Below are 57,671 nucleotides of genomic sequence, written 5' to 3'. Positions count from 1 at the left end.
GCTGCAGAACAAGATCCGCGCCATGCAGGTGCTGGCTGCCCGGTTGCAGGCACTCGCCGAGGAGCAGGCATCGGCCGACGCGTCGGCGGACCGGGCCAGCCAGATCCGCACCGTCGACCGCAGCGAGCGAATCCGCACCTACAACTTCCCGGAGAACCGGATCGCCGACCATCGAATCAACTTCAAGGCACACAATCTCGACCAGGTTCTCGACGGTGACCTGGATGCGTTGTTCGACGCATTGAGCGCCGCCGACAAACAGGCCCGGTTGCAACAGGCATGACCGTCCTGCGGCGCGCAATCGACTCTGCTGCGGCGGTGCTCGCCGAGGCCGGAATCGATTCTGCGCGTTGGGATGCCGAGGAATTGGCCGCTCATGTGGCAGGTGCCGAGCGTGGTCGGCTGACCTTGGTTGAGTCGATCGACGACGAGTTTTTGGTGCGATACCACGACATCGTCGCCGCCCGCTCGCGGCGAGTGCCGTTGCAACACCTGACCGGGACCGCGGCGTTCGGGCCGGTCCTGCTGCACGTCGGCCCCGGAGTCTTCATCCCGCGCCCGGAGACCGAGGCCATCTTGGAGTGGGCCGTCGCGCGGCGGCTCGACGCAGCGCCGGTGATCGTCGACTTGTGCACGGGATCCGGCGCGTTGGCGGTGGCACTGGCCCGGCATCGGCCGACGGCGCGGGTGATCGCCATCGACGATTCCGATGCGGCCCTGGACTATGCCCGGCGAAACGTGGAGGGCACCGCGGTCGAGCTGGTCCGCGCCGACGTCACCGAGCAAGGTCTGCTGCCCGAGCTGGACGGACGAGTCGACCTGGTCGTGGCCAACCCGCCTTACGTGCCGGATGACGTTGCGTTGGACCCCGAAGTCGCTCAGTACGATCCGGCGCACGCGGTGTTCGGCGGCCCGGACGGCATGACCGTGATCAGCGCGGTGGTGGACCTCGCTGGACGCTGGCTGCGTCCCGGCGGCGTATTCGCCGTCGAGCACGACGACACCACCTCGTCGCGGACTGTCGAATTAATCGAATGCACAGGTTTTTTCGAAGACGTCCGGGCACGGCAAGATCTCACCGGCCGGCCAAGATTCGTGACCGCGTGTAGGAGCGCCCGTGACTGAGGTGTTCAATTGTGCTGAGCCCGAACAGCGTTCGGCTGGAATTAGCTCGGCTGTCGGAGCGCTCAAGGGTGGACGACTAGTCGTGATGCCGACCGACACCGTGTACGGCATCGGCGCCGACGCGTTCGACAACACCGCGGTGGCCGCGCTGCTGGCGGCAAAGGGCCGCGGGCGCGACATGCCGGTCGGCGTGCTGGTGGGTTCGTGGCACACCATTGAGGGCCTGGTCTACACGATGCCGGACGGGGCCCGCGAACTGATCCGCGCGTTCTGGCCAGGTGCGCTGAGTCTGGTTGTGGCGCAAGCGCCATCGCTGCAGTGGGATCTCGGGGATGCCCGTGGCACGGTGATGCTGCGGATGCCGTTGCACCCGGTGGCGATCGAGCTGTTGCGCGAGGTCGGGCCGATGGCGGTGTCCAGCGCCAATGTCTCCGGTCGCCCGCCGGCGGTGAACGCCGTCGAGGCGCGTGACCAACTCGGCGATCTCGTCGATGTCTATCTCGACGCGGGACCCTCACAGCAGCAGGCGGCCTCGACGATCGTTGACCTCACCGGCGAGACGCCGCACCTGCTGCGCGCCGGACCGGTAAGCGTCGAGCGCATCGCGGACGTGCTTGGAATGGACCCGGGACGGTTGATCGCCTAGCGGCGCAGCGGTGATGAAGCGAGACCTCAGGTCTCAGGAAGGTGGCGTACGGTCTCGTGGTGTCCAGCGACCCAGCCAGCAATCTCGTCAGCCTTGCCGCTGGTCTGCACACCCTGTCCGACCGTGGCGCCGGGGTCCCGCTGCGCGAGCTGGCGTTGGTCGGACTGACCGCCGCGATCATCACCTACTTCGCGACCGGACCGGTGCGGGTGCTGGCCACTCGTTTAGGCGCGGTCGCCTACCCACGCGAACGCGATGTGCACGTCACGCCCACCCCACGCATGGGCGGGTTGGCGATGTTCGTCGGTGTTCTCTCCGCGGTGTTCCTGGCATCCGAGCTCCCGGCGCTCACCCGGGGTTTCGTCTATTCCACCGGCATGCCGGCGGTGCTGGTGGCGGGCGCGGTGATCATGGGCATCGGACTCATCGACGACCGCTGGGGCCTGGACGCCCTGACGAAATTTGCCGGCCAGATCACCGCGGCCAGCGTGCTGGTCACGATGGGTGTCGCATGGAGCGTGCTGTACATCCCGTTCGGTGGTGTCGGCACCATCGTGCTGGACCAGGCGTCGTCGATCCTGCTGACGCTGGCGCTGACGGTGTCGATTGTCAACGCGATGAACTTCGTCGACGGGCTCGACGGGCTGGCGGCCGGGCTGGGACTGATCACCGCGCTGGCGATCTGCGTGTTCTCGGTCGGTCTGCTGCGTGACCATGGCGGCGACGTGCTGTTCTATCCGCCGGCCGTCATCTCGGTCGTGCTGGCGGGGGCCTGCCTGGGCTTTCTGCCGCACAACTTCCATAAAGCCAAAATTTTCATGGGCGACTCCGGCTCGATGCTGATCGGCTTGATGCTTGCTGCCGCGTCCACCACCGCGGCCGGACCGATCTCGCAAAATGCCTACGGCGCCCGTGACGTCTTTGCTCTGCTGTCACCGTTCCTGCTGGTGGTCGCGGTGATGTTCGTGCCGATGCTCGACCTGCTGCTGGCCATCGTGCGGCGAACCCGTGCGGGCCGCAGCGCGTTCAGCCCCGACAAGATGCATCTACACCATCGGTTGCTGCAGATCGGCCATTCGCATCGCCGGGTGGTACTGCTCATCTATTTGTGGGTCGGGATCGTCGCGTTCGGCGCCGCCAGCACGATCTTCTTCAACCCGCGCGATACCGGCGCGGTGATGCTGGGCGCGATCGTGGTTGCCGGCGTCGCGACGGTGATTCCGCTCCTGCGCCGCCGCGACGATTACCCCGACGAGGACTACGACGGGCAGTAGTAGTGCCGCTGACCTTGTGGTACGGTGCTGGTAGAACCCCAAAAAGAATCTTGAGGGTTGCCGGCCAGTCGGCCCGCCGGATCGTTTTCCGACCGTGCCGATCGACGACCGACGCAGGGAGATACCCCTTGAGTGAATCCCCTGTGACGTGCGATACGCTCGGCGGGCTACCGATCAGTCGGTCGGAAGTTTTCCGCTCCGCCAATCCGGATTGAGGTGCTGCAGTGACGACACCAGCGCAGGACGCGCCGTTGGTGTTTCCGTCCGTTGCATTCAACCCGTCTCGGCTCCTGGTGGTTTGCGCTGCGATCACCGCGGTGGCGGTAGCTGGCGCCGCTTTCTCGGGTCATCTGATGGTCGGAGTGTTCTTCGGCGTCGGGCTGCTGCTGGGTTTGCTCAACGCGCTGCTGGTGCGTCGCTCCGTTGCGTCGATAACGGCGAAAGAACATCCGATGAAAAGCTCGATGGCGCTGAATTCGGCGACTCGGCTGGCGATCATCACCGTCATCGGCCTGATCATTGCTTACATTTTCCGGCCCGCCGGCTTAGGCGTGGTGTTCGGCTTGGCCCTGTTCCAGGTGGTGTTGGTGCTCTCGACCGCCCTGCCGGTCTGGAAGAAGCTGCGCGCCGGCGACTGGGCGGAGCCCGCATCCGAAGGTACCGAAAGAGGGAACACCAGCGATGAGTGAGACGAGGTTCCTGGCCGAGGGCGCGATCGAGGTCGGCGAGCACACCCACGCCACCTGGCTCGGGCTGACCGTCAACACCGACACGATCCTGTCGACCGGGATCGCCGCTCTGATCGTCCTGGCGCTCGCCTTCTACTTGCGCGCGAAGATCACCTCGACCGGGGTGCCCAGCGGAGTCCAATTGTTCTGGGAGGCCATCACGGTCCAGATGCGTGACCAGATCGAGGCGGCCGTCGGGATGCGGATCGCGCCCTTCGTCCTGCCGCTGGCGGTCACCATCTTCGTGTTCATTCTGATCTCCAACTGGCTCTCGGTGCTGCCGCTGCAGTACACCGACAAATCCGGGCGCACCACCGAGTTACTCAGCTCGGCGGCCGCGGACATCAATTACGTACTCGCACTGGCTCTTTTCGTGTTCGTCTGCTACCACGTGGCCGGTATCTGGCGCCGCGGCATCGTCGGGCACCCGCTCGCGGTGCTCAAGGGTCACGTGGCGTTCCTGGCCCCGATCAACCTCGTCGAGGAACTCGCCAAGCCGATCTCGTTGTCGCTGCGACTTTTCGGCAACATCTTCGCCGGCGGCATCTTGGTCGCGCTAATCGCGCTCTTCCCGCCCTACATCATGTGGGCGCCCAACGCGATCTGGAAAGCGTTCGACCTCTTCGTCGGCGCGATCCAGGCCTTCATCTTCTCGATCCTGACCATCCTGTACTTCAGCCAAGCCATGGAGATCGAGGATCACCATGACTGAGACCATCTTTGAATCGGCCTGAGCCACACACGATTACAGAAGCCTGGTAGACAACTACCAGTTATAAGGAGGATAAGAATGGCCCTGGACCCCCAAGTCGCTGCCGCTGCACTCATCGGCGGTGGAATCATCATGGGCGGCGGCGCAATCGGTGCCGGTATCGGTGACGGTATTGCCGGTAACGCACTGGTTGCGGGTATTGCCCGTCAGCCGGAAGCGCAAGGCCGGTTGTTCACGCCGTTCTTCATCACCGTCGGTCTGGTTGAGGCGGCGTACTTCATCAACCTGGCCTTCATGGCGCTGTTCGTCTTCGCCACCCCCGTCGGCTAGTTCGCAGTGATGGGTGACGCGAGCCGCAGCGTTCTGGCGTCCAGCCAGTTAGTAGCCGAGGGAGGCAACAACTTCCTCGTCCCCAACGGCACTTTCTTTTTCGTGCTGGCGATCTTCTTGATCGTGCTGGCCGTCATCGGCACGTTCGTCGTGCCGCCGGTCATGAAGGTGTTGCGCGAACGCGACGCGATGGTCGCCAAGACCGCCACCGACAACAAGAAGGCGAACGAGCAATTCGAGGCCGCCCAGGCGGATTACGAGAACGCCATGAGGGAAGCCCGGGTCGAGGCGTCGTCGTTGCGCGACAACGCCCGGGCGGAAGGTCGTAAGGTCGTCGAGGACGCGCGGGCCAAAGCCGAGCAACAGGTCGCTTCGACGGTGCAGACGGCAGCCGAGCAACTGAAGCGCGAAAGGGACGCTGTGGAATTGGATCTGCGTGCCAACGTGGCAACCATGTCGGCAACGTTGGCCAGTCGCATCCTCGGCGTCGACGTCACAACCACTGCCGCGACAAGGTAACTATCAATGTCGACGTTTATCGGGCAGCTGATCGGATTCGCCGCCATCGTTTTCCTGGTGGTGCGTTATGTCGTGCCGCCAGTCCGCAATTTGATGGCCGCTCGTCAGAACACGGTGCGCCAGCAATTGGAAGACGCGGCCAAGGCTGCCGACCGGCTGACGGAATCCACTACCGCCCATAGCAAGGCAGTGGAGTCCGCGAAGTCTGAAGCTGAGCACGTCGTCGAAGAAGCCAAGACCGACGCCCAGCGCATCACCGAGCAGTTGCGCGCCCAGGCTGAAGTCGAGGCCGAACGCATCACGGGACAGGGCGCTCGCCAGGTAGAGCTGCTGCGGGCCCAGCTGACCCGTCAGCTTCGCCTGGAGCTTGGACACGAATCCGTGCGCCAGGCAAAGGAATTGGTACAGACCTACGTCGCCGATGCGACGCAGCAGTCGGGCACCGTCGATCGGTTTTTGGACGAACTCGAGGCGATGGCGCCGGCGTCGGCGGAGGTCTCCTACCCGCTGATGACCAAGATGCGTTCGTCGAGTCGCGAAGCGCTGCGCAACCTGTCGGACCGGTTCACCACCATCGCCAAAGATCTTGACAAACCCGGACTTTCGAAGCTGTCCAGCGAACTGGTGTCGGTGGGCCAGCTGCTCGACGAGGAGATCGTGGTCACCCGGTACCTGACCGTGCCGGCCGAGGACGCGGCACCGCGGATCCGGCTGCTCGAACGGCTGGTGTCCGGCAAGGTCGGCGACGCCACGCTCGAGGTACTGCGGGCGGCCGTCTCGGAACGTTGGTCGGCCAACGCCGACCTGGTCGACGCGATCGAACACATGTCGCGCCAAGCGCTGCTGGAGGTTGCCGAACGCGACGGAAAGGTCGACGAGGTCGAAGACCAGTTGTTCCGGTTCTCCCGGATTCTGGACGCGCAGCCGCGGCTCTCGATTTTGTTGGGCGACTACGCCACTCCGGCCGAGAAGCGGGTGGAGTTGCTGCACAAGGTACTCGACTCCAGTGGCAGTGCGGTCAATCCGCTCGTCGTCGCGTTGCTGTCGCAGACGGTCGAGCTGCTCCGGGGTGAGCAGGCGGAAGAGGCCGTGCAGTTCCTGGCGGAAGTTGCGGTGGCTCGCCGCGGCGAGGTCGTCGCCGCGGTCCGCGCAGCCGCCGAGCTCAGCGACGCCCAGCGCACCCGTCTCACCGAAGTTCTCAGTCGTATTTACGGGCATCCGGTGACGGTTCAGCTCGAGATCGATGCCGACCTGTTGGGCGGGTTACTCATCGCTGTCGCCGACGAGGTGATCGACGGGTCGCTCTCGTCGCGTCTGGCCGCAGCCGAGGCGCAGCTACCCGACTAACCCGAATCAGCCACCACCACCCCGCGAACGCCGGAAATCAAGTAGGAAGACGAAAAGCCATGGCCGAGTTGACAATCTCCGCTGATGACATTCAGAGCGCGATCGAAGAGTACGTAGGCTCCTTCACCTCCGACAGCTCCCGCGAGGAGGTCGGCAGCGTCGTCGACGCCGGTGACGGCATCGCGCACGTCGACGGCTTGCCCTCGGTCATGACGCAGGAGCTGCTGGAGTTCTCCGGCGGTGTCCTCGGCGTCGCGCTGAACCTCGACGAGCACAGCGTCGGCGCGGTGATCCTCGGTGACTTCGAGAAGATCGAGGAAGGCCAGCAGGTCAAGCGCACCGGCGAGGTCCTCTCGGTGCCCGTCGGTGACGCGTTCCTGGGCCGGGTGGTCAACCCGCTGGGCGAGCCGATCGACGGCCAGGGCGACATCGAGACCGACACTCGTCGCGCGCTGGAAATCCAGGCGCCCTCAGTGGTTCAGCGGCAAAGCGTCAGCGAGCCGCTGCAGACCGGAATCAAGGCCATCGACGCGATGACCCCGATCGGGCGCGGCCAGCGTCAGCTGATCATCGGCGACCGCAAGACGGGCAAGACGGCGGTCTGCGTCGACACCATCCTCAACCAGCGGCAGAACTGGGAAACCGGCGACGAGAAGAAGCAGGTGCGCTGCGTCTACGTCGCTATCGGGCAGAAGGGCACCACGATCGCCTCGGTGCGTCGCGCTCTGGACGAAGGTGGCGCGATGGACTACACCACCATCGTCGCGGCGCCGGCATCCGACTCCGCCGGGTTCAAATGGCTTGCGCCGTACACCGGTTCGGCGATCGCGCAGCACTGGATGTACGACGGCAAGCACGTGCTGATCGTCTTCGACGACCTGAGCAAGCAGGCCGAGGCGTACCGCGCGATCTCGCTGCTGCTGCGCCGCCCGCCGGGCCGCGAGGCTTACCCCGGCGACGTGTTCTACCTGCACTCGCGGCTGCTCGAGCGCTGCGCCAAGCTGTCCGACGAGCTCGGTGGTGGTTCGATGACCGGCCTGCCGATCATCGAGACCAAGGCCAACGACATCTCGGCTTACATTCCCACCAACGTCATTTCGATCACCGACGGCCAGTGCTTCCTGGAATCCGACCTGTTCAACCAGGGTGTGCGCCCGGCCATCAACGTCGGTGTCTCGGTGTCCCGCGTCGGTGGCGCGGCGCAGATCAAGGCCATGAAGGAAGTGGCCGGGTCGCTGCGTCTGGACCTGTCGCAGTACCGCGAGCTGGAAGCGTTCGCCGCGTTCGCCTCCGACCTGGACGCCACCTCCAAGGCGCAGCTGGACCGCGGCGCCCGGCTGGTGGAATTGCTCAAGCAGCCGCAGTACCAGCCGTTGCCCGTTGAGGAGCAAGTGGTTTCGATTTTCCTGGGCACCGGCGGCCACCTGGACTCGGTGCCCGTCGAGGATGTCGGCCGCTTCGAAACCGAGCTGCTGGATCACATGCGGGCCTCCGAGGAGAAGTTTCTGACCGGAATCCGGGATAGCGGAAAGCTTTCCGAAGAGGCCGAGAGCCAGCTCGAGGAGATCATCAAGAAGTTCAAGAAGGGCTTCGCCGCTACGGGTGGCGGGTCGGTGGTGCCGGACGAGCACGTCGAGGCTCTCGACGAAGAGGACTTGGCCAAGGAGTCGGTCAAGGTCAACAAGCCGGCGCCGGAAGACAAGAAGAAGCAAGAGAAGAAGAAGTAGTACTCGATGGCTGCCACACTTCGCGAGTTGCGCGGACGGATCCGTTCCGCCGGTGCGATCAAGAAGATCACCAAAGCCCAGGAGCTGATCGCGACATCGCGTATCGGCAAGGCCCAGGCTCGGCTTCAGGCTGCTCGCCCCTACACCGAAGAGATCACCAATATGCTGACCACGCTGTCCAGCGAGGCAGCACTCGATCATCCGCTGCTGGTCGAACGGCCTGAGCCCAAGCGGGCCGCCGTCTTGGTGGTGTCGTCGGACCGTGGTCTGTGTGGCGCCTACAACTCCGGTGTCTTCCGCCGCGCCGAGGAGCTGTTTTCGCTCCTGCGGGAGGAAGGCAAGACTCCCGTGCTGTACGTGGTCGGCCGTAAGGCGCTGGGCTACTACAGTTTCCGCAACTGGACCATCACCGAATCGTGGACCGGCTTCTCGGAGCAACCCACGGTGGAGAAGGCCGCCGAGGTTGCCTCGACGCTGGTGGATGCGTTCATTCCCGGCAGCGAAGGCAGCGACGAGAACTCCGACGTCGAGGGTGTCGACGAGTTGCACATCGTCTACACGGAATTCAAGTCGATGCTGTCTCAGTCCACCACCGCCCACCGGATGGCGCCGATGGTCGTCGAATACGCCGAAGAACCCGAGGCGCTGCACACGCTGTATTCGTTCGAACCCGATGCGACAACACTTTTCGATGCGCTGTTGCCGCGGTATGTGACCACCCGCGTGTACACCGCGCTCCTGGAATCCGCGGCGTCGGAGCTGGCGTCGCGCCAACGGGCAATGAAGTCGGCCACCGACAACGCCGACGACTTGATCAAGGCCCTGACGCTGATGGCGAACCGCGAGCGGCAGGCCCAGATCACCCAAGAGATCAGTGAAATCGTCGGTGGCGCAAACGCGCTCGCCGACGCCCGAGCCAAATAGCACCACGAGGAAGCGAAGAGAATATGACTGCGACTGCCGAAAAGAAGAAGTCGACCAATACCGACACCAACGGCCGCGTGGTGCGGATCACCGGTCCGGTTGTCGACGTCGAGTTCCCGCGCGGCTCCGTCCCGGAGTTGTTCAACGCGCTGCACGCCGAGATCACCTTCGAGGAGCTCAAGAAGACGCTCACCCTCGAGGTCGCACAGCACCTCGGCGACAACCTGGTCCGCACCATCTCGCTGCAGCCCACCGACGGACTGGTGCGCGGCGTCGCCGTCACCGACACCGGGGCCTCGATCTCGGTCCCGGTTGGCCAGGAAGTCAAGGGCCATGTGTTCGACGCGCTGGGCCGCTGCATGGACGAGCCGGGCTACGGAGAAGACTTCGAGCACTGGTCGATTCACCGCAAGCCGCCGCCCTTCGAAGAGCTCGAGCCGCGTACCGAGATGCTCGAGACCGGCCTCAAGGTCGTCGACCTGCTGACGCCGTACGTGCGTGGCGGCAAGATCGCGCTGTTCGGCGGCGCCGGCGTGGGCAAGACGGTGCTCATCCAGGAGATGATCAACCGTATTGCCCGCAACTTCGGTGGTACTTCGGTGTTCGCCGGCGTGGGGGAGCGCACCCGTGAGGGCAACGACCTGTGGGTCGAACTCAAGGAAGCCAACGTGCTCAAGGACACCGCGCTGGTGTTCGGTCAGATGGACGAGCCGCCCGGCACCCGTATGCGGGTGGCGCTGTCGGCGCTGACGATGGCGGAGTGGTTCCGCGACGAGGCGGGCCAGGACGTGCTGCTGTTCATCGACAACATCTTCCGGTTCACGCAGGCGGGCTCCGAGGTCTCGACGCTGCTCGGTCGTATGCCGTCCGCGGTGGGTTACCAGCCCACGCTGGCCGACGAGATGGGTGAGCTGCAGGAGCGCATCACCTCGACGCGTGGTAAGTCGATCACGTCCATGCAGGCCGTCTACGTGCCCGCCGACGACTACACCGACCCGGCGCCGGCCACCACGTTCGCCCACCTGGACGCCACCACCGAGCTGTCGCGTTCGGTGTTCTCCAAGGGCATCTTCCCGGCGGTGGACCCGCTGGCGTCGAGCTCGACCATCCTCGACCCCAGTGTCGTCGGTGACGAACACTACCGGGTGGCGCAGGAAGTCATCCGAATCCTGCAGCGCTACAAGGACCTTCAGGACATCATCGCCATCCTCGGTATCGACGAGCTGTCGGAAGAGGACAAGCAGCTGGTGCAGCGGGCGCGTCGCATCGAGCGGTTCCTGTCCCAGAACATGATGGCGGCCGAGCAGTTCACCGGTCAGCCGGGTTCGACGGTCCCGCTGAAGGAGACCATCGAGTCGTTCGACCGCCTGACCAAGGGCGAGTTCGACCACGTGCCCGAGCAGGCGTTCTTCCTGATCGGTGGTCTCGACGACTTGGCCAAGAAGGCCGAGAGCCTTGGCGCCAAGCTTTAGTCGGCGATTCCGAAAGATGGTGTGACATGGCTGAATTGAACGTTGAGATCGTCGCCGTCGACCGAAAGATCTGGTCGGGTGAGGCAACGTTCTTGTTCACCCGCACCACTGTCGGCGAGATCGGTATCCTGCCGCGACACATCCCGTTGGTGGCCCAGTTGGTCGATGACGCCATGGTGCGCGTCGAGCGCGACGGCCAGGACGATCTGCGGGTAGCGGTGGACGGTGGATTTTTGTCGGTGACCGAGGAGAGCGTCACCATTCTCGCGGAGTCCGCCGAATTCGCTTCGGAGATCGACGAGGCCGCGGCCAAGCAGGATTCCGAGTCCGACGATCCTCGTGTTGCCGCCAGGGGCCGCGCCAGATTACGCGCCGTCGGCGCAATCGACTAGCCGCACAGGACGAGGCGATGAGCGCGCCCATGATTGGCATGGTCGTGCTCGTCGTCGTGCTGGGGGCGGCCGTTCTGGCCCTGAGCTACCGGCTGTGGAAGCTGCGGCAGGGCGGGACGGCCGGGATCATGCGCGACATTCCGGCGGTGGGAGGTCATGGCTGGCGGCACGGCGTGATCCGTTACCGCGGCGGCGAAGCCGCTTTCTATCGGCTATCCAGCCTGCGCCTGTGGCCGGATCGGCGGGTGTCCCGCCGGGGCGTCGAGATCGTCGCCCGGCGCGCGCCGCGCGGCGATGAATTCGACATCATGACCGACGAGATCGTGGTGCTAGAGCTGCGCGATACCACCCAGGAGCGCAGGTCGGCCTACGAACTGGCGCTCGATCAGGGCGCGTTGACCGCGTTCTTGTCGTGGCTGGAGTCTCGTCCGTCACCGCGCGCACGCCGTCGCAGCGTCTGACGAAAAGCCCGGCAGCTCAACTTGTTCAGGCGCCACCGCCTGGCTTCCCTCCTGGTTTCCAGAGCACATCGCCATCCACGTTGGCGGCCCTGGACAGGATGAAGAGCAGATCCGACAACCGATTCAGGTATTTCGCCGGCAGCACGTTGACTTCGCCGGGTGCGGAGTCGACTGCGGCCCAGGCCGATCGCTCGGCGCGACGCACCACGGTGCGGGCGACGTGCAACAGTGCTGACAACGGCGAACCTCCGGGAAGCACAAAGGAATTCAGCGCCGGCAGCGACTCGTTGTATTTGTCACACCATCCTTCGAGCCGGTCGATGTAGGACTGGGCGACGCGCAGCGGAGGGTATTTCGGGTTTTCCACCACCGGGGTCGACAGGTCCGCACCGGCGTCGAACAAATCGTTTTGGATCTGCCGCAATACGGCGGCGACTTCGGAATCTGGCCGGCCCAGCGCGATCGCGGCGCCGATCGCGGAATTGGCCTCGTCGCAGTCGGCGTATGCGACCAGGCGGGGGTCGTTTTTCGAGACGCGGGAGAAGTCGCTCAATCCCGTGGTTCCGTCGTCGCCGGTCCGGGTATAGATGCGGGTCAGATGTACTGCCATGATCAAACCGTACTCGGCGAAGTGAGTTAGCTGACTGACAAGCCGATACCCCTTCACTAGACTGACGCGGGTGGCTGAGCGATTCGTGGTAACCGGCGGTAATCGGTTGTCAGGCGAAGTCGCAGTAGGGGGCGCCAAGAACAGCGTGCTCAAGCTGATGGCCGCGACCCTGCTGGCCGAGGGCACCAGCACGATCACCAATTGCCCCGACATTCTCGATGTCCCGCTGATGGCCGAGGTGCTGCGCGGCCTGGGCGCCACCGTCGAACTCGACGGCGACGTCGCGCGCATCACCTCACCCGACGAACCCAAGTACGACGCCGACTTCGCGGCCGTGCGACAGTTCCGCGCCTCGGTCTGCGTGCTCGGGCCACTGGTCGGCCGGTGCAAGCGCGCCAGGGTGGCGCTCCCGGGCGGCGACGCGATCGGCTCGCGTCCGCTGGACATGCATCAGGCGGGCCTGCGGCAACTGGGTGCGACGTGCAATATCGAGCATGGGTGTGTGGTCGCTCACGCAGATACGTTGCGCGGCGCGGAGATTCAACTGGAATTCCCCTCGGTGGGGGCCACCGAGAACATCTTGATGGCCGCCGTGGTCGCCGAAGGTGTCACCACGATCCACAACGCCGCGCGCGAACCCGACGTCGTCGATCTCTGCACGATGCTCAACCAGATGGGCGCACGGATCGAGGGTGCGGGTTCGCCGACGATGACAATCACCGGCGTCGACCGGCTGTATCCCACCGAGCACCGGGTGATCGGGGACCGGATCGTGGCCGCCACCTGGGGGATCGCCGCCGCGATCACCCGCGGCGACATCACGGTCAGCGGTATCGATCCGGCGCACCTTCAGGTGGTGCTGCACAAACTGCATGACGCGGGTGCCACCGTCACGCAGACAGACAACAGTTTTCGCGTGACGCAGTACGAGCGTCCGAAGGCGATGAACGTTGCGACGTTGCCGTTTCCCGGTTTCCCGACGGATCTGCAACCGATGGCGATCGCGCTGGCATCGATCGCCGATGGCACCTCGATGATCACGGAGAACGTGTTCGAGGCGCGCTTCCGATTCGTCGAAGAAATGATCCGGCTGGGCGCCGACGCGCGCACCGACGGCCACCACGCCGTGGTCCGGGGCCTGCCGCAACTTTCCAGCGCACCGGTCTGGTGTTCGGATATTCGCGCAGGTGCCGGCCTGGTATTGGCCGGCCTCGTCGCCGACGGTGACACCGAGGTCCACGACGTCTTTCACATCGATCGCGGCTACCCGTTGTTCGTCGAAAACCTGGCGATTTTGGGAGCGGAGATCGAGCGGGTACAGTAACCAAAGTCAGTGCCCCACAGGCGCGGTCACCACTCGAAGGAGACCGAGACCGGGGCTTGACTCCCTCGCCGGATTGGTACTAACCTGGCACGGCTGCCCTCGCAGCGATCACCACGATCGCAAGAAATTGGGGGTTGACGCCTCTGCCGGATCTGTATTAAGCTGGCAGGGTTGCCCCGAAGCGGGCGAGAAAAGCAAGAAAAGTGTTGTTTGAGAACTCAATAGTGTGTTTGGTGTTTTTGTTTGTTGTTGTTTTTTGACCACTCCCAAAACACTCCCCGTGTGATAGGGATGTGGTCGTTTATTTTGATGCCAGTTATATGGCGTCTTTTTGTTAGGTCAGATTTTCTCTGATTCGAAATTCACCTCGCTTGTCGAGGAGTTTTTGTTTGGAGAGTTTGATCCTGGCTCAGGACGAACGCTGGCGGCGTGCTTAACACATGCAAGTCGAACGGAAAGGCCTCTTCGGAGGTACTCGAGTGGCGAACGGGTGAGTAACACGTGGGTAATCTGCCCTGCACTTCGGGATAAGCCTGGGAAACTGGGTCTAATACCGGATAGGACCTTTTGGCGCATGCCTTTTGGTGGAAAGCTTTTGCGGTGTGGGATGGGCCCGCGGCCTATCAGCTTGTTGGTGGGGTGACGGCCTACCAAGGCGACGACGGGTAGCCGGCCTGAGAGGGTGTCCGGCCACACTGGGACTGAGATACGGCCCAGACTCCTACGGGAGGCAGCAGTGGGGAATATTGCACAATGGGCGCAAGCCTGATGCAGCGACGCCGCGTGGGGGATGACGGCCTTCGGGTTGTAAACCTCTTTCAGCAGGGACGAAGCGCAAGTGACGGTACCTGCAGAAGAAGCACCGGCCAACTACGTGCCAGCAGCCGCGGTAATACGTAGGGTGCGAGCGTTGTCCGGAATTACTGGGCGTAAAGAGCTCGTAGGTGGTTTGTCGCGTTGTTCGTGAAAACCGGGGGCTTAACCCTCGGCGTGCGGGCGATACGGGCAGACTGGAGTACTGCAGGGGAGACTGGAATTCCTGGTGTAGCGGTGGAATGCGCAGATATCAGGAGGAACACCGGTGGCGAAGGCGGGTCTCTGGGCAGTAACTGACGCTGAGGAGCGAAAGCGTGGGGAGCGAACAGGATTAGATACCCTGGTAGTCCACGCCGTAAACGGTGGGTACTAGGTGTGGGTTTCCTTCCTTGGAATCCGTGCCGTAGCTAACGCATTAAGTACCCCGCCTGGGGAGTACGGCCGCAAGGCTAAAACTCAAAGGAATTGACGGGGGCCCGCACAAGCGGCGGAGCATGTGGATTAATTCGATGCAACGCGAAGAACCTTACCTGGGTTTGACATGCACAGGACGCCGGCAGAGATGTCGGTTCCCTTGTGGCCTGTGTGCAGGTGGTGCATGGCTGTCGTCAGCTCGTGTCGTGAGATGTTGGGTTAAGTCCCGCAACGAGCGCAACCCTTGTCTCATGTTGCCAGCGCGTAATGGCGGGGACTCGTGAGAGACTGCCGGGGTCAACTCGGAGGAAGGTGGGGATGACGTCAAGTCATCATGCCCCTTATGTCCAGGGCTTCACACATGCTACAATGGCCGGTACAAAGGGCTGCGATGCCGTAAGGTTAAGCGAATCCTTTTAAAGCCGGTCTCAGTTCGGATCGGGGTCTGCAACTCGACCCCGTGAAGTCGGAGTCGCTAGTAATCGCAGATCAGCAACGCTGCGGTGAATACGTTCCCGGGCCTTGTACACACCGCCCGTCACGTCATGAAAGTCGGTAACACCCGAAGCCAGTGGCCTAACCTTTTGGAGGGAGCTGTCGAAGGTGGGATCGGCGATTGGGACGAAGTCGTAACAAGGTAGCCGTACCGGAAGGTGCGGCTGGATCACCTCCTTTCTAAGGAGCACCACGAGAAACACTCCAATTGGTGGAGTGTGAGCCGTGAGGGGTTCTCGTCTGTAGTGGACGGGAGCCGGGTGCACAACAGCAGGCAATCGCCAGACACACTATTGGGCCCTGAGACAACACTCGGCCGGCTTTGGTCGATGTGGTGTCCCTCCATCTTGGTGGTGGGGTGTGGTGTTTGAGCATTGAATAGTGGTTGCGAGCATCTAGACGGATGCGTTGCCTTAGGGCTGCGTATTCGTCAAAAATGTGTAATTTTTCTTTTGGTTTTTGTGTTCGTAAGTGTTTAAGGGCACATGGTGGATGCCTTGGCATCGAGAGCCGATGAAGGACGTGGGAGGCTGCGATATGCCTCGGGGAGCTGTCAACCGAGCGTTGATCCGAGGATTTCCGAATGGGGAAACCCAGCACGAGTTATGTCGTGTTACCCGTATCTGAATATATAGGGTGCGGGAGGTAACGCGGGGAAGTGAAACATCTCAGTACCCGTAGGAGAAGAAAACAAAAGTGATTCCGCGAGTAGTGGCGAGCGAAAGCGGAACAGGCTAAACCGCATGCATGTGTAACCGGGTAGGGGTTGTGTGTGCGGGGTTGTGGGATTGATATTTCTCAGCTCTACCTAGCTGGGGGGCAGTCAGAAAGTGTCGTGGTTAGCGGAAGTGGCCTGGGATGGTCTGCCGCAGACGGTGAGAGCCCGGTACGCGAAAACCCGGCACCTGCCTTGTATCAACTCCCGAGTAGCAGCGGGCCCGTGAAATCTGCTGTGAATCTGCCGAGACCACTCGGTAAGCCTAAATACTTCTCGATGACCGATAGCGGATTAGTACCGTGAGGGAATGGTGAAAAGTACCCCGGGAGGGGAGTGAAATAGTACCTGAAACCGTGTGCCTACAATCCGTCAGAGCTTCCTTGTGGAGTGATGGCGTGCCTTTTGAAGAATGAGCCTGCGAGTCAGGGACATGTCGCAAGGTTAACCCGTGTGGGGTAGCCGCAGCGAAAGCGAGTCTGAATAGGGCGCTTGAGTGGCATGTTCTGGACCCGAAGCGGAGTGATCTACCCATGGCCAGGGTGAAGCGCGGGTAAGACCGCGTGGAGGCCCGAACCCACTTAGGTTGAAGACTGAGGGGATGAGCTGTGGGTAGGGGTGAAAGGCCAATCAAACTCCGTGATAGCTGGTTCTCCCCGAAATGCATTTAGGTGCAGCGTTACGTGTTTCACCACGGAGGTAGAGCTACTGGATGGCCGATGGGCCCTACTAGGTTACTGACGTCAGCCAAACTCCGAATGCCGTGGTGTATAGCGTGGCAGTGAGACGGCGGGGGATAAGCTCCGTACGTCGAGAGGGAAACAGCCCAGATCGCCGGCTAAGGCCCCTAAGCGTGTGCTAAGTGGAAAAGGATGTGCAGTCGCAGAGACAACCAGGAGGTTGGCTTAGAAGCAGCCACCCTTGAAAGAGTGCGTAATAGCTCACTGGTCAAGTGATTGTGCGCCGATAATGTAGCGGGGCTCAAGCACACCGCCGAAGCCGCGGCAACCGCAAGGTTGGGTAGGGGAGCGTCCCCCATGCAGAGAAGCTGTCGGGTAACCGATGGTGGAGTTTGGGGGAGTGAGAATGCAGGCATGAGTAGCGATTAGGCAAGTGAGAACCTTGCCCGCCGAAAGACCAAGGGTTCCTGGGCCAGGCCAGTCCGCCCAGGGTGAGTCGGGACCTAAGGCGAGGCCGACAGGCGTAGTCGATGGACAACGGGTTGATATTCCCGTACCCGTGTATGAGCGTCCCTGACGAATCCATTCTGCTAACCACCCAAATGGTGGTCTATCAATCCCTTCGGGGTGCGAAGACCGCCGGCTGCGTGGGACCCGGGTGGGTAGTAGTCAAGCGATGGGGTGACGCAGGAAGGTAGCCGTACCAGTCAGTGGTAATACTGGGGCAAGCCTGTAGGGAGAACGATAGGCAAATCCGTCGTTCATATTCCTGAGAGGTGATGCATAGCCGATTGAGGCGAATTCGGTCATCCTCAGCTGCCAAGAAAAGCCTCTAGCGAGCGCATACATGGCCCGTACCCCAAACCAACACAGGTGGTCAGGTAGAGAATACCAAGGCGTACGAGATAACTATGGTTAAGGAACTCGGCAAAATGCCCCCGTAACTTCGGGAGAAGGGGGGCCGGCTTACCGTGAACGGCCTTGCGCTGGGAGCGGGAACCGGCCGCAGAAACCAGTGGGAAGCGACTGTTTACTAAAAACACAGGTCCGTGCGAAGTCGCAAGACGATGTATACGGACTGACGCCTGCCCGGTGCTGGAAGGTTAAGAGGACCCGTTAATCGTAAGGTGAAGCGGAGAATTTAAGCCCCAGTAAACGGCGGTGGTAACTATAACCATCCTAAGGTAGCGAAATTCCTTGTCGGGTAAGTTCCGACCTGCACGAATGGCGTAACGACTTCCCAACTGTCTCAACCATAGACTCGGCGAAATTGCACTACGAGTAAAGATGCTCGTTACGCGCGGCAGGACGAAAAGACCCCGGGACCTTCACTACAACTTGGTATTGGTGTTCGGTACTGTTTGTGTAGGATAGGTGGGAGACTGTGAAACTCTAACGCCAGTTAGAGCGGAGTCGTTGTTGAAATACCACTCTGACCGTATTGGACACCTAACTTCGAACCCTAATCGGGTTCAGGGACAGTGCCTGGCGGGTAGTTTAACTGGGGCGGTTGCCTCCTAAAATGTAACGGAGGCGCCCAAAGGTTCCCTCAACCTGGACGGCAATCAGGTGTTGAGTGTAAGTGCACAAGGGAGCTTGACTGCGAGACCTACACGTCAAGCAGGGACGAAAGTCGGGACTAGTGATCCGGCACCCCCGAGTGGAAGGGGTGTCGCTCAACGGATAAAAGGTACCCCGGGGATAACAGGCTGATCTTCCCCAAGAGTCCATATCGACGGGATGGTTTGGCACCTCGATGTCGGCTCGTCGCATCCTGGGGCTGGAGCAGGTCCCAAGGGTTGGGCTGTTCGCCCATTAAAGCGGCACGCGAGCTGGGTTTAGAACGTCGTGAGACAGTTCGGTCTCTATCCGCCGCGCGCGTCAGAAACTTGAGGAAACCTGTCCCTAGTACGAGAGGACCGGGACGGACGAACCTCTAGTGCACCAGTTGTCTCACCAGAGGCACTGCTGGATAGCTACGTTCGGACAGGATAACCGCTGAAAGCATCTAAGCGGGAAACCTTCTCCAAGATCAGGTTTCTCACCCTTTTAGAGGGATAAGGCCCCCCGCAGACCACGGGATTGATAGGCCAGACCTAGAAGCTCAGCAATGAGTGCAGGGAACTGGCACTAACCGGCCGAAAACTTACCAACACAATCGCAACCACTATTTTTTCTGCGGCATTTGCCGCGAAAACCTCGATACCACACCCCCCACCAGAACACTTGAATGAAAAATAAATAGAGTTACGGCGGCCACAGCGACAGGGAAACGCCCGGTCCCATTCCGAACCCGGAAGCTAAGCCTGTCAGCGCCAATGATACTGCCCTATCGGGTGGAAAAGTCGGACACCGCCGAACACACACAAAAATGCCCCCTGCAAAGGGGGCATTTTTGCGTTCTCTTTCAATCGAATAACGTTAAATTGCATCGCAGATTTTCCAATTCGAGCAATGCGCGTTTGCGGCCGAGTCCGCCGCCGAAACCGGTCAGGCTGCCATTGGCGCCGATGACGCGATGGCATGGCACGACAATCGCGACCGGATTGTGGCCATTGGCCAGTCCGACCGCACGCGCGGCACCGGGGGCGCCGATCCGTTCGGCGATTTCTCCATATGAACGAGTCTGTCCATATGGAATCGTCATCAGCGCCTTCCAGACCCGTCGCTGAAATTCGGTGCCCCGCAGGTCGAGTTCAATGTCAAAAGTCGTGAGCTCGCCGGTGAAGTACGCCACTAATTGTTCGACGGCCGCGCCGAACGCTCCCGGATTGGGCGACCAGTCGGCGCGACTCGGTTCGTAGGTCTGGTCGACCATCCGCAGATTGGTCAGCACCGTGCCGTGGCCGGCCAGGGTCAGCAGCCCGATCGGGCTGTCGATGGTGCGGTACTGGATCATGCGACCTCCTGTGGCGGCCATCGGTTCACCGGGTGCTCGAGCGTGGTCCACAAATGCTGGGTGGCGTACGAGCGCCACGGGCGCCAATGTGCGCTGTGCTCAATGAGTTTGCGTTGATTCGTCGGCAAGCCCAGCTGTTTGGCGGCGAGTTGAAGCCCAAGGTCGCTGGCGGGAAACGCGTCCGGGTCGCCGAGACCGCGCATCGCTATCACTTCGGCGGTCCATGGGCCCACCCCCGGCAGTGCCAGCAGCTGAGTGCGCGCGCTGTCCCAATCGCTGCCGGCGTCCAGGACCACGCTGCCATCGAGGAGACCGGCGACCAACCCGGTCATCGTCCGTTGCCGCGACTTGGGCACCGCCAGATGGACGGGATCGATCTCGGCGAGCTGCTCGATCGACGGGAAGGCATGCGTGAGTGTGCCTTCGGGGTCGTGGACGTGCGGCCCGTACGCCCTGACCAATCGGCCGACGTGGGTGCGTGCGGCCTTGGTGGAGACCTGCTGACCGAGCACCGCACGCACCGCGAGTTCCGCCTCGTCGACCGCGCGCGGAATGCGTTGTCCCGGCGCCTTGGCCACGACTGGGGCCAGCAGCGGGTCGCGACTCAACGTGTCCACGATCGCTTCCGGATCCGCGTCGAGGTCGAGCAGGCGCCGACAGCGGGCGATCGCGGTCGTGAGATCGCGAAAGTCATCGAGGGCGAGCAGGCAGCGGACGTGATCGACGGCCGGCGTCAGCGCGACCACGGCGTTGCCGGCCGGCAGCCGAAGGCTGCGCCGGTAGGCGCCGTCGCGCACTTCCTCGCAACCGGGTACGGCGCCCGCGGCCAGATGTCCGAAGACGCCCGCGTAGGCGAAGGGAGTGCGCACCGGCAGCCGAAGGCACACTGTCCCAGGCGAAGTCACTCCGGCTTTCGAAGCCCCCGACCGGGACGCCGCGCGCGTGCGCAGGCCGGTCGGTGTGCTCTCGAACACCAGGCGCACGGTGTCGTTGAACTGGCGGATGCTGGAAAAGCCGGCGGCGAACGCGACGTCGCAGAACGGCAGGTCGGTCGTCTCGATCAGTAGCCGGGCGGTCTGGCTTCGTTGCGCGCGCGCCAGCGCGAGCGGACCGGCGCCGACCTCGGCCTGCAACAGCCGCTCCAGCTGCCGGGGCGTGTACCCGAGGTGGGCGGCTAGACCGCCCACCCCGTCGCGGTCCACCGTTCCGTCGGCGATGAGCCGCATGGCCCGCGCCACGACGTCGCCGCGCACATTCCATTCGGGCGACCCCGGCGAGGCGTCGGGACGGCATCGTTTGCACGCGCGGAAACCCGCCCGCTGCGCGGCCGCCGCCGCCGGATAGAAGCGCACATTGCGGGCCAACGGCGGACGTACCGGGCAGCTGGGCCGGCAGTAGATGCGGGTGGTGAGCACCGCGGTGACGAACCAGCCGTCGAACCGGGCGTCCTTGGACTGGACCGCGCGGTAACAGCGTTCGAAATCGTCGTGCACGCCTCCACAGTTACACCAGAGGGCCGACAAGACTGGCGGAAAAGCGACATGATGGTGGGCGGACGTGCACGCTGTGAACTGCCGATGCCCCGAGGAGTCTGCCATGACCGAGCCGAGGCCCATTGCCGTTGAGAACTTCTCCCATGTCTGCATCGGCGTCTCCGACATGGACAGGTCACTGGCGTTCTACACCGCGGTGCTGGGCATCGACGTCGTCTTCGATGTCGAACTCGAGGGCGGCGGCCTCGACGCCGTGACCGGCGGCACGGCCCAGAAAGGCCGCATGGTCGGCGGACTGATCGGTGCAGCGATGGTCGAACTGCTGTTTCTCGGCGATGTACCGGCCAGCCCGGCCGGCCCGCACCGTGGCTATACCAACATCTCCTTTCGCGTCGCCGATCTCGACGCCACGTACGCGGCCGTGCGGCGCCAGCACCCCGAGGTGCGCACCGAGCCGATCGTCGACATCGGTGGGGTGCGGATGTTCTTCGTCCACGACCCCGATGACACGCCCATCGAGATTCTCGAGCTGCCCGGCGGCGCGCGCAGCACGGTCGAGCTCTGGCGACCCGGCGGCTAAGCCCTCGCGGCGGATGCGATGAAGTCCCGCGCGGCGCGCGACAACGGCCGCGACGAGTCCCAGATCATCCCGATGTCGCGGTAACCGTCCGCGTCAGCCAGGTGCAGCACGCAGACACCTGGCGCATGCTCGCTGCCGTCGATCGGTGTCAGGCTGATGCCCAGGCCCGCGGCCACCAGCCCGGCGTTGGTGGTCAGGTTCGCCGACTCCAGGACGATGCGTGGCTGGAATTGTGCTGCGGCACAAAGCTCATCGAGTAGCTGTCGCATGCCGAATCCCGGATGCATGGTGATGAAAGGCTCGTCGGCGAGATCCGTCATCGACACGGCCGTCGCGCCCGAGAGCCGATGGTCGCGGGGCACCGCGATGCCGAGGCGCTGACGCAACAGGCTGCGCCAGGCCAAGCTTGGCTTCTGTGGTCGAGGCGATACCACCGCAACGTCGATCAAGCCCTCCAACACGCGATCACTGATCGACTCGGCCGCGCCCTCCTCGAGCGTGAACGTCACACGCGGCGACACCTTGGTGAACCCGGCGATCAACCGCGGCACGACGATCGAGCCGAACGAACTCAAGAAGCCGAGCCGGATCTCACCGGCCGCGGGGTTGCTCAGGTCCTCGATTTCGCGCCGGGCCGAATCGAGCTCCAACTGCGCCCGTCGCGCGTGCTCGTAGAAGATGCGGCCGTAGGTGCTCAGCGAGAGTCGGCGGCCGTGGCGGTCGAACAGCGCCACCCCGAGCCGGCGTTCCAGGCGCGCCAGCATCCGCGTCAACGTCGGCTGCGCGATATGCAGTTGTTGGGCCGCCGCCGTGACGTGTTGCAGCTCGGCAAGTGTGAGGAACCACTCGTAGTCGCCATCGGCCATGACCGCCGCCTTTACTTATGTCGCATCTGCATCATAATGTGGGAAATAATTCATTTCCGTTGAGCCGGGTCACGGCGGACTATCAGGTCTATGCCCCAACTCACCGCGACCCCCAGTGCGCACCAAGCCGGCAGCCGCGGATACCGGCGTATCACTGCGGCGCTGGTCGGTGCCGGGCTGGCCAGTTTCGCCGCCATGTACTGCACACAGGCGCTGCTTCCCGCGTTGTCGGCGTACTACCGGATCTCCCCGGCCACGTCGGCGCTGACGGTCTCGCTCACCACCGGAATGCTGGCCGTGTCCATCGTTCCGGCCAGCGTGCTCTCGGAACGCTATGGGCGAATCACCGTGATGCTGGTCTCGGGGGTCGCCTCCAGCGTGATCGGCTTGCTGCTGCCGTTCAGCCCCACGCTCGGTGTGCTGCTGGTCGGGCGGGCGGCCCAAGGCGTCGCGCTCGCCGGGATTCCGGCGGTCGCGATGGCGTTTCTCGCCGAGGAGGTGCACGCGTCGTCGCTGGGATCGGCGATGGGGCGCTACATCGCCGGGACGACGATTGGTGGCTGCGCGGGACGGATCATCCCGGCGCTGGTGCTCGAGGTCAGCAGCTGGCGGGTCGCGCTATTGGTGTGTTCGGTGATGACGTTGGCCGCGACGATAATATTCGCCCTGCTGGTGCCGAAGTCCCAGTTCTTCGCCCCGAAGCCGGTGAGCATCCGCGCGACCACCCAGAGTCTGCTGACGCATCTGCGAAACCCGTTGTTGCTGAAGCTTTTTGTCCTGGCGTTCACGCTGATGGGCGGATTCGTCACCGTGTACAACTACCTCGGCTACCGGCTTGCCGCCGCGCCGTTCGGGTTGCAGCCGTCGGTGGTGGGCCTGCTGTTCCTGCTGTACCTGGTGGGCACCTGGACGTCGGTCGTGGCGGGACGGCTCGCCGACCGCCGGGGGCGCTTGCTCGTGCTGGGATGCGCCCTGCCAATCACCGCGGCGGGGCTGCTGATGACACTGCCGAACGCGCTGCCGGTGGTCGTCGTCGGGACCGGCGTGTTCACCGGCGGGTTCTTCGCCGCGCACGCGGTGGCCAGCGGCTGGGTGGGGTCCGTGGCACGCCGCGATCGCGCCGAGGCGTCCGCGCTGTACCTGTTCAGCTACTACCTGGGCGGGTCGGTGGCCGGGGCGGCGGGCGGGCTGGTCTACAGCGTGGGCAGCTGGCGGTCCACCGTCTGGTTTGTGGGAACGCTGCTGATCCTTGCCCTGCTACTGGTGACGTCGTTGGTCAGGGCCACGGTGCCCGTGCGGATCCGCAGTCTGTCCTAGCGGTCGAAGACATTGCCGCGCACGGTGCCCGGATCGACGAACCATTCATGGCGCAGCACCAGTCCGAACGCTTGCGGTGCGTACGCGGTGCGTGCCGTGTCGGCCTCGTAGGGCGCCGGAAGCCGAAGCAAGCGAAGCACATTGACGAGGGTGTCCACTGAACGACCCCGCTATTCGCCGCGTTCGGGCGAGGCCAGCCGGGTGGGGTGATCGTGTCCACGCAGTGTCACAGTCTCACCCAAACACCAACGGGCACCTTCGCTTTCGCTCGCACCCCGGACGGTGTCCGCGGTCGCCAACAGTCGACCCGGGTGTGACTTGGCCAGCTCGCACAGCCGGGCCGCCTCGTTGACCGGTTCGCCGATCACGGTGTATTCGAAGCGTTCCTTGGCGCCGACGTTGCCCGCGACGACCTGGCCGGCCGCGACGCCGATCCCGGCCTCGAGCTCACTCATTTCGTGCGCCAGCCGATTGCAGATCGCGCGTGCCGCGGCCAGCGCCTCGTCCTCGGGACAGTCGAGGTGATTCGGGGCGCCAAAGATGGCCAGCGATGCGTCGCCTTCGAACTTGTTGACCAATCCGTGGTGCCGGTCGACTTCCTCGACGACGATCGCGAAGAAGCGGTTGAGCACATTGACGACCTCGGTCGGGCGCTGACTGGTCACCAATTGCGTGGAGCCGACGATGTCGATGAACACGACCGCGACGTGGCGCTCTTCGCCGCCGAGTTTCGGTCTGTCGCGCTCGGCGGCCAGGGCGACTTCTCGACCGACGTGCCGGCCGAAGAGATCACGTACTCGCTCGCGCTCGCGCAGGCCGTCGACCATCGCGTTGAAACCGCGTTGCAACTCGCCGAGTTCGGTGCCGTCGAACACCACCAGGTCGCCCCGCAGATCGCCCTGCTCCACTCGCTTGAGGGCCGCGCGCACCACCCGCACCGGTGTCGCCGTCAGCCAGGACAGGATCCACATCAGGATGAAGCCGAAGATCAGCGTCGCGATCGCGACGATCAGCACCGCGACGCTGAGTTGGGTCTCGGTCAGATTGTGCAGCACCAGCGCGAAGAACGCGATCAGCGCGATGCCGAGCACCGGCACGCCGGAACTGAGCAGCCAGACCGTCAGTGTGCGGCCCATGATGCCCGGCGCCAGCCGCTGCGGTACGCGGCCGGCCTCCAGCGCTTGGGCGGCCACCGGTCGCAAGGCGAACTCGGTGAACAAATAGCACGCGGTGGCCACCAAGATGCCGCAGAAGCTCACCGAGAAGCCCACGATCGGGATGAACAGCTTATTGGCCAGCCCGTAGAGCGTGGTCAGCAACGCGGTCCCGACGCCCCACAACACCAACACCCCGATCGCCAGCCAGAACGGGGCCAGGAAGGTGTTGCGTTCGTCGTCGAGGGTGGGCGCGCGCTCCTCGATCGCCCACCGCAGGGCGGCCGTCGTCCGGTGGGTGATCCAGAAGGTGCCGAGCGCCAGCGCGACGGCGACGTATCCGGGTGCGACGGCCCAGGTGATCCACGCCGGCGCGTCCGTGAAGATGCTGGGCGACGGCAACGCGACGCCCAAAAGCAGCACAGCCACGCCGATCCCGATCAGATTCGTGATCAGGATGAAGATGGTCAGGATGAGCTGAATGCGCACCCGCCGGCGGGCCTGGCTCTCGCTCACCCGTCCGAGCAGCAACGAACCGTAGGCGGGCGTCTCCTGTAACCGGCCGCTCTGACGGGTGACCCTTTCGAGCACCCGTCCCAAGCGTTGCGCCATGCTCTTGTTCGCCGACATGGTGGCGTCAGCCTAATTCGTCAACGACGCTCTAAGGTGAGTCGGGTGCGTCTAGTGATCGCCCAGTGCACCGTCGACTACGTTGGCCGGCTCACGGCGCATCTGCCGTCGGCGCGTCGGTTGTTGCTCTTCAAGGCCGATGGGTCGGTCAGCGTGCACGCCGACGACCGCGCCTACAAGCCGCTGAATTGGATGAGTCCGCCGTGCTGGTTGACCGAAGAGGTCGTCGGCGAGACGCCGGTGTGGGTGGTGCAGAACAAGACGGGCGAACAGCTGCGCATTACCGTCGAGGAGGTCGAGCACGACTCCAGCCACGATCTGGGCGTCGACCCCGGGCTGGTCAAGGATGGTGTCGAGGCGCATCTGCAGGCGCTGCTCGCCGAACACGTCCAGCTGCTGGGTGAGGGATATACGTTGGTGCGCCGCGAATACATGACGGCGATCGGCCCCGTCGATCTGTTGTGCCGGGACGCCCACGGTGGCTCGGTGGCCGTGGAGATCAAACGGCGCGGCGAGATCGACGGCGTGGAGCAGCTCACCCGCTACCTCGAACTGCTGAATCGCGATACCGTGCTGGCTCCGGTCCAGGGCGTGTTCGCGGCGCAGCAGATTAAGCCTCAGGCCCGAACTTTAGCCACCGACCGCGGAATACGTTGTCTTACACTGGATTACGACAAGATGCGCGGAATGGACAGCGACGAGTACCGGCTGTTCTGACTTGCCCGATTAGACTGGTCGGTATGGCTCGGCGCCGCACCCCGCCCCGCCGGCAACAGCTGCCTTCGCTGTCGCCGGCGCTGCGGCGAGTGGAAATCGGGCCCGGCGGTGACGACTACGAGGTACGTCCGATTGCCGCCGCGCGTGCACTCAAGACCTACCGATGCCCCGGCTGCGATCACGAAATCCGCTCCGGCACAGCACATCTGGTGGTATGGCCGACGGACTCACCACTGGGCGGGGTGGACGAGCGTCGGCACTGGCACACGCCGTGCTGGACGAACAGAGCAAACCGCGGCCCAACCAGAAAATGGTCGTGAAACGACAGGGCGGCTAGAGAGCGGCTAGGAAGCCGGCTCGACCAACTCCATCAAGACGCCGCCGGCGTCCTTGGGGTGGATGAAGTTGATCCGCGAGTTCGCTGTGCCGCGACGTGGGGCCTCGTAGACCAGTCGGACGCCCTGGGACTGCAGGTGTTCGCAGAGCGCGTCCAAATCGCTGACTCGCACCGCCATCTGCTGGATGCCCGGGCCGCGCTTGTCCAGGAATTTGGCGATCGTCGAGGACTCGTCGATCGGGGCCATCAACTGGATCTGCGCCGTGCCGGGTTCGCCGTCCTGGACGGCGATCATGGCTTCGCGGATTCCCTGGTCCTCGTTGACTTCCTCGTGCACCAACACCATGCCGAGGGTGTCGTGGTACCAGGCGATGGCCGCATCCAGGTCGTCGACTGCGATGCCGACGTGATCGATCGCAGTCACCAATGAGGTGGCCAGGATCTGACGGGCGTCAACTTGATCGGTCGTCATCACATAACGGTAACCTGGCGGCAAAGATTGCGCTTCTCCGGGAGGCCGAATGGGCCGTCCATGCGTCGCTAGGAGGTAGTTATGACGACATCGGTGATCGTTGCTGGAGCACGGACCCCGATCGGCAAGTTGATGGGTTCGCTGAAGGATTTCTCGGCCAGCGATTTGGGTGCGATCGCGATCGCCGGTGCGCTGGAGAAGGCCAATGTGCCCGCCTCCGCGGTGCAGTACGTGATCATGGGCCAGGTGCTGACCGCAGGCGCGGGCCAGATGCCCGCCCGTCAGGCCGCGGTGGCCGCCGGCATCGGCTGGGACGTCCCGGCACTGAGCATCAACAAGATGTGCCTGTCCGGAATCGACGCCATTGCGCTGGCCGATCAGCTGATCCGGGCCGGGGAGTTCGACGTCGTGGTGGCCGGTGGCCAGGAGTCCATGACCAAGGCCCCACACCTGCTGATGGACAGCCGCGCGGGCTACAAGTACGGCGACGTGACCGTGCTCGACCACATGGCCTACGACGGCTTGCACGACGTGTTCACCGACCAGCCGATGGGCGCGCTGACCGAGCAGCGCAACGACGTCGACAAGTTCACCCGCGCCGAGCAGGACGAGTTCGCTGCGCGGTCGCATCAAAAAGCCGCCGCGGCGTGGAAGGACGGCGTCTTCACCGACGAGGTGGTGCCGGTGAACATCCCGCAGCGCAAAGGCGATCCGTTGCAGTTCGCCGAGGACGAGGGCATCCGGGCAAACACCACGGCCGAGTCGTTGGCCGGCCTGAAACCGGCCTTCCGCAGCGACGGCACCATCACCGCCGGCTCGGCGTCGCAGATCTCGGACGGGGCCGCGGCGGTCGTGGTGATGAGCAAGGACAAGGCGCAGGAGATGGGCCTGTCGTGGCTGGCGGAGATCGGCGCTCACGGAGTCGTGGCAGGGCCCGATTCGACGCTGCAGTCCCAGCCCGCCAATGCGATCAAAAAGGCACTCGGCCGCGAGGGCATCACGGTTGACCAGCTCGATGTGGTGGAGATCAACGAGGCGTTCTCGGCGGTGGCACTGGCATCAACACGCGAACTCGGGATCGACCCCGAGATCGTCAACGTCAACGGCGGTGCGATCGCGGTGGGACATCCGATCGGCATGTCAGGCGCCCGGATCACGCTGCATGTCGCCTTGGAGCTGGCGCGGCGCGGTTCGGGTTACGGCGTCGCGGCGCTGTGCGGCGCCGGGGGCCAGGGCGACGCACTGATTCTGCGGGCCGGCTAACCCCGGACTGACCAGCGGTCAGCGTTGCTGGAAGACCGGCTGCGGTGCGCGTTGTGATGTTGCTCTCATGAGACGACCAGGTGCCTTGGCGGGGCCGGTTTTCGGTCGAATCCGCCCGTGCGGGAGCCCCTGCGCAACCGGGTGGATTGATGGTCGGCGCGCATGACAGACTTGACGGCGTGACGCGTCCGAGATCATCGATCGGGCCCGCGCTTGCCGGTGCGGTCGACCTGTCCGGTCTGAAGCAACGTGCTCAGCAGACCCCGTCAGCCGCCGGTGCCGCGGGCCGGCCGACGCCTGCGGGGCCGGGGACCACCGAGGTCAACGAGGCCAATTTCGAAGCCGAGGTGCTGATCCGCTCCGACGAGGTGCCCGTGGTGGTCGCTTTGTGGTCGCCGCGCAGCGAGGCATGCGTCGAGCTGGTCGACACGCTGTCCGGTCTGGCCGCCCAGGACGGCGGCAAATGGGCGCTGGCGACGGTCAACGTCGATGTGGCGCCACGGGTGGCCCAGATCTTCGGTGTGGAAGCCGTTCCCACCGTCGTGGCCCTGGCGGCCGGCCAGCCGCTGTCCAGCTTCCAGGGTTCGCAGCCCGCCGATCAGTTGCGCCGCTGGCTGGACCAACTGCTGTCGGCGACGGCCGGAAAGCTCAAGGGCGCAACCGGTTCCGAGGACGACGCCGAGGTCGACCCGGCCCTGGCCCTGGCGCGCCAGCAGCTGGAAGCCGGTGATTTCGAGGCGGCCAAACAGTCCTACCAGGCGTTGCTGGACACCAATCCGGACAGCGTCGAGGCCAAGGGCGCGATCCGCCAGATCGACTTCCTCACGCGCGCAACCGCACAACGTCCGGATGCGGTGACCGTCGCGGACGGCGCGCCGGGCAACATCGAGGCGGCCTTCGCGGCCGCCGATGTGCAGATCCTCAACCAGGACGTGACAGCGGCATTCGAGCGATTGACGGCGTTGGTGCGCAGCACTTCTGGCGATGAGCGCACTCGGGTCCGAACCCGGCTGATCGAGTTGTTCGAACTCTTCGATCCCGCCGACCCTGAGGTCATCGCCGGCCGTCGAAACCTCGCCAACGCGCTGTACTAGAGCAAACCTCAGTTGCGGTAGGGGGCCGGGGCCGCAGGCACGGGGATCGGGTTGGCGAGCACCCAAGAGACCGCCAGCTCGGCGACTCGGTATAACTCGGCCCTTCCGCCCCCGCCGCTTCGTACGGTGTCTCTCAATGTGTTCAGTTCGCTCTGATCGGCCACCGGGCGCCCACCGGTCAGCAACTGCGCCAGGTGGTCGGCCATAGCGCAGAAATCTGCGTCCCAATTGATAGCGCCGTTATCCAGGATCTCGCGTGAAAGCTTGCCCGCCAGGCGAATCGCCTCGCCCTGTTGGCTCGCGGCGGCACCGCCCTGCGGCACCAGCAGGCGCCACAGCTCGTCGAACTGTTCTTGCCAAGCCGTGCTTGTCACCGCAATCGGCGCCGCGGTGGCGTACTTGTTCTTCCGTCTCCACACCGCGCGGGGGATTACTCCGGTGCCAGCCACAGCGCCGACGTGGGCGGCAACACCAGCTGCGCCGAGGCGGGACGGCCATGCCACGGGTCCTCGGTGGCGTCGACTCCGCCGAGATTGCCGATGCCGGAACCGTTGTAGTCCGTCGCGTCGGTGTTGAGCACCTCGCGCCAGCGACCGGCGCTGGGCAGACCGAGTCGATAGCCGCTGTGCTCGGCGCCCGCGAAATTGAACACGCACGCCATGACCGAGCCGTCGTTGCCGTAGCGCAGGAAGCTCAAAACGTTGTTGCCGGAATCGTTGGCGTCGATCCAGGAGTAACCCTCGGGTGTGGTGTCGCGGCTCCACAGCGCCGAGTGGTCACGGTAGATGGCGTTGATGTCGCGCACGAAACGCAGTATGCCGTTGGAGAAGCCCTGCTCGTCGAGCTGCCACCAGTCCAAGCCGTTTTGTTCGGACCACTCGGCGCGCTGGCCGAATTCCTGTCCCATGAACAACAACTGCTTACCGGGATGAGCCCACTGGTAGGCGAGCAGGCTACGCAGCCCGGCGGCCTTGACGTGGTTGTTGCCGGGCATGCGGCCCCACAGCGTGCCCTTCCCGTGCACCACCTCGTCGTGGCTGAGCGGCAGCACGTAGTTCTCGCTGAACGCATACAGCATCGAGAAGGTCATCTCGTGGTGGTGGAAGCTGCGGTGGATCGGGTCGCGGCTGATGTAGTCCAGCGTGTCGTGCATCCAGCCCATGTTCCACTTCATCGAAAAGCCCAGCCCGCCAAGGTTGGTCGGCCGTGTTACGCCGGGCCACGACGTCGACTCCTCGGCGATCGTGACGATCCCCGGCGCGGCCTTGTGCGCCGTCGCGTTCATCTCCTGCAGGAACTGCACCGCTTCGAGGTTTTCTCGTCCGCCGTATATGTTGGGTGTCCAGCCGCCCTCGGGCCGCGAGTAGTCCAGGTAGAGCATCGACGCCACCGCGTCCACTCGCAGGCCGTCGATGTGGTATTCCTCGAGCCAATAGAGCGCGTTGGCGACCAAGAAGTTGCGTACCTCGCGCCGGCCGAAGTCGAAAACGTAGGTGCCCCAATCGAGTTGCTCACCGCGCTTGGGGTCGGAGTGCTCGTAGAGCGCAGTGCCGTCGAAGCGGCCCAACGCCCACGCGTCCTTGGGGAAGTGCGCCGGAACCCAGTCCACGATCACGCCGATGCCGGCCTGGTGCAGGGCGTCGACGAGCGCCCGGAAATCGTCGGGGGTGCCGAATCTCGATGTCGGCGCGTAGTACGACGTGACCTGATATCCCCACGATCCGGCGAAGGGGTGCTCGGCCACCGGCAGCAGCTCTACGTGGGTGAAGCCATGCTCCACAACGTAATCCGTCAGCTCGGTGGCGAGTTGGCGGTAGCTGAGTCCGGGCCGCCACGAGCCGAGGTGTACCTCGTAGGTGCTCATCGGTTCGAACACCGGATTGCGCTGGGCGCGCTGCGTCATCCAGTCCGCGTCGGTCCAGGTGAACGTGCTCGTCGTCACTCGCGACGCGGTATGCGGCGGCACCTCGGTGGCGAAAGCGAACGGGTCGGCCCGCTCGGTGACGACGCCGTCGGCGCCGTGCACCCGGAACTTGTACAGGCCGTCCGGCGCGAACCCGGGCCAGAACAGCTCCCAGACCCCGGTGGAGCCCAGCACCCGCATCGGAGCCTCAGTACCGGTCCAGCCGTTGAACTCGCCAATCAGGCTGATGCCCTTGGCGTTTGGCGCCCACACCGCGAACGACACGCCGTCGACGACGCCATCGGCCGTGGTGAAGGAGCGCGGGTGGGCACCGAGGACTTCCCAGAGTCGCTCGTGGCGACCTTCGGAGAAAAGGTGCAGGTCAACCTCGCCCAACGTGGGCAGGAACCGGTACGCGTCGGCCGTCACGTGCGCGCCGGAGCCGTAGTCAATCTTCAGCCGGTAGTCGATCAGATTGGTGAACGGCAACGCCACGGCGAACAATCCGGCGTCGACGTGCTCCATCGCGAACTCGTCGTCACCGACCAGCGCGACAACTTCCTGCGCATGCGGGCGGAAGGCCCGGATCACGGTGTGGTCGCCGTACTCGTGAGCGCCCAGGATGCTGTGCGGGTTGTGGTGGGTGCCGCTCACCAGCCGGCCCAAGTCGCCCGGGTCGGGCGCCAGGTTCGTATCGGTTCGGCTTTCGGTTCGGCTCATGCTGGTATCCCCTTCCGGGCCCTCTTACCTCCTGCGCAGCAACGTGTTTCGAGACTCCTGCGGGATGATCGGCATATTGATGATGTGGGCGACCGCCTGCCCGGGGTCGATGCGAATGTAATTAGACTGCCCCCACTGGAATTCCTGGCCGGTTATCTCGTCGCGTACCCAAAACCGCTCATAGGCCTCCATACCCAATGCCGCCATGTCTAACCACAGCGTGCCCTCCTCGGGCCCGAATGCGTTGAGGGTCACTACCACCAGCACGCAGTCCCCGGTGGCCGGGTCGAACTTGCTGTAGGCCAGCAACGCGTCATTGTCGACCGCGTGGAAGTAGATGGTGCGCAGCTGCTCGAGCGCGGGATGGACCCGGCGAATCGCGTTGAGCTGCTTCAGAAATGGTTCCAGTGACCGACCCTCGGCGCGCGCCGCCTCGTAGTCGCGGGGCCGCAGTTCGTACTTCTCCGAGTCGAGGTATTCCTCGCTGCCCTCGCGTACCGCGCGGTGCTCGAACAGCTCGTAGCCGGAATAGACACCCCAGGCCGGACTCATGGTCGCGGCCAGTACCGCGCGGATGGCGAACATGCCCGGGCCGTTGTGCTGCAATATCGCGTGCAGGATGTCGGGCGTGTTCACGAACAGATTCGGCCGCCGGAAGTCCGCGAGATCCGCGATGTCGTTGCCGAATTCGGTGAGTTCCCATTTGGCGGTGCGCCAGGTGAAGTAGCTGTAGGACTGGGTGAACCCAAGCTTGGCCAGGCCGTACTGGCGGGCCGGGGGGGTAAACGCCTCGGACAGGAACAGCACGTCGGGATCGGCGTCTTTGACCTGACCGATCAGCCAGGCCCAGAAGTCCGGCGGCTTGGTGTGCGGATTGTCCACCCGGAAGAACTTGATGCCGTGGTCAACCCAGTGCCGGACCACGCGCAGAACTTCGTCGTAGAGCCCGGCGGGATCGTTGTCGAAGTTGATCGGGTAGATGTCCTGGTACTTTTTCGGCGGGTTCTCCGCGTAAGCGATGGTGCCGTCCGGCAACTCGGTGAACCAGTTCCGGTGTTCGCGCGCCCACGGGTGATCGGGGGCGCACTGCAGCGCCAGGTCCAGGGCGACTTCCATGCCCAGGTCGCGGGCCGCGGCGACGAAGTTGTCGAAGTCCTCGATCGTGCCGAGCTCCGGGTGGATCGCATCGTGGCCGCCCTCGTCGCTACCAATCGCCCACGGCGAACCCACATCGCCGGGAGCGGCGGTGGGGGAGTTGTTGCGCCCCTTGCGGTGTACCTTGCCGATCGGGTGGATCGGCGGCAGATACACGACGTCGAAGCCCATCTCGGCGATGCGCGGAAGGTCCGCGGCTGCCGTCGCGAACGTGCCGTGCACCGGCTTTCCGTCGGCGTCCCAGCCGCCGGTTGAGCGCGGAAACATCTCGTACCAGGAGCCGAAGCGGGCCAGCGGCCGGTCCACCCAGATGCCGTGCTGCTCGCCGCGGGTGACGATCTCCCGCAGCGGATAGGTGCCGAGGATCTCCTCGATGTCGGGCGCCAGCGCCAGCGCGGTGCGTGTCACCGGATCTCCCGGAGCACGCAGCGCCGCCGCGGCGGCCAGCAGCGGCTCGCGCGCGGAGCGTGGCACCCCGGTGGCGGCGCGCTCGAGCAAACCGGCGCCCACCAGCAAGTCGTTGGACAGCTCCTTCTCGCCCTGGCCGGCGTCCAGCTTGGCCAACAGTCCGTGCCGCCAGGTGTCGATCGGATCACCCCAGCCGTCCACGCGATAGGTCCACAGCCCCACCCGATCGGGCGTGAACTGACCATGGAACACGAAGGGCTCGAGGCCCATCGTCATCGGCAGCTGCAGCGGTTTGACCCGCTCGCGCGGTTCGGCGTCCACCGCGGGCAGTGGCTTCTCGGGAGCCTGCACCGCCGTAACGCGGCGCGTCTCGTTGACCTGCGGGTAGCGCGGCCCCAGGTAGCGGACCACCAGGGTTGCCGCGACCGCGTCGTGGCCTTCTCGCCACACCGCGGCACTCACGGGGACCATCTCTCCGACCACCGCTTTGGCGGGGTACGCGCCGCAGGAAATTACGGGTGCGACGTTATCGATCTCGACACGACCGGGCACCACCACTCCGTTCCGTCCGATTGGTTACGGGCAAACCGCGGATTGTGCTGCGGCGCGGAATGCTTGCCGTCTGAGGAAACATCGTCACGTGGGGAAAGTTCCTGTGCAGGGGAAGCGTCTTTGCGGCCCCAATTACTACCCGTACCCACCCTAGTGTCTGGTCACACACGGCCGGCGGCGAACCATCGAAGACTGACCCTGCGAGCGGGCCAATCCTAAGTAAGGTTGTCTTGCGTGAAAGCTCTCCGCCGCTTTACGGTCCGCGCCCACCTGCCCGAGCGGCTTGCCGCACTCGAACAGCTGTCCATCAATCTGCGATGGTCCTGGGACAAGGCGACGCAAGACTTGTTCGCAAGCATCGATCCGACGCTGTGGGCGAATAGCGGCAACGATCCGGTGGCGCTGCTGGGCGCGGTCAGCCCCGCCCGTCTCGACGAATTGGCGCTGGACGAGGGCTTTCTGCGCTGGCTCGATGAGCTGTCCGCCGACTTGAACGACTACCTGTCCCGCCCGCGGTGGTACCAGCAACAGCAGGAAGCCGGCATCGCGATGCCGACCGGTATCGCGTATTTCTCGATGGAGTTCGGCGTCGCCGAGGTGCTGCCCAACTACTCGGGTGGCCTGGGCATCCTGGCCGGCGATCACCTCAAGTCCGCGTCCGATCTGGGCGTGCCGCTGATCGCCGTCGGCCTGTACTACCGCTCGGGGTACTTCCGGCAGTCGCTGAGCGCGGAAGGCTGGCAGAACGAGACCTACCCGTCGCTGGATCCGCAGGGGCTTCCGCTGCGGCTGCTCACCGATGCCGGCGGGAATCCCGCGCTGGTCGAACTGACGCTGCCCGACTCCGCGCGGCTGTCCGCGCGGATCTGGGTGGCACAGGTGGGCCGGGTTCCGTTGCTGCTGCTGGATTCCGACGTCCCCGAGAACGAGCACGATCTGCGCAGCGTCACCGACCGGCTGTACGGCGGCGACCAGGAGCACCGGATGCGCCAGGAGATCCTGGCCGGGATCGGCGGCGTGCGGGCGATTCGCGCGTTCACCGCGATCGAAGGCCTGCCCGCTCCCGAGGTGTTCCACATGAACGAGGGGCACGCCGGCTTCCTCGGTGTGGAGCGCATTCGCGAGCTGATCACCGATCAGGGACTGGACTTCGACACCGCCCTGACGGTGGTGCGCTCGGCCACCGTGTTCACCACCCACACGCCGGTGCCCGCCGGGATCGACCGGTTCCCGGTCGAGATGGTGCAGCTGTACTTCGACGACCATTCCGACGAGGACCTCGACGATCAGGAGCTCGCGTTGCTGCCGGGGGTCCCGATCGACCGGGTGCTCGCCCTCGGCGCCGAAGACGATGAAACCAAATTCAACATGGCGCACATGGGGCTGCGGCTAGCCCAACGCGCCAACGGTGTCTCGCTCCTGCACGGCCGCGTCAGTCGTGGCATGTTCAACGAACTGTGGCCGGGATTCGACCGGGCCGAGGTGCCGATCGGGTCGATCACCAACGGCGTGCACGCCCGCACCTGGGCGGCGCCACAATGGCTGCAGCTGGGCCGCGAGCTGGCCGGGCCGGACGACGCCGCGTTCAGCGATCCGGGTGTGTGGTTACGGCTGCGCGAAGTCGACGCCGGTCATCTGTGGTGGATCCGCTCCCAACTGCGTGCGCTGTTGGTCGAGGACGTCCGGCGGCGGTTGCGCCGCTCGTGGCTGGAGCGCGGCGCGCCACATGCTGAGTTGGGTTGGATCGCAAAGGCATTCGATCCAGACGTGCTCACCGTCGGTTTTGCGCGCCGGGTGCCGACCTACAAGCGGTTGACGTTGATGCTGAGCGACCCCGACCGCCTGGAGCGCCTGCTGCTCAATGAGGATCGCCCGATCCAGCTGATCGTGGCGGGCAAGTCACACCCGGCCGACGACGGGGGCAAGGCCCTGATCCAGCAGATCGTGCGTTTCGCCGATCGGCCCGAGGTGCGCCACCGCATCGCGTTCCTGCCGGACTATGACATGTCCATGGCCCGGCTGCTGTACTGGGGCTGCGACGTCTGGCTGAACAACCCGCTGCGGCCGCTGGAGGCGTGCGGCACGTCGGGAATGAAGAGCGCGCTCAACGGCGGCCTGAACCTGTCCATCCGCGACGGCTGGTGGGACGAATGGTACGACGGCGAAAACGGTTGGGAGATACCGTCGGCCGACAGGGTGAGCAACGAGCAGCGCCGCGACGAGCTGGAGTCCAGCGCCCTGTACGGACTGCTCGAACAAGCGGTAGCGCCGAAGTTCTACGAGCGCAATGAACACGGGGTGCCGCCGCGCTGGATCGAAATGGTTCGGCACACCTTGCAAACGCTCGGGCCCAAGGTGCTGGCGTCCCGCATGGTGCGCGACTACGTCGAGCAGTACTACACGCCGGCTGCGCAGTCGCTGCGCAAAACCATTGCCGACACCGGCGAGGGCGCTTTCGGCGCGGCGCGTGAGCTGGCCGACTACCGGCGCCGTGCCGTTGCGGCGTGGCCGAAGGTCGCGATCACCGATGTCGACTCCACCGGTCTGCCCGACACTCCGGTGCTCGGCTCGAAGCTCACCCTGACCGCGACCGTGCAGCTGGACGGTCTGGCGCCCGACGAGGTCACCGTGGAGGCGGCGGTGGGCCGGGTCGATTCCGGCGATGCACTGCTGGACCCGGTCACCGTCCAGATGTCCTACACCGGAACGGCCGAAGGCGGCAACCAGGTCTTCTCGACGACGACCTCGCTGCCGGTGGCGGGTGCGGTCGGCTACACGGTTCGGGTGCTTCCGTATCACCCGATGCTCGCGGCCGGCAACGAACTCGGCCTGGTGGCGCTCGCCCGTTAGGTGTCGGGCGCGGTGCGCAGGCGCTGCAGGGCGCCGCGGACCTGCTCGGCGTTAGTGGTCTGCCAGAACGGCGGCAGCGACGCCCGCAGGTAGCCGCCATACCCGGCGGTGACCATTCGCGAGTCGAGTATCGCCACCACTCCGCGGTCGGTGTCGCGGCGCAGCAGCCGTCCCGAGCCCTGCGCGAGCAACAGCGCCGCATGATTGGCCGCGACGGCCATGAAACCGTTGCCCCCGCGCGCGGCCACCGCGCGCTGGCGGGCACCCAGCAGCGGGTCGTCCGGACGCGGGAACGGGATGCGGTCGATCAGCACCAGCGACAGCGACGGCCCCGGCACGTCGACGCCCTGCCACAGCGACAGCGTGCCGAACAGTGAGGTCTCGGGGTCGGCACTGAACTGCTCGACCAATGCCGAGGTGCTGTCGTCGCCCTGACACAGCACCGGCGTGGACAACCGCTCGCGCATGGCATCGGCGGCGGCTCGCGCGGCGCGCATCGACGAGAACAGGCCCAGGGTGCGACCGCCGGCTGCGGTGATCAGTTCGGCGATCTCGGTCAGCTGTTCGGCCGAGCCGGTGCCGTCGCGGCCGGGCGGCGGCAGATGCTTTGCCACGTAAAGGATGCCGGCCTTCGCGTGCTCAAACGGCGACCCGACGTCGAGACCCCGCCAGGGCGGGCGTTGCGTCGCATCGTCGGGTCCGGCCAGGCCCCACGCCGAGGCCATCGCATCGAAGGAACCGCCGATCGTCAGCGTGGCGGAGGTCAGCACGGTCGTCGACCGCGAGAACACGTGGTTGCGCAGCAAGCCGGCCACCGTCAGCGGAGCCACCCGCAGCACGGGACGCGTCGAGCCGCGGTTGTCCTCGTGATCCAGCCACACCACCTCGGTGCGATCGGGGATCGCGGGCCCGAACGACGTCAGAATCCGCGACGCGGTATCGGAGATCTCGCTCAGCGCCGCAACGGCTTCGGCGCGCGCGGCGGCCGCCTTGGCGTCGCTGGTGGTGTCGATGTCGGCGCGCGCCGCGCCGGCCACGTCGCGCAGCGCGCGCAGGTACGTCGCCAGCTCGTCGTCGAGGTGGTCGATGCGACCCGGCGTGGCGTCGTGGATCGCCGCGGCGAAGGTTGCGGTGGTCGCCTCCAGGCGTCCGACCAGTTCCGGGTTCACCAATCGGGTGATCCGCCGCGCGGCGACCCCGAGGGCGGCCGACGTCAACTCCGCGGTGGCCACCGACGTCACCCGGTCGGCCAACTCGTGCGCCTCGTCGACCACCAGCAGCGAATGTTCGGGCAGCACCGTCGATTCGGAGACGGCGTCGATGGCCAGCAGGGCGTGATTGGTGACGACGATGTCGGCCACGCCGGCGCGCCCGCGAGCGCGTTCGGAGAAGCATTCCGAGCCGAACGGGCAGCGGGCCACCCCGAGGCATTCGCGCGCCGAGACGCTGACCTGCGACCAGGATCGTTCCGGCACACCGGGTTTGAGGTCATCACGGTCACCGGTATCCGTCGTCGCGGCCCATGCGGTGAGTCGCTGCACGTCGCGGCCCAGGGCGCTGGCCGCCATCGGATTGAACAGCTCCTCCTGGGGTCGTGTCTCGTCGCCGTCGGGTTCTTCGGCAGAGCCGTTGTGAATCTTGTTCAGACACAGATAGTTTCGCCGTCCCTTCAGCAACGCGAACCGGGGTCGATGCGGCAGCGCGTCGGCAAGCGAATCGGCCAGCCGCGGCAGGTCACGATCGACAAGCTGGCGCTGCAGCGCGATCGTCGCCGTCGACACCACGACCGGCTCCTCGTCGGCGATCGCGTGCACGATCGCCGGAATCAGGTAGGCCAGCGACTTACCGGTCCCGGTGCCGGCCTGTACGGCGAGGTGCTCGCCGGTTTCGAATGCGCGCGCGACCGCGGTGGCCATCTCCTGCTGGCCGCTGCGTTCGCTGCCGCCGAGCGCGGCCACGGCGATCGCCAGCAGCTCGGGCACAGACACCTCTGGCGTGATAACTCCCGTTGTTGCGCGCGGATTCGGCTAGCTCGACCGTATCGATTCGACCGGGACGCGCGTCGTCGGAATCGCCGGTTCGCCGTGCGCCAATTTCAGGCCCTCCCAAGGCAGGCTGTGCAGCCCGGACGCCACCAGGTCCCGGGCGGCGGACAGGGCCACGCGGTCGGTGCCCGCCACCACCTCGCCGCCGCGGACGAGCGGGACGGTCAGCACCCGGAACGGCTCGGTGGTCGCCGGGGGCCGGCCCGCGGGGTGCACGACCTCTTCGATGATCGTGCCGGTGGCGCGGGATAGTCGCAGCGCTTCTTTGTGGCCACCCTGGGATTCCTTGTGGCTGCTGCGCTTTTGCACCGGTATGCCGTCGACTTCGACCAGCTTGTAGACCATGCCCGCGGTCGGGGCGCCCGAGCCGGTCACCACCGAGGTGCCGGCGCCGTAGCTGTCGACCGGCTCGGCCCGCAGCGCGGCGATGGAGAACTCGTCGAGATCGCCGGACACCACGATGCGGGTGCGGGTGGCGCCCAGCTGGTCGAGCTGCTCGCGCACCTGGCGGGCGAGCACGCCGAGCTCGCCGGAGTCCAGTCGCACCGCGCCGAGCGTCGCCCCGGCGGCGGCCACGGCGTTGGTCACGCCGGTTGTCACGTCGTAGGTATCCACCAGCAGCGTGGTGTCCACGCCCAGCGCGTCGACCTGGGCCCGGAATGCGGCGACCTCGTCGGGCCCACCCTCGCCGGTGTGCAGCATGGTGAACGCGTGTGCGGCGGTGCCTTCGGTGGGGACGCCGTAGCGACGCTCGGCTTCGAGGTTCGATGACGCGGCGAAACCGGCGATGTAGGCCGCGCGGGCCGCGGCGACGGCGGATCGTTCGTGGGTTCGCCGCGATCCCATTTCGATCAGTGGGCGCCCGGCGGCCGCACTGACCATGCGCGCCGCCGCGGAGGCGATCGCCGTGTCGTGGTTGAAGATCGACAGCGCCAGCGTTTCGAGCATCACACATTCAGCGAAGCTGCCGCGCACCGTCAGCACGGGCGAGCCCGGAAAGTAGAGCTCGCCTTCGGCGTAGCCGTCGATATCGCCGGTGAACCGGAAATCGCGGAGATAACGCACGGTGTCGGCGTCGAGGAATTGCCCCAGTAGCCGGCACGCGTCGTCGTCGAACCTGAACTCTGGCAAGAGCTCCAGCAAACGACCGGTGCCGGCGACCACGCCGTAGCGCCGGCCTGCGGGAAGGCGGCGGGCGAACAATTCGAACGTGGTCCGGCGCTCCGCCGTGCCGTCGCGCAGCGCCGCTGCCAGCATCGTCAACTCGTACTTGTCGGTTAACAGCCCAGCTAAGGCCGGCTCGTTCATTCTCCCAACGGTAACGGCTGGCAGCGGGCGGCCGGTCTCTCGGTATCCTGGAGGCCATGGTTGCCGCATCAGCGCCCACCAAGCCCGGCACCTCCGGGCAACGCGAGTCCGCTCCGGTCGAGGTCACCGCCAGTCCCTGGGTCACCATCGTGTGGGACGACCCGGTCAATTTGATGACCTACGTGACGTACGTGTTCCAGAAGTTGTTCGGCTACAGCGAGCCGCATGCCACCAAATTGATGCTGCAGGTGCACAACGAAGGTAAGGCAGTGGTGTCGGCGGGTAGCCGCGAGTCGATGGAAGTCGACGTGTCCAAGCTGCACGCCGCCGGTTTGTGGGCGACGCTGCAGCAGGACCGCTGAGATCGATTTCCGGTGCGCAAATGGAAGCGGGTTGAGACCGCCGACGGTCCCCGTTTCCGGTCTTCCCTGGCTCCGCATGAGGCGGAGCTGCTGAAGAATCTGGTCGGTGCGTTGATCGGCCTGCTCGACGAGCGCGAATCCTCTTCGCCGCCAGACGAACTCGAGGAGATCACCGGCATCAAGACCGGAAACGCCGAGCCGCCTCAAGATCCGACGCTGCGACGGCTGCTGCCGGACTTCTTCCGGCCCGACGACGAGGACACGTCGAGCGTTGGGTCGCAAACACCCGAAGGGCTGAACTCGGCGCTGCGCAGTCTGCACGAGCCCGAGATTATCGACGCCAAACGTGTTGCGGCACAGCAGTTATTGCGCACTATTCCGGATAGTGGCGGACGGTTCGAGCTCAGCGAGGACCAGGCCAACGCCTGGATCTCGGCCGTCAACGACATTCGGCTGGCGCTGGGAGTCATGCTGGAAATCGGGCCGGACGGGCCGGAACGGCTGTCGGCCGATCATCCGATGGCCACCCACTTCGACGTCTACCAGTGGCTGACCGTGCTGCAGGAGTACCTGGTGTTGGTGCTGATGGGTAAGCAGGCCGGATGAACGCGCTCACCGACGTCGGGGGCATCCGCGTCGGCCACTATCAGCGCCTGGATCCGGACGCGTCCTTGGGCGCCGGGTGGGCCAGCGGCGTCACCGTCGTGCTGACCCCGCCGGGGACCGTCGGCGCGGTCGATTGCCGCGGCGGCGCACCCGGCACCCGGGAGACCGATCTGCTGGACCCGGCCAACACGGTGCGATTCGTCGACGCGGTGCTACTGGCCGGCGGCAGCGCCTACGGCTTGGCGGCCGCCGACGGCGTGATGCGCTGGCTGGAGGAGCACGAGCGCGGCGTGGCGATGAAGGGCGGACTGGTGCCCATCGTCCCGGGTGCCGTGATCTTCGATCTGCCGGTCGGCGGCTGGGACTGCCGGCCGACGGCGGAGTTCGGCTATGCCGCCTGCGAAGCCGCCGGCGCGGCGGTGGCCGTCGGCACGGTCGGCGCCGGGGTGGGGGCGCGGGCCGGCGTGCTCAAGGGCGGCATCGGCACGGCGTCGACCACATTGCCGTCGGGCGTCACCGTCGGCGCGGTCGTCGCGGTCAACTCCGCCGGCGAGGTCGTCGACCGGACCACCGGCCTGCCGTGGATGGCGGATGCGATCAAGGCGTTCGCGTTGACGCCGCCGCCGGCGGACCAGATCGACGCGCTCGCGCAGCTACCGTCGCCGCTGGAACCGCTCAACACGACGATCGCGGTGGTCGCGACCGACGCGGCGCTGAGTTCCGCGGCGTGCCGACGGGTCGCCATCGCCGCCCAGGACGGCCTGGCCCGCTCCATTCGCCCGGCGCACACCCCGCTGGACGGCGACACCGTGTTCGCGCTGGCGACCGGGGCGGTCGAGGTGCCGCCGCCGGCCGATGCGCCCGCGGCGATGTCCCCGGAGACGCCCCTGGTCACCGAGGTGGGTGCGGCCGCGGCCGATTGCCTGGCCCGTGCCGTGCTGGTCGGTGTGTTGTCGGCCGAGTCGGTCGCCGGAGTACCGACCTACCGCGACACGTTGCCGGGTGCATTCGGGACAGGGAGCTGACGTGCTGGTGATCCGTGCCGACGCTGGGCGGACGTGCCAGGCTGGCGACGCCTGTGCCGGTAGCCTGGATGTTGCCGTGGACGCTCGAGAAGGGCAATTATGGGCATGAGCCCCAGACAGCAACGCGTACCCGCTACCCAAAAAAAGCGGCCCGAGTGGGTGGTGGGCGGGGCCACGATCCTCACCTTCGTGGCGCTGCTGTATCTGATCGAACTGTTCGATCAACTCTCGCGGCATTCCTTGGACGCAAACGGCATCAGGCCGCTGGAAACCGACGGCCTGTGGGGCATCGTCTTCGCGCCCGTGCTGCACGCCAACTGGCAGCACCTGATGGCCAATACCGTTCCCCTGCTAGTGCTGGGGTTTTTGATGACCCTGGCCGGATTGTCCCGCTTCGTGTGGGCGACCGCGATCGTGTGGATCCTGGGCGGCTTCGGCACCTGGCTGATCGGCGACTGGGGCAGCAACTGCGGCCCGACGGACCATATCGGGGCCTCTGGGCTGATCTTCGGCTGGCTGGCCTTTCTGCTGGTCTTCGGGATATTCGTGCGCCGGTTCGTCGACATCGTCATCGGCCTGGTGGTGCTGTTCATCTACGGCGGCGTGCTGCTCGGCGCAATGCCGGTGCTCGGCCAATGCGGCGGGGTGTCCTGGCAGGGCCACTTGTGTGGCGCCATCGCCGGAGTTGTCGCCGCGTATCTGTTGTCCGCCCCGGAACGCAAGGCCCGGGCGAAGCGTAAAGCGGGCACCGTGCCGCGGCTGAAGGCATGAGCTCACCCATGGCGCCCGTCGGGGTCTTCGACTCCGGCGTCGGGGGACTGACGGTCGCCCGCGCGATCATCGATCAACTGCCGGACGAGGACATCGTCTATGTCGGCGACACCGGCAACGGCCCCTACGGCCCGCTCACCATTCCCGAGGTGCGCGCCCACGCGCTGGCCATCGGTGACGACCTGGTCGGCCGTGGGGTGAAGGCGTTGGTGATCGCCTGCAACACCGCGTCGGCAGCCTGCCTGCGCGATGCCCGCGAGCGCTACGACGTGCCCGTCGTCGAGGTGATCCTGCCGGCCGTGCGCCGCGCCGTGGCCACCACCCGCAACGGCCGCATCGGCGTGATCGGCACCCAGGCGACCATCACCTCGCACGCCTACCAGGACGCGTTCGCCGCCGCCCGTGACACCGAGATCACCGCGGTGGCCTGCCCGCGCTTTGTCGACTTCGTCGAGCGCGGCGTGACGAGTGGGCGTCAGGTCTTGGGTCTGGCCGAGGGATACCTGGAGCCACTGCAACGCGCTCAGGTCGACACGTTGGTGTTGGGCTGCACGCACTACCCGCTGTTGTCGGGGTTGATTCAGCTGGCGATGGGCGAAAACGTGACGCTCGTTTCCAGCGCCGAGGAAACCGCGAAGGAAGTGCTGAGGGTGCTCAGCGAACGGGATTTGCTGCGCCCGCATGACGCGCCGCCGGCGACGCGCGTTTTCGAAGCCACCGGCGACCCCGAGGCGTTCACGAAACTGGCGGCGCGATTTTTGGGACCGGCCGTCAATGGCGTCCGGCCGGTGCACCACTCGCCGATTGGCTAGTCGGCAGCGAGATTCTCATCACATCAATCGTGCGATGTTTTTCTCATGGTGCTTCCGGGCATGGCACAGTAGTGCCTGTGCGAATAACCGTGCTCGGCTGCTCGGGCAGCGTGGTCGGTCCGGACTCGCCGGCGTCGGGATATTTGCTTCGGGCTCCGGACACTCCGCCGCTGGTCCTGGACTTCGGCGGGGGTGTGCTGGGCGCGTTACAGCGTTATGCCGACCCGGGTTCCGTGCACGTGCTGTTGTCCCATCTGCATGCCGACCATTGTCTGGATATGCCGGGGCTATTCGTGTGGCGCCGCTATCACCCGTCGTCGCGTCCGCTCGGCAAGGCGATGTTGTACGGCCCCAGCGACACCTGGTCGCGGTTGGGCGCCGCGTCGTCGCCCTACGGCGGTGAAATCGACGACTGCTCGGACATATTCGACGTCCGTCACTGGGTCGACGGCGAGCCGGTCGAAGTCGGCGCCCTCACCGTGACACCACGCATTGTCGCGCATCCCACCGAGTCCTACGGTTTGCGGATCACCGATCCCAGCGGGGCGTCGTTCGTCTACAGCGGGGACACCGGAGTCTGCGATCAGCTCGTCGAGCTGGCTCGTGACGCCGACGTGTTTCTGTGCGAGGCGTCCTGGACGCACGCGCCGGATCGTCCGCCCGCACTGCACTTGTCGGGCACCGAAGCCGGCCGGGTCGCGGCACAGGCCGGCGTCCGCGAGCTGCTGCTGACCCACATACCGCCGTGGACCTCGCGGGAGGACGTGATCAGCGAGGCCAAGGTCGAGTTCGACGGTCCGGTGCACGCCGTGGTGTGCAACGAGACATTCGACGTTCGGCACTCCGAACGAGTCTGATTCAGCCGACCTGCCTGCGTGACGCACCGGCGGGCTGGGGTGGCTAGGGTTATTGGGTGTCGAAACGAGAAGACGGTCGCAATGACGACGAGCTTCGTCCGCTAGTCATCACGCGGGGGTTCACCGAGAATCCCGCGGGTTCGGTCCTGATCGGATTTGGTGGAACCAAGGTCCTGTGCACCGCGAGTGTCACCGAGGGAGTACCGCGCTGGCGCAAGGGGACTGGCCTGGGCTGGCTGACCGCGGAGTACGCCATGCTGCCGTCGGCCACCCACACTCGCTCCGACCGGGAATCGGTGAAGGGCCGGCTGTCCGGGCGCACCCAGGAAATCAGTCGGCTGATCGGTCGATCGCTGCGCGCGTGTATCGACCTGGCGGCGCTGGGGGAGAACACCATCGCCGTCGACTGCGATGTGCTGCAGGCCGACGGCGGTACCCGCACGGCGGCGATCACGGGTGCCTATGTGGCGTTGGCCGACGCGGTGACCTATCTGTCGGCGGCGGGCAAGCTGTCGGATCCGCGGCCGTTGTCGTGCGCGATCGCGGCGGTCAGCGTAGGCGTGGTCGACGGCAGGATCCGCGTCGACCTGCCCTACGAGGAGGACTCGCGCGCCGAGGTCGACATGAACGTCGTCGCCACCGACACCGGAACCCTGGTGGAGATCCAGGGCACCGGCGAGGGCGCGACGTTCCCGCGCTCGACGTTGGACAAGCTGCTCGATATGGCGCTCGGCGCTTGCGACACGCTCTTCGCCGCCCAGCGTGAGTCGCTCGAGTTGCCATATCCGGGTGTGCTCCCCGAAGGGCCCGGGCAGTCGAAGGCGTTCGGCAGCTGACCCGCCTGCTCGTCGCCAGCCGCAACCCCAAGAAGCTGGCCGAACTGCGCCGGGTGCTGGATGGCGCAGGGCTGACGGGGCTGACGCTGGTGTCGCTCGACGACGTCGCGCCGTTCGACGAGGCGCCGGAAACCGGCGAGAGATTCGAGGACAACGCGTTGGCGAAGGCGCGGGATGCGTTCGCGGCCACCGGCTTAGCGACGGTTGCCGATGACTCCGGCCTAGAGGTGGCGGCGCTGCGCGGTATGCCCGGCGTGCTGTCGGCCCGCTGGGCGGGCAGTCACGGCGACGACGCCGGCAACACCGCGCTGCTGCTTGCCCAGCTGCGTGATGTGCCCGACGAACGGCGCTGCGCGGCATTTGTGTCGGCCTGCGCGCTGGTGTGGGACAGCGGCGAAGTCGTCGTCCGCGGCGAATGGCCGGGCACGATCGCCCACGCGCCGCGCGGCGACGGCGGGTTCGGCTACGACCCGGTCTTCATCCCGGGCGGCTCCGAGCGCTCCGCGGCGGAGTTGAGTCCCGCGGAGAAGGACGCGGCCTCGCACCGCGGTCGGGCCCTGGCGCTGCTGTTGCCCGCGTTGCGCGCGCTGGCCTGAGTCAGTCGGGCGGCCCGCGAGTAGTGAAGCCAGCCGCACGTTCGGCCTCGAGTGTGAAGCCAGCGTCACACCCGGCGGCGAGATCTACAGCCCGAAGCGGGCCTTGATGTCCTTGGTCTGGAAGTGCTCGACGATGATGCCCAGCAGCGGGATCGTGCCGGCCAGCAGCACGCCGATGGTCTTACCGATCGGCCAGCGGACCTTGATCGCCAGATTGAAAGCCGTTAACACGTAAGCGAAATAGACCCAGCCGTGCACGATTCCGATCCACCGGATCTCGTGGTGGAACACCAGATGCGAGACGATTTCGTAGCACAGAGCGATCAGCCACAGACCCGTGGTCCACGTCATGATCCGATAGCCGAGCAGAGCCGGGCGGATGCGGTCGGCGGAGACGGCTGGGCTGGTTTCGGAGCTAGTTTCAGAGCTAGTTTCAGGGGGTGTCTCGGGTGTGGTCACGCGGTGGTCCTGTTCTGCTTTTCGGCATCGTGGGCAGCGAGCTGGGCCAGATAAGCGTTGTACTCCCGCAGGGCGGGGTCGTCGTCGGATGGTGGCTGCGCGGGAGCGGGCCGCTCGGGTAGCAGCCCGGCCGGGATCTCGGTGACCGCCCCGTGATTGCGCGGCTGCGGCGGAGCCTCTTCGTAGCGGACGAAGTTGCGGTACGCGTAGACGCAGAACCACGCGAACAACGGCCATTGCAATGCGTAGCCGAGGTTTTGGAACGTGCCGGACGGGGACTCGAAGCGTGTCCACTGCCACCAGCCCAAGGCCAGGCAGCCACCGGCCGCGACGATCGCCAAAACGATCAGCGCGGGCCGGTGATGGCGCTGACGACGGGCCTCACTGGACACCCCTCGACGGTACCGCGCGCTATTGAGGCCGCGTGACAGCAGCGCGGTGGGTTCGCTGGACGGCTGATGTGGCAAAACTCTCACCGGCCAATAGAAGGCTAGCCTTGCCTTACTCAGACGTGTAACGTCGCTCGCCATGGCCTCCTCTTCCGCTGCGGTGACCACTGCGCTGCAAAGCATTCTGCGTGACGACCTCAACGTCGACATGGCCCGGGTCACCCCCGATGCCAGGCTGGTCGATGACGTCGGCCTGGATTCCGTGGCCTTTGCTGTGGGCATGGTTGCCATCGAAGAGCGGCTCGGCGTCGCGCTGTCCGAGGAAGAGCTGCTGACCTGCGATACCGTCGGCGATCTGGACGCGGCGATCGCGGCCAAAAAACCGTAATGAGCGAACTTGCGGCGGCGATCACCCGGTCGATGCGGACCGCGACCTCCGAATTGGCCGTCTTCGACAAGGAGTCGTCGGACTGGAAGCGGCTCCCGTGGCCGGAAGTGCACGGGTTAGCCGAAGGGGTTGCGGCCTGGCTGCTTGACCATGACCGGCCCGCCGCGGTCGGTCTCGTCGGTGAGCCGACCGTCGAGTTCATCGCCGCGATCCAGGGTGCGTGGCTAACCGGCGCGGCCATCTCGATCCTGCCGGGGCCGGTACGAGGCGCTGACTCTCAGCACTGGGCGGAGTCGACGCTGACCCGGTTTGCCGGCATCGGGGTAGGCGCGGTACTGAGCCACGGCTCGCACTTGGAAGGCCTGCGAGCGGCCGCGCACCCGAGCATCGTCACCGAAGACCTCGCCACCGCGGCAGGCACCCGCCGCTCGGCTTCGGGCATCCCCCACGCCGACCCAGTCGGCCCCGCCATTCTGCAGGGAACGGCGGGATCGACCGGATCACCCAAAACCGCGATGCTGTCGCCGGGCGCCGTACTCAGCAACATGCGCGGTCTCGATCAACGATTCACCCTTGACGCGTCCCGTGACGTTGTTTGCTCATGGCTGCCGCTTTTTCACGACATGGGGCTTACCTGCGTGCTCGCCTCGACGCTGGCCGGGATGCCACTGTGGCTGTCTTCGCCAACGGCGTTCTCCGCATCGCCGTTCAACTGGCTGAAGTGGCTCTCGGAAAGCCGTGCGACGATCACCGCCGCACCCAACCTCGCCTACAACATCCTCGGCAAGTACGCGTCGCTGGTGTCCGACGTCGATCTCGGCGCCATGCGGGTTGCCATCAACGGTGGCGAACCGGTGGACTGCGACGGGTTTGCGCGATTCACAGAAGCCATGGCGCCGTTCGGGTTTGACGCTGGTGTGCCGGCACCGTCGTACGGCCTCGCCGAGTCCACCTGCGCGGTCGCCCTGCCCACGCCCGGTACCGGATTGACCTTCGCCACCGTCTCGGACGAGAGCGGTTCGCGTAAATACGCCGTTCTGGGCGAGGCGCTTTCGGGCATGGAAATCCGGGTGGTATCCAGCGATCGGTATGCCGGCACGGCCGACCATGAGATCGGTGAGATCGAAATTCGCGGCACGTCGATGATGGATGGTTACCTGGGGCACCCGGCCATCGATCGCGAAGACTGGTTTCCCACCGGCGATTTGGGCTTTTTCGACGATGGCGGTCTGGTCGTGTGTGGCCGGGCCAAAGAAATCATCTCGATCGCGGGACGCAATATTTTCCCGACGGAGATCGAGCTGATCGCCGCTCAAGTCACCGGGGTGCGAGAAGGCTGCGTGGTCGCCCTGGGCACCGGCGAGCGGTCCGCTCGTCCCGGCCTGGTCGTCGCCGCCGAGTTCAAAGGCGACGACCAGACCCAGGCCCGCACCGAAGTGATCCAGCGCATCGCGTCGGTATGCGGAATCGTGCCGGCCGACGTGGTTTTCATGTCTCCTGGTTCCCTGCCGCGCACCTCGTCGGGCAAGCTGCGTCGGCTGGAAGTGCGGCGCACCCTCAAGCTGGTGGACTGACGTGACCGCGACAGGCCAGACGGTGTTCGATGCCGACTACCGTGCGCTGCTCTGCGAGGCGTTCGACGACCGTGTCACCGAGTGGACCTCCGAAGCCGAAGCGCAGCAACGCTTTCCGCGCAAGCTGATCGAGCATCTGGGAGCAAGCGGAGTTTTCGCCGCTAAGTGGACCGACCAGGCTCACCCCGACGTCAGCAAGCTCGTCGAGCTTGCCCTGGCGCTGGGCCACCTGGCCTCGGCCGGTATCGGAGTGGGCGTCAGCCTGCACGATTCGGCCATCGCCATGTTGCGCCGGTTCGGCAAAACCGACTACCTGAAAGACATCTGCGAGAAGGCGATTCGCGGCGAGGCCGTGCTCTGCATCGGCGCCTCGGAAGAATCGGGTGGGTCGGATCTGCAGATCGTTGAGACCGAGGTCCGTTCGCACGACGGCGGTTTCGCAGTCCGCGGTATCAAGAAGTTCGTCTCGCTGTCTCCGATCGCCGACCACATCATGGTCGTGGCGCGCAGCGTCGACCACGACTCGTCCAGCCGGCACGGCAACGTCGTCGTGGTGGCGGTGCCGACCACACATGTCGACGTGCAGCAGCCGTACAACAAGGTGGGTGCCGGGCCGCTGGACACGGCGGCGGTCCACATCGATACCTTGGTCCCGGCCGACGCGATGGTCGCGCGGGCCGGCACCGGGCTGGCGGCCATAAGTTGGGGGTTGGCGCACGAGCGCATGTCGATCGCCGGCCAGATCGCGGCGTCGTGCCAACGCGTGATCGGAATTACCCTGGCCCGCATGATGAATCGGCGCCAATTCGGCAACACCTTGTTGGAGCATCAGGCGCTGCGGCTACGGATGGCGGACCTGCAGGCGCGGGTCGACCAGTTGCGTTTCGCGCTGCACGGCATTGCCGCTGCGGGACGGCTGGATCTGCGGGCGGCCGCGGGGATCAAGGTCACCGCGGCACGCCTCGGCGAAGAAGTCATCGGCGAGTGCATGCACATCTTCGGCGGGTCCGGCTATCTCGTCGACGAAACACCGCTGGGCCGGGTGTGGCGGGACATGAAGCTGGCCCGGGTCGGCGGCGGCACCGACGAAGTCCTCTGGGAATTGGTCGCGGCCGGCATGAAAGCCGATCACGCCGGTTACGAGGATTGGGTCGCGCGCTCCAACGCGTAGAGCGCCATCCGCCGGTTCGGCGCGTCGTGCTCGCCCAGCGAACGGCATCCGACGAAATCGCACAGCCGGCGCACGGTGGTGTTGCGGTGATCCGGGTCGAACATGATCCGCTCGCAGCGTGGTTCCTGGTCGAACACGCTGGCCACGATTCGCGGTAGCAGTCGTGGGCCGAAGCCGCGGTTGACCAGCCTCAGATCCGCGATGGCCGCATGGAGCCCGATGTCGTAGGGCTGAGCGTCGTAATGACGCGAGATCATGTCCTTTGCTGCCCAATAGATCTCGAGGTAGGCGCACTCTTCGCCGCGCAGGGTGGCGATCAGCGGCAGCGAATAGGTCCCCGCGAGCTGCGCATCGAGGTGCTGACGCCACCGCGGCGCCGGCCACGCGTACTCCCAGGTCTCGGCGAGATGCGGGCGATTCATCCACTCCGACACCATCTCTGCGTCGTCGCCGACCGCGGCGCGCATGTCGTATGGCGGTTCCAGCGCGGGGACCGGAGGCCGGCCAACGCGCTGTACCTCTTCGGGGAGGTCCTTGCGCTCGCGCTTCAGTACCTGGGTCGACGTATCGTCGGTTTGGGTGCTTGCGGCTCCGTTCATCGTTTGCTGACCTTACCCGAGCCCGGTTTCAGGTTAGGTTAGGCATGCCAATTGTACGGGAGCTGCTGGGCCAGGCCGCAGCAACGTGACGGCTTTACGGGCGCCGCAGCGGTAATATCGCTACGCCCAGGCGCGAGTGGCGGAATTGGTAGACGCGCTGGATTTAGGTTCCAGTGTCTTAGGACGTGGGGGTTCGAGTCCCCCCTTGCGCACTCTGGCGTTCGTGTCGCCCTGCCGTGCACGGATGTGCCGAGCTCAACTGATCTCGATTTCGTGACCAGCGGATCGCCTCCGCGTCATTCAGCGAACAAGTGTTTAGTGAATTTCCGGCCCGGGTAGTCGGACAAGAACCGTGCCTCAGCCGATCCACGGTGAGCCGACAAAGACGTTGGGACGACGTATGGGTTCTACGCTGCACAGCCTCACTCGATGGAGCAAGTCGCCCGCCAAGGGCGTCACCGCCGCCAAGTCCTGGGTCAACGTGCCACGAGGACTCGCCGCCCGTGCGACCACTCCATTGCTGCCGGACGACTACCTCAAAATGCTCAATCCCTTGTGGTCGGCGCGCGAACTGCGCGGCCTCATCGTCGACGTGCACCCAGAGACCGCGGATTCGGCGACCGTCACCATCAAACCCGGGTGGGGCTTCTCCGGGAAATACCGGCCGGGCCAGTACGTCGGCATCGGATTACGGATCGACGGTCGGTGGCATTGGCGCTCGTACTCGCTGACCTCAATTCCGCAGCGCGACAACAAGAACATCACGATCACCGTCAAGGCGACGCCCGAGGGCTTCCTGTCCACACACCTGGTCAACGGCGTGGAACCGGGCACCATCGTGCGGCTGGCGACTCCGAAAGGAGAGTTCGCACTGCCCGACCCGCCGCCGGCGAAGATCCTGTTCGTCACGGCCGGCAGCGGGATCACGCCGGTAATGGCGATGTTGCGCACCCTGAAGTCCAGGGGACACAGTTCCGACGTCGTGCACGTTCACTCGGCACCGACGGTCGACGACGTGATTTTCCACGACGAGCTGCGCGAGCTGGAAAGCAGCGAGCCCGGGTATCGACTTCACTTGCACCTCACCGAAACTGAGGGCCACCTCGATTTCGGCGACCTGACCGGGATCGTGGGTGACTGGAAGGAACGCCCTGCCTGGGCCTGCGGGCCTCCCGCCCTCCTCGACACCGTCGAACGCGCGTGGAAGGACGCGGGTCGCGGCGACCAGCTGCATATGGAGCGCTTCACCATCGCGGCCACCGACAAGGGCGGTGAGGGCGGCACCGTCAACTTCGCGATATCCGATAAGACAATCGAAATTGATGGCGCCACATCCCTTTTAGAGGCAGGAGAGAAAGTCGGCATCCAGATGCCGTTCGGCTGCCGGATGGGCATCTGCCAAACGTGTGTGCTCCCGCTCGAGGCGGGGCACGTGCGCGACTTCCGGTCCGGAACCGAACACGGCGCGGGTGACCGTATCCAGACGTGCATATCGACGGCGTCCGGCGACTGCACGCTCAAGATCTGAGGAGGAAATCCGATGGCTATTACCGATGTCAAGCAATACGCACATCTCAGCGACGAGGACGTCGAAGCGCTGGGGCGCGAACTCGACGCGATCCGCGCCGACATCGAGGAATCGCGCGGCGAGCGCGATGCCCGGTATATCCGGCGAGCAGTGCACCTGCAACGAATGCTTGTCGTTGGCGCTCGAATCGTGTTGATGGCCAGTAATAATCGGTACGCATGGGTTGCCGGGACGGCGATGCTGGGTACCGGCAAGATCATCGAGAATATGGAACTCGGCCACAACATCACGCACGGTCAGTGGGACTGGATGAATGATCCGGAAATCCATTCGACCGAATGGGAATGGGACACCACCTCACCGAGCGTGCATTGGAAGAAGTCGCACAACTTCATCCACCACAAGTACACGAACATCGTCGGGATGGACGACGATGTCGGTTACGGCATCATGCGGGTCACCCGCGACGAGCCCTGGGCGCGTTGGATGATCGGCAACCCGATCTACAACCTGCTGCTGGGCACCCTGTTCGAATGGGGTGTGGCGGCGCACGGGCTGGAGCTTTCCCATGTCCGCCGACACGAGAAATCGTGGGCCGAAGTCCGCAAAGATCTGCGCATCATCGCCAAGAAGGTCGGCAAGCAGGTCGGCAAGGACTACATCGTTTTTCCGGCGCTGGCCGGACGCAACTGGAAGCACACGCTGCGGGCCAACGCGGTCGCCAACCTGATTCGCAACTACTGGTCCTACATGGTGATCTTCTGCGGTCACTTCCCCGACGGCGCCGAGAAATTCACCGTAGAAGAGTTCGAGAACGAGACGCAGGCGGAGTGGTACCTGCGCCAGATGCTGGGCTCGGCGAACTTCCACGCCGGGCCGCTGTTGGCTTTCATCAGCGGTAATCTGTGCTACCAGATCGAGCACCACCTCTTCCCCGATCTGCCCAGCAACCGCTACGCGGAAATCTCGGTCCGGGTGCGCGAGTTGTGCGAGAAGTACGACTTGCCGTACACCACCGGTTCGCTCGGACGGCAGTACTGGCAGTCGTTCTGGACGATCCTCAAGCTCGCCCTGCCGGACAAACTGCTCACCGCAACAGCCGACGATGCCCCGGAGACTCACTCCGAGTTGAAGTTCCGCGTGCGTGAGGGACTTAGGGACAGCTTCGTCGACCCGGCGACCGGCAAACGGCGGGGCCTGCGCACCGCGCTGCGCGAGCTACAGGCGCACTGAGTAGCCGCCTGACGCGCGGCTGCTTCTAGGACCGCGCCTCGACCGCCCTGGTGGCTTCAGCTATGGTAAGGCAACCCTTAGTTTGAGCTGAGCCACGACCAGGGTGGAGAGGACCGCTGATGGCCCGCGGGTTTCAGGGCGCGATACTGCGCGGATTCGGCGCGCGCGATCACCTCGCAACCGTGCTCGAAACCGTGCACATCGCACCGCATTTCGTGCGGGTCCGGATGGAGTCGGCAACCCTGTTCGAAGACGTCGAGGCCGAGCCCGCCGCGTGGCTGCGGTTCTGGTTCCCCGACCCGGCCGGATCGGACACCGAGTTCCAGCGCGGCTACACGATCTCCGAAGCCGATGCCCCGACCGGCCGCTTCGCGGTCGACGTCGTATTGCACGAACCCGCCGGCCCGGCATCGACGTGGGCCCGCACCGTCGCCCCCGGCACCACGATCGCGGTGATGTCGCTGATGGGTTCGTCGCGGTTCGACCCGCCCGAGGAGCAGCCGGCCGGTTACCTGCTGATCGGCGACTCGGCGTCGATCCCCGGGATGAACGGCATCATCGGCACGATTCCCGACGACGTGCCGATCGAGATGTACCTCGAGCAGCATGACGACCACGACACGGCGATCCCGATCACGGACCATCCCCGGCTGCGGGTGCATTGGGTACCTCGCCGGGACGACAAATCGCTGGCTGACGCCATCGAGTCCCGCGACTGGTCGAATTGGTATGCCTGGGCGACACCCGAGGCCACCACGCTGAAGAACGTGCGCAAGCGACTGAAGGAGGCCTTCGGCTTTCCCAAATCTGAGGTTCACGCGCAGGCGTACTGGAGCGCCGGGCGCGAAATGGGCACCAGCCGCGGCGGTGAGTCGCAGGCTCTCTCGGCGCCCGCCGACGAGGCGACGCTGGAAAGCGTTGCTGCACAGCCCGATACACCGACGGCCGCCGTTGGCGAGGCGAACCCCGGCAACTGGCGCGCTCAGGCCGCAGGCCGTTTGCTCGCGCCGCTGCGTTCGGCGCTGATCCTCTCCGGTGTGCTTCAGGCCGTGATCACGCTCCTGCAGCTCGCGCCGTTCGTGCTGCTGGTCGAGCTCGCCCGGCTCCTGGTGACCGGCGCCGACGCCTCGCGATTGTGGGATGTGGGCATCGCGGCCGTCCTGCTGCTGGGGCTGGGCACCGTGCTCGGCGCCGCCCTCACCCTCTGGCTGCACGTGATCGATGCCCGGTTCGCCAGCGCGCTGCGTTCGCGGTTGTTGGGCAAGATGTCGCGGCTGCCGCTGGGCTGGTTCACCGCCCGTGGATCGGGCGCGATTAAGCAACTGGTCACCGACGACACACTGTCGCTGCACTATCTGGTCACGCACGCGATCCCGGACGCGGTCAATGCGGTCGTCGCGCCGGTGGCGGTGCTGGTCTATCTGTTTACCGTCGACTGGCGCGTGGCGCTGGTCTTGTTCGGGCCGGTGCTGGTCTATCTCGTGATGGCGTCGGCGTTGTCGATCCAATCCGGTCCGAAGATCGCGCAGTCGGCGCGCTGGGCCGAAAGAATGACGTCGGAAGCCGGTGCCTACCTCGAGGGTCAGCCGGTGATCCGCGTCTTCGGTGGCGCGGCGGCGTCGAGTTTCCGGCGCCGGCTCGACGAGTACGTCGGATTTTTGGTGGCCTGGCAGCGCCCGCTGGCCGGCAAGAAAACCGCGATGGACCTGGCTACCCGCCCGTCCACCTTCCTGTGGCTGATCTCGGTCATCGGCACCCTGCTGGTCGTCACGCACCGGATGGATCCGGTGAACCTGCTGCCGTTTATGTTGCTGGGCACCACCTTCGGTGTCCGGCTGCTCGGCATCGCCTACGGGCTCGGCGGCATTCGCACCGGAATGCTCGCCGCCCGGCGCCTGCAAATCGCGCTCGACGAGCAAGATCTCGGGGTGACCGCGCATCCGGGCTCGACGGTCGGCGACTCGGTGGCCACCGTGGTGTTCGACCGCGTCGGCTTCAGTTATCGCCCCGGGGTTCCGGTGATTAAGGACGTATCGCTGGAACTGCGCCCGGGAACGGTGACCGCGCTCGTCGGACCGTCCGGCTCTGGCAAGTCGACGCTGGCGGCGCTGCTGGCGCGGTTCCACGATGTCGAACACGGCGCGATACGTGTTGGGGGACAAGATATCCGGTCACTGACCGCCGATGAGCTCTACCCGCGGGTCGGCTTCGTGCTGCAGGAAACCCAGCTTGTGCAGGGCACCGTCGCGGAGAACATCGCGCTGGCCGTGCCGGATGCCACCCGCGAACAGATCCAGGCCGCCGCCCGCGAGGCGCAGATCCACGACCGGATACTGCGACTGCCGCAGGGCTACGACACCATGCTGGGCGCGAATGCCGCACTCTCCGGCGGTGAGCGCCAGCGCCTCACCATCGCCCGCGCGATTCTCGCCGACACTCCGGTCCTGATCCTCGACGAGGCCACCGCGTTCGCCGATCCAGAGTCGGAATACCTTGTGCAGCAAGCGCTTAACCGGCTGACTCGCGATCGGACCGTGTTGGTGATCGCGCACCGGCTGCACACCGTCACCCGGGCTGACCAGATCGTCGTGCTCGATCACGGGCAGGTCGCCGAACGCGGTACCCACGAGGAGTTGCTCGCCGCCGACGGGCGGTATCGGCGGTTGTGGGATACCGGTCAGGGCACTGCGGTGGCCGCGACCGGCGCGGCGCAGGAGGGCGGGCGATGATGCGCACCTGGATCAGCCTCGTTCCGGCGCACAGCCGCGCGAAGATGACCGCCTACGGGATCCTCGCGCTCATCTCCGTCGTCGTGCGTGCTGTCGGCGCGGTCCTGCTTGTCCCGCTGGTGGGCGCACTGTTCAGTGACGCACCGCAGCGTGCGCTGGCGTGGCTGGGCTGGCTGACCGTCGTCACCGTGACCGGATGGGTCGTCGACACCATGACCGCTCGCACCAGCTTCGACTTGGGTTTCGCGGTGCTCGACCATTCGCAGCATGACGTGGCCGATCGGCTGCCCAGGGTGCGGTTGGACTGGTTCAACTCCGACAACACCGCGACGGCCCGCCAGGCGATCGCGGCAACCGGTCCGGAACTGGTCGGCTTGGTGGTCAACCTGCTGACGCCGCTGACGACGTCGATTCTGCTGCCCGCGGTCATCGGCCTGGCGCTGTTGGGAATCTCGTGGCAGCTCGGTGTGGCGGCGCTGGCCGGTGTGCCGCTGCTGCTCGGCGCGCTGTGGGCCTCGCTTCGGTTGGCCCGGCGCGCCGACGTGGCGGCCGGGGACGCCAATACCGCACTCACCGAACGGATCATCGAGTTCGCGCGGACCCAGCAGGCGCTGCGTGCCGCGCGGCGGGTCGAGCCGGCCCGCAGCCAGGTGGGTTCCGCGCTGGGCGAGCAACACCGCGCGACGATGCGCCTGCTCGGCATGCAAATCCCCGGCCAGCTGCTGTTCAGCGTCGCCAGCCAGCTGGCCCTGATCGCGCTGGCCGGCGCCACCACGGCGCTGACCATGGACGGCACGCTCACCGCGGCGCAGGCGGTTGCCTTGATCGTCGTGATCGCCCGCTACCTGGAGCCGTTCACCACCGTCAGCGAGCTGGCACCCGCGCTGGAGAGCACCCGCGCCACCCTGGACCGCATCCGCAGTGTGCTCACCGCACCGGCCGTGGCGTCGGGCGCCGCCGACCTGCCGGACACCATGTCCGCCCCCCGCATCGAATTCGACGACGTCGCCTTCGGTTACGACGGCGCCCGCGCGCCGGTGCTGGACGGGGTCAGCTTCGCACTGGACCCCGGAACCACGACGGCAATCGTCGGGCCGTCGGGCTCCGGAAAGAGCACCATCCTGGCGCTGATCGCCGGGTTGCACCAACCCACCCGCGGCCGCGTCGTCATCGACGGCGCCGACGCCGCCACGCTGAACGCCGACGCGCGCCGCGGCCTCAGCAGTGTCGTGTTCCAGCACCCGTACCTGTTCCACGGGACG

General features: G+C 65.5%; 50 protein-coding genes, 1 tRNA gene, 3 rRNA genes and 2 pseudogenes (2 of these 56 running past the window's edge). 41 read left to right on the top strand and 15 right to left on the bottom strand.

What is annotated here, in order from left to right:
* The 14 genes from prfA to AC5Y5O_RS16215 all read left to right on the top strand — a co-directional run.
* Positions 1 to 283 carry the final stretch of a peptide chain release factor 1 gene (gene prfA, locus AC5Y5O_RS16280; protein ID WP_096289570.1) on the top strand. It extends 791 nt beyond the left edge of the window, so 283 of the gene's 1,074 nt are visible here — the last part of the coding sequence; its start codon lies beyond the left edge, outside the window; the stop codon is at positions 281 to 283.
* On the top strand, positions 280 to 1,125 hold the full coding sequence (gene prmC / locus AC5Y5O_RS16275; RefSeq protein WP_096289569.1) for a peptide chain release factor N(5)-glutamine methyltransferase: 846 nt from the start codon (positions 280 to 282) through the stop codon (positions 1,123 to 1,125). Before prfA ends, prmC begins: the two co-directional genes overlap by 4 nt.
* Positions 1,118 to 1,771, top strand: coding sequence for an L-threonylcarbamoyladenylate synthase (locus AC5Y5O_RS16270; protein ID WP_096289568.1), 654 nt, complete (start codon positions 1,118 to 1,120; stop codon positions 1,769 to 1,771). Before prmC ends, AC5Y5O_RS16270 begins: the two co-directional genes overlap by 8 nt.
* A 41-nt stretch (positions 1,772 to 1,812) precedes the next feature.
* Complete coding sequence (locus tag AC5Y5O_RS16265; protein ID WP_096289567.1) at positions 1,813 to 3,045, top strand: glycosyltransferase family 4 protein; 1,233 nt, start codon at positions 1,813 to 1,815, stop codon at positions 3,043 to 3,045.
* Between the two features lie 224 nt (positions 3,046 to 3,269).
* Complete coding sequence (locus tag AC5Y5O_RS16260) at positions 3,270 to 3,734, top strand: ATP synthase subunit I (protein WP_090605135.1); 465 nt, start codon at positions 3,270 to 3,272, stop codon at positions 3,732 to 3,734.
* Positions 3,727 to 4,485, top strand: a complete 759-nt coding sequence (gene atpB / locus AC5Y5O_RS16255; RefSeq protein ID WP_096289566.1) for a F0F1 ATP synthase subunit A — start codon at positions 3,727 to 3,729, stop codon at positions 4,483 to 4,485. The genes AC5Y5O_RS16260 and atpB overlap by 8 nt, the downstream gene beginning before the upstream one ends.
* An 84-nt stretch (positions 4,486 to 4,569) precedes the next feature.
* Positions 4,570 to 4,815 carry a F0F1 ATP synthase subunit C gene (locus AC5Y5O_RS16250; RefSeq protein WP_090609504.1) on the top strand — a complete coding sequence of 82 codons (246 nt, stop codon included), beginning with the start codon at positions 4,570 to 4,572 and terminating at the stop codon, positions 4,813 to 4,815.
* A 9-nt stretch (positions 4,816 to 4,824) separates the two neighbouring features.
* A complete protein-coding gene (locus AC5Y5O_RS16245) occupies positions 4,825 to 5,334 on the top strand; it encodes a F0F1 ATP synthase subunit B (protein ID WP_096289565.1) in 510 nt (169 codons plus the stop codon).
* 6 nt (positions 5,335 to 5,340) lie between these two features.
* A complete protein-coding gene (locus AC5Y5O_RS16240) occupies positions 5,341 to 6,681 on the top strand; it encodes a F0F1 ATP synthase subunit B/delta (RefSeq protein WP_500025738.1) in 1,341 nt (446 codons plus the stop codon).
* A 59-nt stretch (positions 6,682 to 6,740) separates the two neighbouring features.
* The gene (gene atpA / locus AC5Y5O_RS16235) at positions 6,741 to 8,408 is read left to right on the top strand and encodes a F0F1 ATP synthase subunit alpha (protein ID WP_096289563.1); all 1,668 of its coding nucleotides are present in this window, start codon (positions 6,741 to 6,743) and stop codon (positions 8,406 to 8,408) included.
* 6 nt (positions 8,409 to 8,414) lie between these two features.
* Entirely contained in the window at positions 8,415 to 9,332 is a 918-nt protein-coding gene (locus tag AC5Y5O_RS16230) for a F0F1 ATP synthase subunit gamma (protein ID WP_096289562.1), read from the top strand.
* A 23-nt stretch (positions 9,333 to 9,355) separates the two neighbouring features.
* Positions 9,356 to 10,804: a F0F1 ATP synthase subunit beta gene (gene atpD, locus AC5Y5O_RS16225; RefSeq protein ID WP_500025732.1), complete on the top strand. Its 1,449-nt coding sequence runs from the start codon at positions 9,356 to 9,358 to the stop codon at positions 10,802 to 10,804.
* 26 nt (positions 10,805 to 10,830) lie between these two features.
* Positions 10,831 to 11,196 carry a F0F1 ATP synthase subunit epsilon gene (locus tag AC5Y5O_RS16220; protein WP_096289560.1) on the top strand — a complete coding sequence of 122 codons (366 nt, stop codon included), beginning with the start codon at positions 10,831 to 10,833 and terminating at the stop codon, positions 11,194 to 11,196.
* Positions 11,197 to 11,213: 17 nt separating this feature from the next.
* Positions 11,214 to 11,657 (top strand): DUF2550 domain-containing protein, encoded by a 444-nt coding sequence (locus AC5Y5O_RS16215; protein WP_096289559.1) that lies wholly within the window; start codon positions 11,214 to 11,216, stop codon positions 11,655 to 11,657.
* Positions 11,658 to 11,682: 25 nt separating this feature from the next.
* Here AC5Y5O_RS16215 and AC5Y5O_RS16210 read toward each other — a convergent pair whose 3' ends face one another.
* Positions 11,683 to 12,267 (bottom strand): cob(I)yrinic acid a,c-diamide adenosyltransferase, encoded by a 585-nt coding sequence (locus AC5Y5O_RS16210; RefSeq protein ID WP_096291290.1) that lies wholly within the window; start codon positions 12,265 to 12,267, stop codon positions 11,683 to 11,685.
* 70 nt (positions 12,268 to 12,337) lie between these two features.
* Here AC5Y5O_RS16210 and murA point away from each other — a divergent pair, with 70 nt between their 5' ends.
* From murA to rrf, 4 genes are all read left to right on the top strand, one after another.
* Positions 12,338 to 13,591, top strand: coding sequence for a UDP-N-acetylglucosamine 1-carboxyvinyltransferase (gene murA / locus AC5Y5O_RS16205; protein ID WP_096289558.1), 1,254 nt, complete (start codon positions 12,338 to 12,340; stop codon positions 13,589 to 13,591).
* Positions 13,592 to 13,977: 386 nt separating this feature from the next.
* Positions 13,978 to 15,496: ribosomal RNA gene (locus AC5Y5O_RS16200) — 16S ribosomal RNA — on the top strand.
* 285 nt (positions 15,497 to 15,781) lie between these two features.
* Positions 15,782 to 18,865, top strand: a 23S ribosomal RNA gene (locus tag AC5Y5O_RS16195).
* Between the two features lie 94 nt (positions 18,866 to 18,959).
* Positions 18,960 to 19,072: ribosomal RNA gene (gene rrf / locus AC5Y5O_RS16190) — 5S ribosomal RNA — on the top strand.
* The 16S, 23S and 5S rRNA genes sit together here, the layout of an rRNA operon.
* Positions 19,073 to 19,118: 46 nt before the next feature.
* On the opposite strand, the gene AC5Y5O_RS16185 is transcribed toward rrf, so the two are convergent.
* Together AC5Y5O_RS16185 and AC5Y5O_RS16180 are read right to left on the bottom strand one after the other, a co-directional pair.
* Positions 19,119 to 19,610, bottom strand: a complete 492-nt coding sequence (locus AC5Y5O_RS16185; protein WP_500025725.1) for a methylated-DNA--[protein]-cysteine S-methyltransferase — start codon at positions 19,608 to 19,610, stop codon at positions 19,119 to 19,121.
* Positions 19,607 to 21,103, bottom strand: coding sequence for an AlkA N-terminal domain-containing protein (locus tag AC5Y5O_RS16180; protein WP_500025722.1), 1,497 nt, complete (start codon positions 21,101 to 21,103; stop codon positions 19,607 to 19,609). Before AC5Y5O_RS16180 ends, AC5Y5O_RS16185 begins: the two co-directional genes overlap by 4 nt.
* 103 nt (positions 21,104 to 21,206) lie before the next feature.
* Between AC5Y5O_RS16180 and AC5Y5O_RS16175 the strand changes: the two genes are divergently transcribed.
* Positions 21,207 to 21,683, top strand: a complete 477-nt coding sequence (locus tag AC5Y5O_RS16175) for a VOC family protein (RefSeq protein WP_500025719.1) — start codon at positions 21,207 to 21,209, stop codon at positions 21,681 to 21,683.
* Here the strand turns inward: AC5Y5O_RS16175 and AC5Y5O_RS16170 are convergent.
* Positions 21,680 to 22,549, bottom strand: a complete 870-nt coding sequence (locus tag AC5Y5O_RS16170; protein ID WP_096289555.1) for a LysR family transcriptional regulator — start codon at positions 22,547 to 22,549, stop codon at positions 21,680 to 21,682. The genes AC5Y5O_RS16175 and AC5Y5O_RS16170 overlap by 4 nt on opposite strands.
* A gap of 90 nt (positions 22,550 to 22,639) precedes the next feature.
* Between AC5Y5O_RS16170 and AC5Y5O_RS16165 the strand changes: the two genes are divergently transcribed.
* Positions 22,640 to 23,866 (top strand): MFS transporter, encoded by a 1,227-nt coding sequence (locus AC5Y5O_RS16165; protein ID WP_500025716.1) that lies wholly within the window; start codon positions 22,640 to 22,642, stop codon positions 23,864 to 23,866.
* Here AC5Y5O_RS16165 and AC5Y5O_RS16160 read toward each other — a convergent pair.
* Together AC5Y5O_RS16160 and AC5Y5O_RS16155 are read right to left on the bottom strand one after the other, a co-directional pair.
* Positions 23,863 to 24,006, bottom strand: coding sequence for a hypothetical protein (locus AC5Y5O_RS16160; RefSeq protein ID WP_165796444.1), 144 nt, complete (start codon positions 24,004 to 24,006; stop codon positions 23,863 to 23,865). The genes AC5Y5O_RS16165 and AC5Y5O_RS16160 overlap by 4 nt on opposite strands.
* A gap of 30 nt (positions 24,007 to 24,036) precedes the next feature.
* On the bottom strand, positions 24,037 to 25,650 hold the full coding sequence (locus AC5Y5O_RS16155; RefSeq protein ID WP_096289553.1) for an adenylate/guanylate cyclase domain-containing protein: 1,614 nt from the start codon (positions 25,648 to 25,650) through the stop codon (positions 24,037 to 24,039).
* A 45-nt stretch (positions 25,651 to 25,695) separates the two neighbouring features.
* On the opposite strand from AC5Y5O_RS16155, the gene nucS reads away from it, so the two are divergent.
* Positions 25,696 to 26,367, top strand: a complete 672-nt coding sequence (nucS, locus tag AC5Y5O_RS16150) for an endonuclease NucS (RefSeq protein WP_096289552.1) — start codon at positions 25,696 to 25,698, stop codon at positions 26,365 to 26,367.
* A gap of 23 nt (positions 26,368 to 26,390) precedes the next feature.
* The gene (locus tag AC5Y5O_RS16145) at positions 26,391 to 26,687 is read left to right on the top strand and encodes an Rv1322 family protein (RefSeq protein WP_096289551.1); all 297 of its coding nucleotides are present in this window, start codon (positions 26,391 to 26,393) and stop codon (positions 26,685 to 26,687) included.
* Positions 26,688 to 26,711: 24 nt separating this feature from the next.
* Here the strand turns inward: AC5Y5O_RS16145 and mce are convergent, their stop codons facing one another.
* A complete protein-coding gene (gene mce, locus AC5Y5O_RS16140) occupies positions 26,712 to 27,179 on the bottom strand; it encodes a methylmalonyl-CoA epimerase (protein WP_096289550.1) in 468 nt (155 codons plus the stop codon).
* A 78-nt stretch (positions 27,180 to 27,257) separates the two neighbouring features.
* Here mce and AC5Y5O_RS16135 point away from each other — a divergent pair, with 78 nt between their 5' ends.
* Positions 27,258 to 28,439 (top strand): acetyl-CoA C-acetyltransferase, encoded by a 1,182-nt coding sequence (locus tag AC5Y5O_RS16135; protein ID WP_096289549.1) that lies wholly within the window; start codon positions 27,258 to 27,260, stop codon positions 28,437 to 28,439.
* 179 nt (positions 28,440 to 28,618) lie between these two features.
* Complete coding sequence (locus AC5Y5O_RS16130; RefSeq protein WP_096289548.1) at positions 28,619 to 29,533, top strand: thioredoxin family protein; 915 nt, start codon at positions 28,619 to 28,621, stop codon at positions 29,531 to 29,533.
* 8 nt (positions 29,534 to 29,541) lie between these two features.
* On the opposite strand, the gene AC5Y5O_RS16125 is transcribed toward AC5Y5O_RS16130, so the two are convergent.
* Genes AC5Y5O_RS16125 through AC5Y5O_RS16115 form a run of 3 tightly spaced genes read right to left on the bottom strand, consistent with a single transcriptional unit; the run spans position 29,542 to position 34,271 of the window.
* Entirely contained in the window at positions 29,542 to 29,952 is a 411-nt protein-coding gene (locus tag AC5Y5O_RS16125; protein ID WP_096289547.1) for a hypothetical protein, read from the bottom strand.
* An 11-nt stretch (positions 29,953 to 29,963) separates the two neighbouring features.
* Positions 29,964 to 32,156, bottom strand: a complete 2,193-nt coding sequence (glgB, locus tag AC5Y5O_RS16120; RefSeq protein WP_096289546.1) for a 1,4-alpha-glucan branching protein GlgB — start codon at positions 32,154 to 32,156, stop codon at positions 29,964 to 29,966.
* A 24-nt stretch (positions 32,157 to 32,180) separates the two neighbouring features.
* Entirely contained in the window at positions 32,181 to 34,271 is a 2,091-nt protein-coding gene (locus AC5Y5O_RS16115; protein WP_207768558.1) for an alpha-1,4-glucan--maltose-1-phosphate maltosyltransferase, read from the bottom strand.
* A 234-nt stretch (positions 34,272 to 34,505) separates the two neighbouring features.
* On the opposite strand from AC5Y5O_RS16115, the gene glgP reads away from it, so the two are divergent.
* Entirely contained in the window at positions 34,506 to 37,121 is a 2,616-nt protein-coding gene (gene glgP / locus AC5Y5O_RS16110) for an alpha-glucan family phosphorylase (RefSeq protein ID WP_500025710.1), read from the top strand.
* On the opposite strand, the gene AC5Y5O_RS16105 is transcribed toward glgP, so the two are convergent.
* The gene (locus AC5Y5O_RS16105) at positions 37,118 to 39,121 is read right to left on the bottom strand and encodes an ATP-dependent DNA helicase (RefSeq protein WP_096289544.1); all 2,004 of its coding nucleotides are present in this window, start codon (positions 39,119 to 39,121) and stop codon (positions 37,118 to 37,120) included. The genes glgP and AC5Y5O_RS16105 overlap by 4 nt on opposite strands.
* 27 nt (positions 39,122 to 39,148) lie before the next feature.
* Positions 39,149 to 40,532: pseudogene (locus AC5Y5O_RS16100) on the bottom strand (nicotinate phosphoribosyltransferase).
* On the opposite strand from AC5Y5O_RS16100, the gene clpS reads away from it, so the two are divergent.
* From clpS to AC5Y5O_RS16060, 8 genes are all read left to right on the top strand, one after another.
* On the top strand, positions 40,531 to 40,836 hold the full coding sequence (clpS, locus tag AC5Y5O_RS16095) for an ATP-dependent Clp protease adapter ClpS (protein ID WP_096289542.1): 306 nt from the start codon (positions 40,531 to 40,533) through the stop codon (positions 40,834 to 40,836). The pseudogene AC5Y5O_RS16100 and the gene clpS overlap by 2 nt on opposite strands.
* 12 nt (positions 40,837 to 40,848) lie before the next feature.
* Complete coding sequence (aosR, locus tag AC5Y5O_RS16090) at positions 40,849 to 41,442, top strand: oxidative stress transcriptional regulator AosR (protein ID WP_096289541.1); 594 nt, start codon at positions 40,849 to 40,851, stop codon at positions 41,440 to 41,442.
* Positions 41,439 to 42,467, top strand: a complete 1,029-nt coding sequence (locus AC5Y5O_RS16085) for a P1 family peptidase (RefSeq protein WP_500025708.1) — start codon at positions 41,439 to 41,441, stop codon at positions 42,465 to 42,467. The genes aosR and AC5Y5O_RS16085 overlap by 4 nt, the downstream gene beginning before the upstream one ends.
* Before the next feature lie 99 nt (positions 42,468 to 42,566).
* A complete protein-coding gene (locus tag AC5Y5O_RS16080) occupies positions 42,567 to 43,238 on the top strand; it encodes a rhomboid family intramembrane serine protease (protein WP_096289539.1) in 672 nt (223 codons plus the stop codon).
* Positions 43,235 to 44,050 carry a glutamate racemase gene (gene murI, locus AC5Y5O_RS16075; protein ID WP_096289538.1) on the top strand — a complete coding sequence of 272 codons (816 nt, stop codon included), beginning with the start codon at positions 43,235 to 43,237 and terminating at the stop codon, positions 44,048 to 44,050. The genes AC5Y5O_RS16080 and murI overlap by 4 nt, the downstream gene beginning before the upstream one ends.
* Positions 44,051 to 44,121: 71 nt before the next feature.
* Positions 44,122 to 44,907 (top strand): cyclic nucleotide-degrading phosphodiesterase, encoded by a 786-nt coding sequence (locus tag AC5Y5O_RS16070; protein ID WP_096289537.1) that lies wholly within the window; start codon positions 44,122 to 44,124, stop codon positions 44,905 to 44,907.
* A 56-nt stretch (positions 44,908 to 44,963) separates the two neighbouring features.
* Complete coding sequence (gene rph / locus AC5Y5O_RS16065) at positions 44,964 to 45,743, top strand: ribonuclease PH (RefSeq protein ID WP_096289536.1); 780 nt, start codon at positions 44,964 to 44,966, stop codon at positions 45,741 to 45,743.
* Positions 45,740 to 46,339: a non-canonical purine NTP pyrophosphatase gene (locus AC5Y5O_RS16060; RefSeq protein ID WP_096289535.1), complete on the top strand. Its 600-nt coding sequence runs from the start codon at positions 45,740 to 45,742 to the stop codon at positions 46,337 to 46,339. The genes rph and AC5Y5O_RS16060 overlap by 4 nt, the downstream gene beginning before the upstream one ends.
* Positions 46,340 to 46,423: 84 nt before the next feature.
* On the opposite strand, the gene AC5Y5O_RS16055 is transcribed toward AC5Y5O_RS16060, so the two are convergent.
* Complete coding sequence (locus AC5Y5O_RS16055; protein ID WP_423790914.1) at positions 46,424 to 46,798, bottom strand: DUF3817 domain-containing protein; 375 nt, start codon at positions 46,796 to 46,798, stop codon at positions 46,424 to 46,426.
* Positions 46,795 to 47,190 carry a hypothetical protein gene (locus tag AC5Y5O_RS16050; protein ID WP_096289533.1) on the bottom strand — a complete coding sequence of 132 codons (396 nt, stop codon included), beginning with the start codon at positions 47,188 to 47,190 and terminating at the stop codon, positions 46,795 to 46,797. The genes AC5Y5O_RS16055 and AC5Y5O_RS16050 overlap by 4 nt, the downstream gene beginning before the upstream one ends.
* 130 nt (positions 47,191 to 47,320) lie before the next feature.
* Here AC5Y5O_RS16050 and AC5Y5O_RS16045 point away from each other — a divergent pair.
* From AC5Y5O_RS16045 to mbtN, 3 genes and pseudogenes are all read left to right on the top strand, one after another.
* Positions 47,321 to 47,575 (top strand): annotated as a pseudogene (locus AC5Y5O_RS16045) (acyl carrier protein); the annotation flags it as partial.
* Positions 47,575 to 49,149 carry a long-chain-fatty acid--ACP ligase MbtM gene (gene mbtM / locus AC5Y5O_RS16040; protein ID WP_096289531.1) on the top strand — a complete coding sequence of 525 codons (1,575 nt, stop codon included), beginning with the start codon at positions 47,575 to 47,577 and terminating at the stop codon, positions 49,147 to 49,149. The pseudogene AC5Y5O_RS16045 and the gene mbtM, both read left to right, overlap by 1 nt.
* Positions 49,150 to 49,171: 22 nt before the next feature.
* The gene (gene mbtN / locus AC5Y5O_RS16035) at positions 49,172 to 50,320 is read left to right on the top strand and encodes a mycobactin biosynthesis acyl-ACP dehydrogenase MbtN (RefSeq protein WP_096291289.1); all 1,149 of its coding nucleotides are present in this window, start codon (positions 49,172 to 49,174) and stop codon (positions 50,318 to 50,320) included.
* Here mbtN and AC5Y5O_RS16030 read toward each other — a convergent pair.
* A complete protein-coding gene (locus tag AC5Y5O_RS16030; RefSeq protein WP_096289530.1) occupies positions 50,287 to 50,919 on the bottom strand; it encodes a GNAT family N-acetyltransferase in 633 nt (210 codons plus the stop codon). The two genes, mbtN and AC5Y5O_RS16030, sit on opposite strands and share 34 nt — an antisense overlap.
* A gap of 130 nt (positions 50,920 to 51,049) precedes the next feature.
* Between AC5Y5O_RS16030 and AC5Y5O_RS16025 the strand changes: the two genes are divergently transcribed.
* From AC5Y5O_RS16025 to AC5Y5O_RS16005, 5 genes are all read left to right on the top strand, one after another.
* Positions 51,050 to 51,131: transfer RNA gene (locus AC5Y5O_RS16025), tRNA-Leu, on the top strand.
* Between the two features lie 188 nt (positions 51,132 to 51,319).
* A complete protein-coding gene (locus AC5Y5O_RS16020) occupies positions 51,320 to 52,447 on the top strand; it encodes a ferredoxin reductase (protein WP_096289529.1) in 1,128 nt (375 codons plus the stop codon).
* 12 nt (positions 52,448 to 52,459) lie between these two features.
* Entirely contained in the window at positions 52,460 to 53,680 is a 1,221-nt protein-coding gene (locus AC5Y5O_RS16015) for a fatty acid desaturase family protein (RefSeq protein ID WP_096289528.1), read from the top strand.
* A 119-nt stretch (positions 53,681 to 53,799) separates the two neighbouring features.
* Complete coding sequence (locus AC5Y5O_RS16010; RefSeq protein WP_096289527.1) at positions 53,800 to 56,409, top strand: ABC transporter ATP-binding protein/permease; 2,610 nt, start codon at positions 53,800 to 53,802, stop codon at positions 56,407 to 56,409.
* On the top strand, positions 56,406 to 57,671 hold the 5' portion of the coding sequence (locus tag AC5Y5O_RS16005; RefSeq protein WP_096289526.1) for an ABC transporter ATP-binding protein. The gene runs 474 nt beyond the window's last position; only the first 1,266 of its 1,740 coding nucleotides appear in the window; the start codon lies at positions 56,406 to 56,408; its stop codon lies beyond the right edge, outside the window. Before AC5Y5O_RS16010 ends, AC5Y5O_RS16005 begins: the two co-directional genes overlap by 4 nt.

The sequence above is a fragment of the Mycobacterium sp. NGS40 genome, from assembly GCF_059812735.1.
The sequence above is the reverse complement of the archived record's forward strand: the minus strand, read 5'-3'. Positions and strand labels throughout refer to the sequence as shown.

Coding starts and splice junctions, on each gene's coding strand:
- AC5Y5O_RS16165 (WP_500025716.1), top strand. CDS start 22,640: ATGCCCCAACTCACCGCGACCCCCAGTGCGCACCAAGCCGGCAGCCGC.
- AC5Y5O_RS16145 (WP_096289551.1), top strand. CDS start 26,391: ATGGCTCGGCGCCGCACCCCGCCCCGCCGGCAACAGCTGCCTTCGCTG.
- atpD (WP_500025732.1), top strand. CDS start 9,356: ATGACTGCGACTGCCGAAAAGAAGAAGTCGACCAATACCGACACCAAC.
- AC5Y5O_RS16175 (WP_500025719.1), top strand. CDS start 21,207: ATGACCGAGCCGAGGCCCATTGCCGTTGAGAACTTCTCCCATGTCTGC.
- AC5Y5O_RS16230 (WP_096289562.1), top strand. CDS start 8,415: ATGGCTGCCACACTTCGCGAGTTGCGCGGACGGATCCGTTCCGCCGGT.
- AC5Y5O_RS16030 (WP_096289530.1), bottom strand. CDS start 50,919: ATGAACGGAGCCGCAAGCACCCAAACCGACGATACGTCGACCCAGGTA.
- AC5Y5O_RS16085 (WP_500025708.1), top strand. CDS start 41,439: ATGAACGCGCTCACCGACGTCGGGGGCATCCGCGTCGGCCACTATCAG.
- AC5Y5O_RS16170 (WP_096289555.1), bottom strand. CDS start 22,549: ATGGCCGATGGCGACTACGAGTGGTTCCTCACACTTGCCGAGCTGCAA.
- AC5Y5O_RS16220 (WP_096289560.1), top strand. CDS start 10,831: ATGGCTGAATTGAACGTTGAGATCGTCGCCGTCGACCGAAAGATCTGG.
- AC5Y5O_RS16245 (WP_096289565.1), top strand. CDS start 4,825: ATGGGTGACGCGAGCCGCAGCGTTCTGGCGTCCAGCCAGTTAGTAGCC.
- glgB (WP_096289546.1), bottom strand. CDS start 32,156: ATGAGCCGAACCGAAAGCCGAACCGATACGAACCTGGCGCCCGACCCG.
- AC5Y5O_RS16015 (WP_096289528.1), top strand. CDS start 52,460: ATGGCTATTACCGATGTCAAGCAATACGCACATCTCAGCGACGAGGAC.
- atpA (WP_096289563.1), top strand. CDS start 6,741: ATGGCCGAGTTGACAATCTCCGCTGATGACATTCAGAGCGCGATCGAA.
- prmC (WP_096289569.1), top strand. CDS start 280: ATGACCGTCCTGCGGCGCGCAATCGACTCTGCTGCGGCGGTGCTCGCC.
- AC5Y5O_RS16215 (WP_096289559.1), top strand. CDS start 11,214: ATGAGCGCGCCCATGATTGGCATGGTCGTGCTCGTCGTCGTGCTGGGG.
- AC5Y5O_RS16240 (WP_500025738.1), top strand. CDS start 5,341: ATGTCGACGTTTATCGGGCAGCTGATCGGATTCGCCGCCATCGTTTTC.
- AC5Y5O_RS16135 (WP_096289549.1), top strand. CDS start 27,258: ATGACGACATCGGTGATCGTTGCTGGAGCACGGACCCCGATCGGCAAG.
- murI (WP_096289538.1), top strand. CDS start 43,235: ATGAGCTCACCCATGGCGCCCGTCGGGGTCTTCGACTCCGGCGTCGGG.
- AC5Y5O_RS16185 (WP_500025725.1), bottom strand. CDS start 19,610: ATGATCCAGTACCGCACCATCGACAGCCCGATCGGGCTGCTGACCCTG.
- AC5Y5O_RS16010 (WP_096289527.1), top strand. CDS start 53,800: ATGGCCCGCGGGTTTCAGGGCGCGATACTGCGCGGATTCGGCGCGCGC.
- AC5Y5O_RS16020 (WP_096289529.1), top strand. CDS start 51,320: ATGGGTTCTACGCTGCACAGCCTCACTCGATGGAGCAAGTCGCCCGCC.
- AC5Y5O_RS16080 (WP_096289539.1), top strand. CDS start 42,567: ATGGGCATGAGCCCCAGACAGCAACGCGTACCCGCTACCCAAAAAAAG.
- clpS (WP_096289542.1), top strand. CDS start 40,531: ATGGTTGCCGCATCAGCGCCCACCAAGCCCGGCACCTCCGGGCAACGC.
- mbtM (WP_096289531.1), top strand. CDS start 47,575: ATGAGCGAACTTGCGGCGGCGATCACCCGGTCGATGCGGACCGCGACC.
- atpB (WP_096289566.1), top strand. CDS start 3,727: ATGAGTGAGACGAGGTTCCTGGCCGAGGGCGCGATCGAGGTCGGCGAG.
- AC5Y5O_RS16210 (WP_096291290.1), bottom strand. CDS start 12,267: ATGGCAGTACATCTGACCCGCATCTATACCCGGACCGGCGACGACGGA.
- AC5Y5O_RS16155 (WP_096289553.1), bottom strand. CDS start 25,650: ATGTCGGCGAACAAGAGCATGGCGCAACGCTTGGGACGGGTGCTCGAA.